At 70.3% G+C, this 54,025-nt stretch carries 60 protein-coding genes (2 of these 60 only partly in view); 41 read left to right on the top strand and 19 right to left on the bottom strand.

What is annotated here, in order from left to right; all coding sequences use genetic code 11:
• From ABIC47_RS05735 to ABIC47_RS05725, 3 genes are all read left to right on the top strand, one after another.
• Positions 1-262, top strand: partial view of a VOC family protein gene (locus tag ABIC47_RS05735; protein ID WP_354478183.1) — the 3' portion only. Its footprint begins 104 nt before the window's first position; 262 of the gene's 366 nt are visible here — the last part of the coding sequence; its start codon lies off the left edge, out of view; its stop codon occupies positions 260-262.
• Between the two features lies 1 nt (position 263).
• Positions 264-1,118 (top strand): SDR family oxidoreductase, encoded by an 855-nt coding sequence (locus ABIC47_RS05730; protein WP_354478180.1) that lies wholly within the window; start codon positions 264-266, stop codon positions 1,116-1,118.
• A 79-nt stretch (positions 1,119-1,197) separates the two neighbouring features.
• Positions 1,198-1,470 carry a DUF4190 domain-containing protein gene (locus ABIC47_RS05725; protein ID WP_354478177.1) on the top strand — a complete coding sequence of 91 codons (273 nt, stop codon included), beginning with the start codon at positions 1,198-1,200 and terminating at the stop codon, positions 1,468-1,470.
• A gap of 60 nt (positions 1,471-1,530) precedes the next feature.
• Here the strand turns inward: ABIC47_RS05725 and ABIC47_RS05720 are convergent, their stop codons facing one another.
• The 3 genes from ABIC47_RS05720 to ABIC47_RS05710 are packed head-to-tail and all read right to left on the bottom strand — an operon-like array spanning position 1,531 to position 5,710.
• Positions 1,531-3,219, bottom strand: coding sequence for a phospholipase C (locus tag ABIC47_RS05720; RefSeq protein WP_354478174.1), 1,689 nt, complete (start codon positions 3,217-3,219; stop codon positions 1,531-1,533).
• 59 nt (positions 3,220-3,278) lie between these two features.
• Positions 3,279-4,508 carry an iron uptake transporter deferrochelatase/peroxidase subunit gene (efeB, locus tag ABIC47_RS05715; RefSeq protein WP_354478172.1) on the bottom strand — a complete coding sequence of 410 codons (1,230 nt, stop codon included), beginning with the start codon at positions 4,506-4,508 and terminating at the stop codon, positions 3,279-3,281.
• A complete protein-coding gene (locus ABIC47_RS05710; protein ID WP_354478169.1) occupies positions 4,505-5,710 on the bottom strand; it encodes an imelysin family protein in 1,206 nt (401 codons plus the stop codon). Before ABIC47_RS05710 ends, efeB begins: the two co-directional genes overlap by 4 nt.
• A gap of 260 nt (positions 5,711-5,970) precedes the next feature.
• Here ABIC47_RS05710 and ABIC47_RS05705 point away from each other — a divergent pair, with 260 nt between their 5' ends.
• On the top strand, positions 5,971-6,156 hold the full coding sequence (locus tag ABIC47_RS05705) for a hypothetical protein (RefSeq protein ID WP_231918992.1): 186 nt from the start codon (positions 5,971-5,973) through the stop codon (positions 6,154-6,156).
• On the opposite strand, the gene ABIC47_RS05700 is transcribed toward ABIC47_RS05705, so the two are convergent.
• Entirely contained in the window at positions 6,153-6,800 is a 648-nt protein-coding gene (locus tag ABIC47_RS05700; protein WP_354478167.1) for a response regulator, read from the bottom strand. The genes ABIC47_RS05705 and ABIC47_RS05700 overlap by 4 nt on opposite strands.
• Positions 6,801-7,058: 258 nt before the next feature.
• On the opposite strand from ABIC47_RS05700, the gene ABIC47_RS05695 reads away from it, so the two are divergent.
• The 14 genes from ABIC47_RS05695 (at position 7,059) to ABIC47_RS05630 (ending at position 17,688) form a co-directional block, all read left to right on the top strand.
• Positions 7,059-10,016, top strand: coding sequence for a hybrid sensor histidine kinase/response regulator (locus ABIC47_RS05695; protein WP_354478164.1), 2,958 nt, complete (start codon positions 7,059-7,061; stop codon positions 10,014-10,016).
• 160 nt (positions 10,017-10,176) lie between these two features.
• A complete protein-coding gene (locus ABIC47_RS05690) occupies positions 10,177-10,482 on the top strand; it encodes a hypothetical protein (RefSeq protein WP_018192674.1) in 306 nt (101 codons plus the stop codon).
• A 58-nt stretch (positions 10,483-10,540) separates the two neighbouring features.
• Positions 10,541-10,990, top strand: a complete 450-nt coding sequence (locus tag ABIC47_RS05685; RefSeq protein WP_231918993.1) for a hypothetical protein — start codon at positions 10,541-10,543, stop codon at positions 10,988-10,990.
• A complete protein-coding gene (locus ABIC47_RS05680) occupies positions 10,987-12,219 on the top strand; it encodes an NRAMP family divalent metal transporter (RefSeq protein WP_018192672.1) in 1,233 nt (410 codons plus the stop codon). The genes ABIC47_RS05685 and ABIC47_RS05680 overlap by 4 nt, the downstream gene beginning before the upstream one ends.
• Complete coding sequence (locus tag ABIC47_RS05675) at positions 12,216-12,620, top strand: hypothetical protein (protein ID WP_354478159.1); 405 nt, start codon at positions 12,216-12,218, stop codon at positions 12,618-12,620. Before ABIC47_RS05680 ends, ABIC47_RS05675 begins: the two co-directional genes overlap by 4 nt.
• Complete coding sequence (locus ABIC47_RS05670; RefSeq protein WP_020076334.1) at positions 12,607-12,951, top strand: PRC-barrel domain-containing protein; 345 nt, start codon at positions 12,607-12,609, stop codon at positions 12,949-12,951. Before ABIC47_RS05675 ends, ABIC47_RS05670 begins: the two co-directional genes overlap by 14 nt.
• Positions 12,952-12,961: 10 nt before the next feature.
• Complete coding sequence (locus tag ABIC47_RS05665; RefSeq protein ID WP_354478156.1) at positions 12,962-13,939, top strand: glycosyltransferase family 2 protein; 978 nt, start codon at positions 12,962-12,964, stop codon at positions 13,937-13,939.
• Between the two features lie 116 nt (positions 13,940-14,055).
• Positions 14,056-15,093 (top strand): iron-containing redox enzyme family protein, encoded by a 1,038-nt coding sequence (locus tag ABIC47_RS05660; protein ID WP_502910217.1) that lies wholly within the window; start codon positions 14,056-14,058, stop codon positions 15,091-15,093.
• Positions 15,090-15,296 (top strand): CDGSH iron-sulfur domain-containing protein, encoded by a 207-nt coding sequence (locus tag ABIC47_RS05655; RefSeq protein WP_354478154.1) that lies wholly within the window; start codon positions 15,090-15,092, stop codon positions 15,294-15,296. The genes ABIC47_RS05660 and ABIC47_RS05655 overlap by 4 nt, the downstream gene beginning before the upstream one ends.
• Positions 15,297-15,457: 161 nt before the next feature.
• Positions 15,458-15,937, top strand: a complete 480-nt coding sequence (locus tag ABIC47_RS05650; protein WP_354478151.1) for a CinA family protein — start codon at positions 15,458-15,460, stop codon at positions 15,935-15,937.
• Positions 15,934-16,470 carry a DUF6328 family protein gene (locus tag ABIC47_RS05645; protein WP_018192664.1) on the top strand — a complete coding sequence of 179 codons (537 nt, stop codon included), beginning with the start codon at positions 15,934-15,936 and terminating at the stop codon, positions 16,468-16,470. Before ABIC47_RS05650 ends, ABIC47_RS05645 begins: the two co-directional genes overlap by 4 nt.
• Positions 16,471-16,545: 75 nt before the next feature.
• Entirely contained in the window at positions 16,546-16,878 is a 333-nt protein-coding gene (locus tag ABIC47_RS05640) for a histone-like nucleoid-structuring protein Lsr2 (RefSeq protein WP_089878988.1), read from the top strand.
• On the top strand, positions 16,875-17,465 hold the full coding sequence (gene mobA, locus ABIC47_RS05635) for a molybdenum cofactor guanylyltransferase (RefSeq protein ID WP_354478148.1): 591 nt from the start codon (positions 16,875-16,877) through the stop codon (positions 17,463-17,465). Before ABIC47_RS05640 ends, mobA begins: the two co-directional genes overlap by 4 nt.
• The gene (locus ABIC47_RS05630; protein WP_354478146.1) at positions 17,452-17,688 is read left to right on the top strand and encodes a DUF6457 domain-containing protein; all 237 of its coding nucleotides are present in this window, start codon (positions 17,452-17,454) and stop codon (positions 17,686-17,688) included. The genes mobA and ABIC47_RS05630 overlap by 14 nt, the downstream gene beginning before the upstream one ends.
• Positions 17,689-17,734: 46 nt before the next feature.
• On the opposite strand, the gene ABIC47_RS05625 is transcribed toward ABIC47_RS05630, so the two are convergent.
• Complete coding sequence (locus ABIC47_RS05625; RefSeq protein WP_354478143.1) at positions 17,735-18,631, bottom strand: glucose 1-dehydrogenase; 897 nt, start codon at positions 18,629-18,631, stop codon at positions 17,735-17,737.
• Between the two features lie 294 nt (positions 18,632-18,925).
• Between ABIC47_RS05625 and ABIC47_RS05620 the strand changes: the two genes are divergently transcribed.
• The 8 genes from ABIC47_RS05620 to ABIC47_RS05585 all read left to right on the top strand — a co-directional run bounded on the left by ABIC47_RS05620 (position 18,926) and on the right by ABIC47_RS05585 (position 27,603).
• Positions 18,926-19,927 carry an SIS domain-containing protein gene (locus ABIC47_RS05620; protein ID WP_354478141.1) on the top strand — a complete coding sequence of 334 codons (1,002 nt, stop codon included), beginning with the start codon at positions 18,926-18,928 and terminating at the stop codon, positions 19,925-19,927.
• Positions 19,928-19,937: 10 nt separating this feature from the next.
• Positions 19,938-20,861, top strand: a complete 924-nt coding sequence (locus tag ABIC47_RS05615) for a PfkB family carbohydrate kinase (RefSeq protein WP_354478138.1) — start codon at positions 19,938-19,940, stop codon at positions 20,859-20,861.
• Positions 20,862-20,896: 35 nt separating this feature from the next.
• Positions 20,897-21,991: a LacI family DNA-binding transcriptional regulator gene (locus ABIC47_RS05610; protein ID WP_354478136.1), complete on the top strand. Its 1,095-nt coding sequence runs from the start codon at positions 20,897-20,899 to the stop codon at positions 21,989-21,991.
• A gap of 242 nt (positions 21,992-22,233) precedes the next feature.
• The gene (locus ABIC47_RS05605) at positions 22,234-23,556 is read left to right on the top strand and encodes an ABC transporter substrate-binding protein (RefSeq protein WP_354478133.1); all 1,323 of its coding nucleotides are present in this window, start codon (positions 22,234-22,236) and stop codon (positions 23,554-23,556) included.
• Positions 23,557-23,726: 170 nt separating this feature from the next.
• On the top strand, positions 23,727-24,629 hold the full coding sequence (locus tag ABIC47_RS05600) for a carbohydrate ABC transporter permease (RefSeq protein WP_354478130.1): 903 nt from the start codon (positions 23,727-23,729) through the stop codon (positions 24,627-24,629).
• Positions 24,623-25,459 carry a carbohydrate ABC transporter permease gene (locus tag ABIC47_RS05595; protein ID WP_309855145.1) on the top strand — a complete coding sequence of 279 codons (837 nt, stop codon included), beginning with the start codon at positions 24,623-24,625 and terminating at the stop codon, positions 25,457-25,459. The genes ABIC47_RS05600 and ABIC47_RS05595 overlap by 7 nt, the downstream gene beginning before the upstream one ends.
• A gap of 4 nt (positions 25,460-25,463) precedes the next feature.
• The gene (locus tag ABIC47_RS05590; RefSeq protein ID WP_354478127.1) at positions 25,464-26,633 is read left to right on the top strand and encodes an MFS transporter; all 1,170 of its coding nucleotides are present in this window, start codon (positions 25,464-25,466) and stop codon (positions 26,631-26,633) included.
• 88 nt (positions 26,634-26,721) lie between these two features.
• Positions 26,722-27,603, top strand: a complete 882-nt coding sequence (locus ABIC47_RS05585) for a manganese catalase (protein WP_354478124.1) — start codon at positions 26,722-26,724, stop codon at positions 27,601-27,603.
• Between the two features lies 1 nt (position 27,604).
• Here ABIC47_RS05585 and ABIC47_RS05580 read toward each other — a convergent pair whose 3' ends face one another.
• The 5 genes from ABIC47_RS05580 to ABIC47_RS05560 all read right to left on the bottom strand — a co-directional run bounded on the left by ABIC47_RS05580 (position 27,605) and on the right by ABIC47_RS05560 (position 30,720).
• On the bottom strand, positions 27,605-27,847 hold the full coding sequence (locus tag ABIC47_RS05580) for an Orn/Lys/Arg family decarboxylase (protein ID WP_354478122.1): 243 nt from the start codon (positions 27,845-27,847) through the stop codon (positions 27,605-27,607).
• Positions 27,848-27,932: 85 nt separating this feature from the next.
• On the bottom strand, positions 27,933-28,808 hold the full coding sequence (locus ABIC47_RS05575; RefSeq protein WP_354478119.1) for a hypothetical protein: 876 nt from the start codon (positions 28,806-28,808) through the stop codon (positions 27,933-27,935).
• Between the two features lie 330 nt (positions 28,809-29,138).
• Positions 29,139-30,077 (bottom strand): helix-turn-helix transcriptional regulator, encoded by a 939-nt coding sequence (locus ABIC47_RS05570; RefSeq protein ID WP_354478116.1) that lies wholly within the window; start codon positions 30,075-30,077, stop codon positions 29,139-29,141.
• A 65-nt stretch (positions 30,078-30,142) separates the two neighbouring features.
• On the bottom strand, positions 30,143-30,316 hold the full coding sequence (locus ABIC47_RS05565; protein ID WP_020076342.1) for a hypothetical protein: 174 nt from the start codon (positions 30,314-30,316) through the stop codon (positions 30,143-30,145).
• A gap of 2 nt (positions 30,317-30,318) precedes the next feature.
• Positions 30,319-30,720 (bottom strand): ChaB family protein, encoded by a 402-nt coding sequence (locus ABIC47_RS05560; RefSeq protein ID WP_018192659.1) that lies wholly within the window; start codon positions 30,718-30,720, stop codon positions 30,319-30,321.
• A 146-nt stretch (positions 30,721-30,866) separates the two neighbouring features.
• Between ABIC47_RS05560 and ABIC47_RS05555 the strand changes: the two genes are divergently transcribed.
• From ABIC47_RS05555 to gadC, 6 genes are all read left to right on the top strand, one after another.
• Entirely contained in the window at positions 30,867-32,081 is a 1,215-nt protein-coding gene (locus ABIC47_RS05555) for a zinc-dependent alcohol dehydrogenase (protein WP_354478112.1), read from the top strand.
• Between the two features lie 49 nt (positions 32,082-32,130).
• Positions 32,131-32,904 (top strand): alpha/beta fold hydrolase, encoded by a 774-nt coding sequence (locus ABIC47_RS05550; protein WP_354478110.1) that lies wholly within the window; start codon positions 32,131-32,133, stop codon positions 32,902-32,904.
• Complete coding sequence (locus tag ABIC47_RS05545; RefSeq protein ID WP_039731379.1) at positions 32,901-33,611, top strand: esterase/lipase family protein; 711 nt, start codon at positions 32,901-32,903, stop codon at positions 33,609-33,611. The genes ABIC47_RS05550 and ABIC47_RS05545 overlap by 4 nt, the downstream gene beginning before the upstream one ends.
• A 109-nt stretch (positions 33,612-33,720) precedes the next feature.
• A complete protein-coding gene (locus ABIC47_RS05540) occupies positions 33,721-34,077 on the top strand; it encodes an META domain-containing protein (RefSeq protein WP_018192656.1) in 357 nt (118 codons plus the stop codon).
• 180 nt (positions 34,078-34,257) lie between these two features.
• Complete coding sequence (gene gad, locus ABIC47_RS05535) at positions 34,258-35,691, top strand: glutamate decarboxylase (RefSeq protein WP_020076345.1); 1,434 nt, start codon at positions 34,258-34,260, stop codon at positions 35,689-35,691.
• 58 nt (positions 35,692-35,749) lie between these two features.
• Complete coding sequence (gene gadC, locus ABIC47_RS05530; RefSeq protein WP_354478107.1) at positions 35,750-37,372, top strand: glutamate/gamma-aminobutyrate antiporter GadC; 1,623 nt, start codon at positions 35,750-35,752, stop codon at positions 37,370-37,372.
• A 4-nt stretch (positions 37,373-37,376) separates the two neighbouring features.
• Here gadC and ABIC47_RS05525 read toward each other — a convergent pair whose 3' ends face one another.
• Positions 37,377-38,282: an SDR family oxidoreductase gene (locus ABIC47_RS05525; protein ID WP_354478105.1), complete on the bottom strand. Its 906-nt coding sequence runs from the start codon at positions 38,280-38,282 to the stop codon at positions 37,377-37,379.
• Between the two features lie 106 nt (positions 38,283-38,388).
• Here ABIC47_RS05525 and ABIC47_RS05520 point away from each other — a divergent pair, with 106 nt between their 5' ends.
• The 3 genes from ABIC47_RS05520 to ABIC47_RS05510 all read left to right on the top strand — a co-directional run bounded on the left by ABIC47_RS05520 (position 38,389) and on the right by ABIC47_RS05510 (position 41,463).
• A complete protein-coding gene (locus ABIC47_RS05520; RefSeq protein ID WP_354478103.1) occupies positions 38,389-38,952 on the top strand; it encodes a TetR/AcrR family transcriptional regulator in 564 nt (187 codons plus the stop codon).
• Positions 38,953-39,050: 98 nt separating this feature from the next.
• On the top strand, positions 39,051-39,989 hold the full coding sequence (locus ABIC47_RS05515; protein WP_354478100.1) for a PrsW family intramembrane metalloprotease: 939 nt from the start codon (positions 39,051-39,053) through the stop codon (positions 39,987-39,989).
• A 151-nt stretch (positions 39,990-40,140) separates the two neighbouring features.
• Positions 40,141-41,463 carry an IPT/TIG domain-containing protein gene (locus tag ABIC47_RS05510; protein ID WP_354478097.1) on the top strand — a complete coding sequence of 441 codons (1,323 nt, stop codon included), beginning with the start codon at positions 40,141-40,143 and terminating at the stop codon, positions 41,461-41,463.
• On the opposite strand, the gene ABIC47_RS05505 is transcribed toward ABIC47_RS05510, so the two are convergent.
• Complete coding sequence (locus tag ABIC47_RS05505) at positions 41,435-42,409, bottom strand: NAD(P)/FAD-dependent oxidoreductase (protein WP_354478095.1); 975 nt, start codon at positions 42,407-42,409, stop codon at positions 41,435-41,437. The genes ABIC47_RS05510 and ABIC47_RS05505 overlap by 29 nt on opposite strands.
• 66 nt (positions 42,410-42,475) lie before the next feature.
• On the opposite strand from ABIC47_RS05505, the gene ABIC47_RS05500 reads away from it, so the two are divergent.
• Positions 42,476-43,051 (top strand): helix-turn-helix domain-containing protein, encoded by a 576-nt coding sequence (locus ABIC47_RS05500; RefSeq protein WP_354478092.1) that lies wholly within the window; start codon positions 42,476-42,478, stop codon positions 43,049-43,051.
• Between the two features lie 18 nt (positions 43,052-43,069).
• Here ABIC47_RS05500 and rimK read toward each other — a convergent pair whose 3' ends face one another.
• A complete protein-coding gene (gene rimK / locus ABIC47_RS05495; RefSeq protein ID WP_018192648.1) occupies positions 43,070-44,296 on the bottom strand; it encodes a 30S ribosomal protein S6--L-glutamate ligase in 1,227 nt (408 codons plus the stop codon).
• Positions 44,297-44,322: 26 nt separating this feature from the next.
• Between rimK and ABIC47_RS05490 the strand changes: the two genes are divergently transcribed.
• Positions 44,323-44,799 (top strand): ATP-dependent zinc protease family protein, encoded by a 477-nt coding sequence (locus ABIC47_RS05490; RefSeq protein WP_018192647.1) that lies wholly within the window; start codon positions 44,323-44,325, stop codon positions 44,797-44,799.
• A 139-nt stretch (positions 44,800-44,938) separates the two neighbouring features.
• On the opposite strand, the gene ABIC47_RS05485 is transcribed toward ABIC47_RS05490, so the two are convergent.
• Entirely contained in the window at positions 44,939-45,817 is an 879-nt protein-coding gene (locus ABIC47_RS05485; RefSeq protein ID WP_354478088.1) for a hypothetical protein, read from the bottom strand.
• Positions 45,818-45,848: 31 nt separating this feature from the next.
• Here ABIC47_RS05485 and ABIC47_RS05480 point away from each other — a divergent pair, with 31 nt between their 5' ends.
• From ABIC47_RS05480 to ABIC47_RS05470, 3 genes are all read left to right on the top strand, one after another.
• A complete protein-coding gene (locus ABIC47_RS05480; protein ID WP_020076354.1) occupies positions 45,849-46,736 on the top strand; it encodes a DNA-methyltransferase in 888 nt (295 codons plus the stop codon).
• A 68-nt stretch (positions 46,737-46,804) separates the two neighbouring features.
• Positions 46,805-47,629, top strand: a complete 825-nt coding sequence (locus tag ABIC47_RS05475) for a phosphatase PAP2 family protein (RefSeq protein WP_020076355.1) — start codon at positions 46,805-46,807, stop codon at positions 47,627-47,629.
• Positions 47,630-47,759: 130 nt separating this feature from the next.
• Positions 47,760-48,500, top strand: coding sequence for a DUF4190 domain-containing protein (locus tag ABIC47_RS05470; RefSeq protein ID WP_354478085.1), 741 nt, complete (start codon positions 47,760-47,762; stop codon positions 48,498-48,500).
• A gap of 4 nt (positions 48,501-48,504) precedes the next feature.
• Here the strand turns inward: ABIC47_RS05470 and ABIC47_RS05465 are convergent, their stop codons facing one another.
• From ABIC47_RS05465 to ABIC47_RS05455, 3 genes are all read right to left on the bottom strand, one after another.
• Entirely contained in the window at positions 48,505-49,389 is an 885-nt protein-coding gene (locus ABIC47_RS05465; protein ID WP_354478082.1) for an alpha/beta fold hydrolase, read from the bottom strand.
• 11 nt (positions 49,390-49,400) lie between these two features.
• A complete protein-coding gene (locus ABIC47_RS05460) occupies positions 49,401-49,793 on the bottom strand; it encodes an SRPBCC family protein (protein WP_354478080.1) in 393 nt (130 codons plus the stop codon).
• A 134-nt stretch (positions 49,794-49,927) separates the two neighbouring features.
• Positions 49,928-51,175 (bottom strand): hypothetical protein, encoded by a 1,248-nt coding sequence (locus tag ABIC47_RS05455; protein ID WP_354478077.1) that lies wholly within the window; start codon positions 51,173-51,175, stop codon positions 49,928-49,930.
• A gap of 45 nt (positions 51,176-51,220) precedes the next feature.
• Here ABIC47_RS05455 and ABIC47_RS05450 point away from each other — a divergent pair, with 45 nt between their 5' ends.
• Positions 51,221-51,781 (top strand): CGNR zinc finger domain-containing protein, encoded by a 561-nt coding sequence (locus tag ABIC47_RS05450; RefSeq protein WP_354478075.1) that lies wholly within the window; start codon positions 51,221-51,223, stop codon positions 51,779-51,781.
• On the opposite strand, the gene ABIC47_RS05445 is transcribed toward ABIC47_RS05450, so the two are convergent.
• Together ABIC47_RS05445 and ABIC47_RS05440 are read right to left on the bottom strand one after the other, a co-directional pair.
• Positions 51,769-52,791: a LacI family DNA-binding transcriptional regulator gene (locus ABIC47_RS05445; RefSeq protein ID WP_354478072.1), complete on the bottom strand. Its 1,023-nt coding sequence runs from the start codon at positions 52,789-52,791 to the stop codon at positions 51,769-51,771. The genes ABIC47_RS05450 and ABIC47_RS05445 overlap by 13 nt on opposite strands.
• Positions 52,792-52,818: 27 nt before the next feature.
• Positions 52,819-54,025: the 3' portion of a GH1 family beta-glucosidase gene (locus ABIC47_RS05440; protein ID WP_354478069.1), read on the bottom strand. The gene runs 245 nt beyond the window's last position; 1,207 of the gene's 1,452 nt are visible here — the last part of the coding sequence; its start codon lies off the right edge, out of view; the stop codon is at positions 52,819-52,821.

Below are 54,025 nucleotides of genomic sequence, written 5' to 3'. Positions count from 1 at the left end.
CGACTGGCGCTCGGTCTATGTGAACGGCGAGCCGCGCCTCGGGTTTCAGCTCGCCCCCAACCACGAGCGGCCCGACTGGCCGAACGGTGCGCAGCAGCAGCTCCACCTCGACCTCTACGTCGACGACATCCGCCAGGCGCACGAGCACGCGCTCGCCGTGGGCGCGACGCTGCTGAGGCAGGCGGACGACCTCGACGCGGAGGGCGGGTTCCAGGTGTACGAGGATCCGTCCGGTCACCCGTTCTGCCTGTGCTGGGGTTGAGATGAGCGGCGACCTTCCCGCGCTCGCCGTCACCGGCGTCACCGGGGCGATCGGTCGGATGACGGCCGACCTCCTCGCCGACGCCGGTGTGCCGTTCCGGATGCTGGCGCGGTCGCCCGAGCGCGCGCCCCGCTACCCGGGGACCACCGTGGCCGCGGCGACGTACAGCGACCGTGACGCGGTGCTCTCCGCACTCGACGGCGTGGAGACCCTGCTCATGGTGTCCGCGGCCGAGAACGCCGAACGGCTGGCCGAGCACCTGGCGTTCGTGGATGCGGCCGAGGAGGCGGGCGTCCGCCACATCGTCTACACGTCGTTCTTCGGGGCCGCGCCGGACGCGACCTTCACGCTCGCCCGCGACCACTACGCGACCGAGCAGCGCATCCGTTCGTCGGCGATGCGCCACACCTTCCTGCGCGACAACCTGTATCTCGACTTCGCCGAGTTCCTCGTCGGCGACGACGGCGTGATCCGCGGTCCCGCCGGCGACGGTCGAGCGGCCATGGTCGCCCGTGCCGACGTCGCCCGGGTGGCGGCCGTCGCTCTGCAGGACCCGGCGGCGCACGCCGACGTCACCTACGACCTCACCGGTCCGGAGGAGCTCACGTTGGCGGAGGTCGCCGAGAAGCTCAGCGCCCACTCGGGCCGGCCGGTCTCGTTCCATGACGAGACAATCCCGGAGGCGTACGCCTCGCGTGCGAAGTGGAACGCCCCCGACTGGCAGGTCGACGCCTGGGTCTCCACCTACACGGCGATCGCGGCGGGCGAGCTCGCGGGCGTCACCGACGATGTGGAGCGCGTGACCGGCCGGCGCCCGCTGTCGCTCGACGAGCTGCTGCGCGGCGCCATCGCCTGACGGCACCGCGGGGAGCCGCTCGGCGTGTCAACCGGACGGGGGATGCGCGCGCGGGCGCCGCATCCGGTAGACAGGACCGGTGACCGCCGCCCAGCCTCCGCAGCCCCAGATTCCGCAGGCGCAGAAGATCAACACGATGGCCCTGATCGGGTTCATCGGCGCCTTCGTCATCCCCGTCGTCGGCATCGTCCTCGGCGTGATCGGCCTCAATCAGACTCGGGTGACCGGCGAGGGCGGCCGTGGGTTGGCGCGCGCCGCGGTGATCCTCGGTTCCGTGTTCACCCTGCTGCAGGTCGGGTTCTTCATGGTGTGGCTGAGTCTCTTCCTCAACGCCATGTCGCACGTCCGCTGACCGTATCCCGAACACGACGAAAGGCGGCCCGCGCGCTGCGGACCGCCCTCCGAGGTGGCGTTACGGCTGTGCCGACCAGCCGCCGCGCGGAGGCGTCGGCCAGTGCGGGCGGGTGGGGACGATCGAGTTGACCGCACCCGTCGCCGGGTCGAGGAGCACCTCCCGCTGCTGCGGGTGGAACCAGTCGAACATCCCGCCGAGCGATCCGGCGCGCGTGTCGAACGAGGCGTCGCCGATGCGTCCGGTCAGCCAGTTGTTCTCGATGAAGCGCAGCACGCTGGCCTGCTCGACCGGCGTGTGGTCGACGCGGTTCTGGGCTGCCCAGGGCGAGATGACCAACATCGGGAGGCGCTGGCTCGGCCCGCAGCGGTCGGCGTAGCCGCCCTGCGTGCGCTTGACGCTCGTGCACACCGTCGAGTCGACGGCCGGGTCGGCGGACCCGTTCGCGACCTTCGGGGCGACGTGGTCGTACCAGCCGTCGGAGTCGTCGTAGGCGACGACCACGGCGGTGCTCGACCAGCTGTCCGACTTCTGGAGGGCGTTGATCTCGTTCACCAGGAACTTCTGCTCGTCCAGCGGGTCCGAGTATCCCGCGTGGCCGTCCTGCGCCTCCGGGGCCTTCAGGAAGGACACGGCCGGCAGGTTGTCCGCCTTCAGGGCCGCGTCGAACGACGTCAGGTCGTACTGGTGGTTCGCCTGGTCGGTGTGCCCGATCGCCTTCACCGAGGTCGGCGGCAGGTGGTGCGGGTTCGAGGTGGACTTATAGTACTGGAACGGGGAGTGGTGCGGCGAGTAGTCCTTCGGCGTCGCGCCGGCGATGTTGGCCGTCACCGCGTCGCACTTGGCGTACGAGCCGGCCTGGCCGTTCCAGGCCGTGGTCGGCGTGAATCCGCCCTGGAACCAGCCCCAGCTGACACCGCGCGCGTTGAGCAGGTCGCCGACGTTGCGGCCGGACATGCCGACCACTGCGGAGGACGACGTGTGGTCGTTGTCCGAGCAGTCGTCGTAGGCGGGGTCGGGGTCGCCGATCACGGTTCCGACACCCTTGGCGTCGGGCGACTGGACGGCCGTGGATGCGGTGAGGACGGCTCCGGTCTTGGGGTCGTAGGCGGTGCCGCCGTGCGTCTGACCGGAGATGAGGTTGAGCGCGCCTGGCGTGGACGGACCGAACGTGGTGTCCCAGCTGTTGTCGCTCATGGCGTAGTTCTGGGCGTAGTTCCACAGACCCGTGATGGTGTTCCCGTCGTAGTAGTCCATGACCAGCCCCGGTGCGCCGTACGCGCCGGTGCAGGTGTCGGTCTCGGTCTTCTGGACGAACATGTCCATCTTCCCGCCGTCGACGGCGGCCTGTTCGGCGGCGTAGCTGTGGTTCTGGTCGCACGTGACCGCCTGCGCGGGCGTGAGCCGCTTCGGCGCGTACAGGTTGGGGTTGTTCGTCAGCGTGCCGGAGGACGTGAGGGTGTCGGTGCGCGGGGTGCGCGGCGACGCCTGGAACGGCGTCCCGTCGGTGTTCGCGGCGTTCGGGTAGGTCCCGAAGTAGTGGTCGAACGAGACGTTCTCGTCGAAGATCACGACGAGGTGCTTGATCGGGGTGAGGGTCTGGGCGGAGTGGTCGGCGTGCGAGCCGCCGGCCGTGGCGACCGCGGGCGCACCCGCGAGGATTCCGGCGCCGGCGAGGGCGGCCGCGCCGGCGAGCGCGACACCCGCGAGGGCGACCGGGGAGCGGCGCAGACGGGAGGGTCTGAACACGATTCCTTCTTCCTTGTTTCACTGATCCCGGCACGGTCGTGACGGGCGGCCTCCACTGGTCAGGCGAGCATGGTGCGCCCGAGCCAGTCGGAGGAGTCGCGGGCTCCGGGGAGCGCGAAGTAGTAGCCGCCGCCGAAGGGCTGGATGTAGTCGGTGAGCGGTTCGCCGGCGAGGCGCTTCTGGACAGTGACGAACTGCCGGTCGAGGTCTTGGTTGAAGGCGACGAAGACGAGGCCCATGTCGAGGTTGCCGTTGGCGTCGAGACCGCCGTCGTAGTTGTAGGCGCGGCGCAGCATCCGCTGGTCGTCCGTGTCCTTCGTACGCGGGTTGGCCAGCCGGATGTGCGCGTCGAGCTGGATGACGTCGCCGGTCGGGTCGTTCTCGAAGTGCGGATCGTCGAACTCGGCGGAGGCGGTGAGCGGGGCGCCGCTGTCGCGTCGGCGGCCGATCATGTTCTCCTGCTCGTGCAGGTTCACGCGGTCCCAGAACTCGACGAGCATGCGGATCACGCGGACGACGTGGTAGCTCCCTCCCGCCGCCCACGTGGGTTCGTCGCCGGCTTTCGCCCAGACCAGCCGCGCCATCTCGGCGGCGTTCCCGGTGTCGGGGTTGCTCGTGCCGTCTTTGAACCCCATCAGGTTGCGCGGCGTGCCGCTGGGGCGGGGCGGCGAAACGAAGCCGTCCTGCCGCCAGCGAACCTGCATGGCACCGCGGGTCGCCCGGGCGATCTCGCGGACGGCGTGCGTGACCGCATCCCGGTCGGCCGCGCACACCTGCAGCAGCAGGTCGCCGTCGCAGACCTCGCGGCGGAGGGCGTCGTCGGGGAACTCGTCCATCGTCCGCAGCCGGGTGGGCTTCCGCGCGGCCAGCCCGAAGCGCTCGTCGAACAGCGAAGCGCCGGCCGAGAGCGTGACGGTCAGCGAATCGGGGACGACGGTCGGCCCGAGCACGCCCGAGTCGCGCGGCGGTGCGACGAGCCCCGGGTCGGGCGGTGTGCCTCCCGTGGTGAGGAAGCGGGCGCGTTCGGTGATCGTCTTCAGCAGGTCGTCGAGCTCGGCCCGGGATGCGGCGGTGACGTCGAGCGCGACGAACGACGCCTCGCGCTGCGGCGGGGTGAGGATGCCCTGCTGGTGCTGCCCGTGGAACGGGAGGGAGGCGGGATGGGCGGCTGACGGCTGAGAGGCGGCCGCGGCTCGGGCGTCGGTCGCGAGGCCGGCTCCGGCGACGGCGGCGCCGGCCGCTCCGATGGCACCCGCCTGGAGGAAGCCGCGGCGGTCGATGGGCGTCATGAGTCCCTCCTCGGGTCGCAGATGGCGGCGACCGGGGCGAGCAGTTCCGCGGCGCGGTCGAGAGCCGCATCCACGTGCTCGCGGTCTGTTCGGCTGAGCCGGTCGAGTGGCGTCCAGGTGCCGTCGGGCGCGCGATGGGCCTCGACGACCGCATGGGCGGCGGTGAGGGCGGCCCGCGTGTCACCGAACTGCTCGTATCGCCCGGTCAGCACCGGTTCCAGCGGTGCGAGCGCCTGCTCCGCGCCCGTCAGCTCGGCGTCGACGCTCGCCAGCGACGTGCCGGAGCCGGCATCGGTCGCACCGGTCAGGGTGTCCTGGATGGCGTCCTCGACGATCTCGTGCGCCCGGAGCGCCACATCGCCGGGGTCGAGCTGGACGCCGGCGAACCCGATCTGCAGCCGGTCGACCAGGCCGAGGAGGTCGTGAGCGGATGCGGCGACCGTCGCCGCCGCATCCCCGCGCCAGAGCTGCGACTCGACGAGGTGGAAACCGGTCGGATCTGCGCGCGGGAGCCCGTCGAGCTGGTCGCCGAGCTCGCCGAAGGCGTCATACGCCGCGCCGAGCGTCTCGTAGGTGGTGTGTGCCGTCAGCCAGTCGCGTCGTGCGGCCGGTAAGTCGCCCTCCTCGGCGTCGGCCGCGACGGCGGCGACCTGCTGGCGGAGCGCGGGCAGCCGGGAGGCGACCCAGGTCGTGTAGGCCTTGGCGACCGGGATGAGGTCGTTGCGGGTGACGGGCACGATGCCGGGCGTGAGCGGCGAGCCCGGTGGCGCTTTGCCGACCGTGACGACGGGCCCGTGGACGGGGTCGGCGTCGGCGGGCAGGCAGACGAACCGGTAGCGGCCGGCGCCGAGCGTGACACGTGCGGTGGCGTGGGCGCCGGCCCCGATGCTTTCGAGGTCGAGGTAGACGCGCTTGCTGTCGACGGCCTGCACGTAGACCTCGATGCCGCCGACGCTCGTGTTGGTGACCGTGAATGTCTGGTCGCCGCCGTGCACGGTCCGACCGGAGGCGGCCGCGCCGCTCGGGGCGCCGCTCTCGTCCCATCCACGCCCGCAGTCGTCCATCCCCGCGGTGATGTCGAACGCATCGGGTGCGTTCGGCGCGACGGCCACCGGCCGCAACGCGATCGTCAGGATCGTCGCGACGACGACGAGAGCTCCGAGGGCCGCGAAGAAGGCGGCGAGCCGGGCGCGGGTCGACATCGGGGGAGGGCTCCTGTGGGGTCGGACGCCGGCGACGGTCCGGCGTCAGCGATCCTAGAAGTGGCTCCCGGCGCGCCGTGCCCCGCTTCACCCGCTGTTCATCGGACCGTCACCGGTATGCCCCCGGACGGGGGGTGAGGATGCGTCGAATACGTTCGGGTGCCGAACAAACGGGCAGGATTCAGCGGGCCAGCGGGCGGATGATGGGACGGACGAGAGGAGGGGCGATGCGCGAGGCGAGCTGTCCGCAGTGCCGTGGGGTGGCCCGACTCGTCAGCAACCCCTACTACGGCGCCGGCCTGGCCGTGCACCGCGACCTCCTGGTCTGCCAGGACTGCGGCTACTCCGGCTTCGCCGAGAACGACGACGCGGTGACCGACGACGTGGCGCCGCCGCCGCGCGAGGGCGCGCTGAGGCGCCTGCTTCGCTTCGTGACCGGGCGCTAGCGGATCCGCACGCGCCCCTGCTGCCACATGCGCGCGGCCGTCACCCGCGGGTTGGCCTGCTCGTCCGCATCCACTCCGAGTGCCGTGTAGAGGCGGCCGAGCATGGTCTCGACGGCGCGGACGCTCGTCCCGCGTTCGGCGGCGATGCGCCGGGTGGATGCGCCCGAGGCGACGAGGCGCAGCACCTCCGCCTGTGCCCGCGTGACCGTGCGGACGTCGTCGTCTGGTTCGGCGAGCTGGTGCTCGCCGCCGACGATCGCCGCGTCGACCGCGGCGACCAGCACATCCACATCCTTCACCTGCGACTTGACCAGGTACACGACCGAGGGCGGGAGGGTGCCGTCGCCGACCGCCAGCTGCGGGGAGAGGTGCGAGGTGAGCACGACGAGGCCGACCCACGGCTGCTCGCGGTGAACGCGCCACAGCAGTTCTGCCCCGGAGTCGCCTCCGCCGAAGTCGAGGTCGGTGACCACGGCGTTCGGCTCGACCTCGGCGATGATGTCCCAGGCGTCGGCCGCGCTCGTGGCCTGGGAGGTCTCGATGCCGGTGGAGCGGAGTGCGGACGCGACCATCGAGGCCGTGAAGACGTCGTCGTCGGCCACCACGGCGCGCAGGGTCCGTGTTCGCGCGGGTATGTCGGTCATGGTTCTGGCTCCTGCCCCTTCGTCACCGTCCCAGAGGTGGACGCCACGCGGCGAGCTCAGCAGGTCGGGTCAGGCAGCCGCTCCTGACCAGTATCGGCTGAGCGTGGTCGCGTCCCCGGCGGCCGAGGAGGCGCGGGCGTTCGCGCAGCGAACATCCACGGGGGAGCGGGTCGTCAGCGACCGCGAGGACCTCCCGGCCCGGGGTTTCCGTGCCCATGGCCGTCAGTGTAGGCCCGAAAGTCCGCCTACAATCCCCCCATGCCCCAGCCCAAGCCTCCGCGCGCGTCGCAGACGACCCCGTCCGACGCGTTGCGGCTGAACGGGCTGGACGCGCTCTTCCACGGTCACCCGGACGGCGTGTGCGTCGTCGACGTGGACGGCACCTTCGTCGAGTGCAACCGTGCGCTCGCCGACCTGACCGGGTATTCCGCCGAGGAGCTGACGGGGATGTCGTTCGCGCGGCTCCTGCATCCCGACTCCCTCGGCTACACGCTCGCCCGGTTCGAGGAGGCGCTCGCCGGCCAGAATCGGCGGTACGTCACGCGCGTCCTCACGCCGGAGGGCCGCATGCGTTCGCTGGATGTGACGATCATCCCCCTGCGCGGCACCGACGGCGCGGTGGCGGCCGTGCTGGCGATCGCGCGCGACATCGGCGACGTGGAGCGCTCGGCCGCGGCGGCTGCGGGCAACGAGGCGCTGGTGCGCATGGCGGCCCGCATCGCGGGCTTCGCCGGGTGGGTCGTCGACGTGACGACCGGCGGTGTCGAGTGGAGCGAGGAACTGTTCCGCCTGCTCGGGATGGAGCCCGGCCGCGTACCGCTGGACGCGGAGGCGCTCGCGCTGTTCGAGCCGGAGGACCGTCGCGCAGTACGCACCGCGTTCCAGCGCACCGCGCTCCATGGCGACCCTCTGGATGTGCGGGCCACGATCGTCGACGCGTCCGGCCGGCTGGTGCACGCGCACCTGGTGGGCGAGCCGGAGCGCAACGAGAACGGCGAGGTGGTCCGCATCCACGGCGCGTTCCACGACGTCACCGCGCTGGTGCGCCACCGGGAGGAGCAGCGGGCGATGGCGCGTCTGCTGCGGAACTCGCTCGACCAGGTGCACGACGCCATCGGTTTCGTCGACCGCTCCTGGCGGTTCACGTTCGCGAACTCGTGGGCGCTGCAGCTCGGCGGGATCGACGAGACGCGGCTGCGCGACCGGACCGTGTGGGAGATGTTCCCGACCGCGCTCGGCAGCGCGTTCGAGGGCATCTACCGCGACGCGATGGACCGCGGCGTCGCCGGGAGCGCCCGCGCCTACTCACCGGAGTGGGGCTGCTGGTTCGAGGTGGATGCGCATCCCACCGAAGGCGGCATCGCGATCATCGTCCGGGATGTGACCGAGGACCAGGAGGCCCGGCGCACGCTCGAGCAGTACACACGGCGAGTGGCGTCGCAGGCCGCCCTGCTGGACGCCGCACGTGACGCGATCCTGGTGCGCGACCTCGACGGCGTCATCCGCTACTGGAACCGCGGCGCGGAGGCGATCTACGGCATCCCGGCATCCGAGGCGGTGGGGCATTCCGTGCGCGAGCTGCTCTACGACGACCCGGCCGAGTTCGATGCGGCGACCGAGGCGCTGATGCGCGACGGGTTCTGGGTGGGCGAGCTGCGCCAGCGACGGGTCGACGGTTCGCTGCTCATCGCCGACTGCCGCTGGCAGCTGTCGCGCGGAGAGGACGGCGAGGTGACCGTCTTCGCCGTCAACTCGGACATCACCGAGCATCGCAGGCAGGAGGAGCAGCGCATCCGGACGCAGCGGCTGGAGAGCCTGGGAACCCTCGCCGGCGGCATCGCCCACGACCTCAACAACGTGCTCACGCCCATCCTCATGTCCGTGCAGCTGCTCCGGCAGGACGAACAGGATGCGCGCAGACGCGACCTGCTCGACACCCTCGATGCGGCGGCGCAGCGCGGGGCCGGGATGATCCGTCAGGTGTTGTCGTTCGCACGCGGCTCCGAGGGGAGGCGGGAGCCGGTCGACCTGGCCGCCCTGCTGCGGGAGGTCGAGCGGTTCTGCCGCGAGACGCTTCCGCGCTCCATCGAGCTGGTGGTAGATGCGCCCGCCGAGCTGCCGCCGGTGACGGGGGACGACACCGAGCTGTTCCAGGTGCTGGTGAACCTGATCACGAACGCCCGCGACGCGATGCCCGAGGGTGGCGTGCTGACCGTGCGCGCGGCCGCAGGCGACGACGGAGTGCGACTCGAGGTGCGCGACTCGGGGGTCGGGATGGACGGGCGGACGGCCGGCCGCATCCTGGAGCCGTTCTTCACGACGAAGGAGAGCGGAACCGGCCTCGGCCTGCCGACCTCCGCCGCCATCGTGAAGGCGCACGGCGGCGAGCTGCAGGTCGAGACCGCTCCCGGAGCCGGCACGTCGATTGCGTTCGTCCTTCCCCAGGCGAAGGGAGAGACGGACGGCCGCTCCCCGGTGCGTGCGCCGGCCGTGCCGCGCGGAGCCGGCCGCAGGGTGCTCGTCGTCGACGACGAGGCCGCGATCGGCGAGCTGGTGCGGCAGACCCTCGACCAGAACGGTTTCGTGACGGAGGTCGCTGGCGGCCCGGAGGCGCTCGAGCTGCTGGCCGGCGGCCGTCGCTTCGATGCGGTCGTGACCGACATCATGATGCCCGGCGTCCCCGGCGAACGCATCGCCCGGATGGTGGCGGAGCAGCAGCCCGGAGCGGCGATCGTGCTGATGAGCGGGATGCTGCCGGGTCCCTCCGCGCGAGCGTCGGTCGAGCGCGATGGCGCGTACTTCCTGGCCAAGCCGTTCACCCCTGCCGCCCTGCTCGCCACCCTGGACTCCGCGCTGAAGCAGCAGAGGGGCCTCGCCCCGGAGGCGGTCCTCCGCTCCCTCGTCGAGCCGGCGCTGCGGGAGGCGGTCGCCGCCCTGCAGGCGGGGCTCCCCTCCGAGGCGGAGCGGGAGCGCCTGCGGGCCTCGCTGACGGTGGCAGCCGAGTCGTCCCAGCTGGCCCTGGGCGACCGGGCGTCGGAGCCGCGCATCCACCGGATCGTCGGGGCGGCGGCGTCCGCGGCGATGGCGCTCTCGTTCGGCGCCGACATCGTCCCGGTGGCGGAGATCCGGGAGCGGCTGGAGGAGGGCCTGAGGCTTATGGCGGCGGGATCCTGGCCACCCGAAGACCAGGATCCCGCCGCGGAGGTGTCGCGCTGACGCCGTCGTGGACCGGGGGGAACGGGACGGCGCCTGCGCGCGACGCACACGATCTTCGCCGGTGACGACCGCCGAGTGCAACGAGGCCACCGGACGGCTGTGCGTCGTGCGAACAAATCGACTAGCCAAGGAGAGCGCTCTCTTGTGTAAGGCTTCGGACATGAAGGAATCTCACAGCGCCGAGATGACGGAACCGGCGTCCGTTCACGGGCCGGGCCGCGCCCCGGCTGGGATGCCCCTCACGATCCGCCTCGGCGAGCAGGAGTACGCCGCCCTCGTCCGGATCGCACGCTCACGCGAGACCACAGCAGCAGCCCTGGTGGAGAAGCTGGTGCTGCACGCGTTGAGCCGGGCCGAAGTGCCACCACCGGCGGACTCGCACCCCGCGCGGAGGCACACCACCTACGAGGAGGCGACGGCGGGATTCCGCCCGGACGTCCCCGCACGAACGGCTCCCGACGTGTAGGAGTCCACCGCAGCAGCACCACTTTCACCGTTCTCACAGCGCGCGTACAGTCCTCGGCGTGAAGCATCGACACATCGCCACGGGGGCGGTGGCGCTGCTGGTGGCGGGCGTGCTCGTGGGCTGCTCCGCCGACGACAGCGCACGCGGCTCCCTGTCCCAGTCCGCCGGAACCGCCGCATCGGCCGCCCGCGCAGCCGGGCTCGTGCTCGGCCTGCACGAGCAGGACCAGATCCTGTCCACCGTGCAGGACACCGGTCTGACCGATGTCGCCGACCGCCTGGCGCAGGAGGCGCAGACGGTCTCGACGATGACCGCCATCGGCGGGATCGGCGCCAGGCGCGACAGCGTGCTGGCCGACATCCGGGCGGCTCAGGATGTGGTGACCGCCGCCCAGCGGGCCCAGGCGTCCGGCACGGACTCGGCGGCCACGGTCGACCGGCAGCGCCGCGAGCTCGATCGGCTCGCTCAGGAGCTGCAGGCGGCATCCCAGCGGCTGGAGCGCGAATGAAGGGGATCTTCGCCGTCGCGCTCGGCGTGCTGACCGCCATCGGCGGATTCGTCGACATCGGTGACCTCGTCACGAACAGCGTCGTCGGGTCGCGGTTCGGGATGACGCTGACCTGGGTCGTCCTCGTCGGCGTGGTCGGCATCTGCCTGTTCGCCCAGATGTCCGGACGGGTCGCCGCGGTGAGCGGCCGGGCGACCTTCGAGATCATCCGCGAGCGGCTCGGAGCCCGGATGGCCCTCGCGAACCTGTCGGCCTCGTTCCTGATCAACCTCCTCACCCTGACCGCGGAGATCGGCGGTATCGCGCTCGCCCTCCAGCTCGCCTCCAGCATCGAGCCCGTGCTCTGGTTCCCCGTCGCGGCCATCGCGGTGTGGATCGTCATCTGGCGGGTCAAGTTCTCGATCATGGAGAACGTGACGGGGCTGCTGGGCCTCGCCCTGGTCGTGTTCGCCGTCGCCCTGTTCTTCCTCCACCCGGACTGGTCCGCCCTCGGCTCGCAGGTGCTGCTCCAGCCGTCGCCGCACACCGACGAGACGCCCGCGACGTACTGGTACTACGCGATCGCCCTGTTCGGCGCGGCGATGACGCCCTACGAGGTGTTCTTCTTCTCGTCCGGCGCGATCGAGGAGAAGTGGAAGAAGAAGGACCTGGCTCAGTCGCGTCTCAACGTGCTCGTCGGCTTCCCGCTCGGCGGTCTGCTGTCGCTCGCCATCGCCGCGTGCGCCACGGTCGTGCTCCTCCCGAAGGGAATCCAGGTGGAGTCGTTGTTCGAGACGGCGCTTCCCGTGGCGCAGGCGCTCGGCAAGATCGGGCTCATCATCGTCATCCTCGGATTCGTGGCCGCGACCTTCGGCGCCGCCCTCGAGGTGACGCTGTCGAGCGGGTATACGCTGGGGCAGTTCTTCGGCTGGCCGTGGGGCAAGTTCCGGCGCCCGGCATCGGCGTCGCGGTTCCACGCCGTGATGATCCTGTCGCTGGTGGTCGCCCTCGGCATCCTCTTCACCGGCGTCGACCCGGTGCAGGTCACCGAGTTCTCGGTGGTGTTCTCGGCGATCGCCCTGCCGTTGACGTATCTTCCGATCCTGATCGTCGCGAACGATCCCAAATACATGGGGGACGAGGTCAACGGCAGAGCGACGAACTTCTTCGGCCTGATCTACCTCGGACTCATCTTGGTGGCGTCGATCGCCGCCATCCCCCTCATGATCGTGACGGGAGCAGGAGCATGACGCAGAAACGCCACCTTCCGCCGTCGCCGGCCGTCGCCGGCCGTGTGCTGGACGCCGGGCTCGATCTCCTCGACCGGCAGATCCTCGACCCCGACGCCGTCCCGGTCAGCACCGTCGACGATCTGGAGCTGACCACGCCGGACGACCTGGAGCACCTCGACCCGGACTCCCCGCCGATCATCGAGTCGCTGCTCACCGGTCCCATCCTGCTGACCAGGGTCTTCGGCGGGCGGCTTCCCGACTCCCGGTTCATCCGCATCCCGTGGAAGGTGGTCGCCGACCCGGGAACGGTCGTGAGGGTGGGCGTCGCGGCCGACTCGCTCGATGCGAGCTGGACCGAACGATGGATGCGCGACCACGTGATCGCGCGCATCCCCGGGGGTCGTCATGATCCTGAGTGACCTGCTCGGCAGCCCGGTGCTCACTGCGGAAGGCGAGCGGCTCGGTGTCGTGGTCGACGCCCGGTTCGCGCTCGACGGCCCGCCCGACGGGCTCCTCGCCGCCGCGCGACTGCACGGCCTGGTGGTGAGCCCGCACGCCCACGAATCGTTCGCCGGCTACGAGCGGCGAGACGTGGATGCGCCGGCGCTGATCGCCCGCTTCCTGCGCTGGCGTGCGCGCGGCTCGGTGCTGGTGCTGTGGCCGGACCTCGCGTCGTTCAGTGACGACGTCATCCGGCTGCGTCCGGGCGCGACGCTGTACTCGCCGCGCTTCGACTCCTCGGAGTCCTGAGGGGCGCCGGATGAGTCTCGATGCCGAATACGTGCTGCCCCTCCGCTGGTCGGACGACGCCGGCCTCGCGGAGCTGGTCGCATACCTGACGAGGTTGCGCGAGTTCATCGACGTCACGGTGGTCGACGGGTCGGAGCCGGAACGCTTCAGCGCGCACGCACGGGCGTTCCCGCCGGGAGTCCGCCACCTCGCTGCCGACCCGTGGCCCGGTCACAACGGCAAGGTCGCCGGGGTCATGACCGGGCTCCGGACCGCCCGCCACGACCGTGTCGTGCTGGCCGACGACGACGTCCGGTACGACGAGGGGGCGTTGCGCGCGGTCGTCGGGATGCTCGACGCCGGCGACCTCGTGCGGCCGCAGAACGTGTTCGACCCCGCGCCGTGGCATGCGCGCTGGGACACCGGGCGCAGCCTCCTGAACCGCGCACTCGGTCACGACTATCCCGGCACACTCGCGGTCCGCCGTTCACTGGTGCTCGCGGCCGGCGGGTACGACGGCGACGTGCTCTTCGAGAACCTGGAGCTCATCCGCACCGTCCAGGCGGCGGGTGGACGGGTGATCGCGGCGGATCGGATCGGCGTCGTCCGGCGGCCGCCGGAGGTCGGCCACTTCCTGCGGCAGCGGGTGCGGCAGGCCTACGACGACTTCGCGCAGCCGGCGCGGTTGGCGGCCGAGCTGGCCGTGCTGCCCCTCGCGCTCGTCTCGCTGCGGCGTCCTGGCCGCATGCTCGCGGGGGTGCTCGCCGTGGTGGCGCTCGCCGAGGTGGGCCGTCGCCGGGCGGGAGGCCGTCGGCTGTTCCCGGCGACGGCTGCACTGTGGGCGCCGGCGTGGCTGGCCGAGCGCGCCGTCTGCGTCTGGCTCGCCGTCGGCGCTCGCCTCCGCGGCGGCGTCCGGTACTCGGACGGCCGCCTCCGACGCGCGGCGACCCCCCTCCGTACTCTGCGCCGCGCCTCATCACGCCGACGATTCGTGCCGAATGTGCGCTAACGACGCGCCTAACCGCACATTCGGCACGAATCGAGCGCCAACTCTGACGCGCACGCACCGAAGCGGCGCCCAGGCAACCGGTTGACCCGGCGCGCTTCCCCCGGTTGCTTGGGGGTATGACACCACGCATCACCCCGCGGGGGCCGGTGAGCGAGGCGCTGTTGGACGCGCTCACAACCGATCCCTCCGCCGCATCGGACGACGTCGTCCGCTTCACCGAGAACGCCACCGCCGCCCTCGCAGCGGAGCCGGACCTGCTCACCGACGAGGACCTCCAGTTGACCCTCCTCCTGCTCTACGGCCTCCACTACGGAGACACCGTCGAAGCCGACGACGAGTGGGAGTGGAACCCGGACCTGCTGCGCACCCGCCGAGCCATCGAGCGCGTGTTCGAGCGCCAGCTGCGGGAGCGCGTCCCCGTCGGCGACCTGCCCGAGCCGAACGCGGATGCGGTCGCGGCCTACCTGTTCGACCTCACCTCGGAGGACGGCGGCCCCAGCCTCTCCCGCTTCCTCGCCAAGAAGGCGACCGAGGAGCAGGCGGTGGAGTTCGTCATCCACCGCTCCATCTACACGCGCAAGGAGGCGGACCCGCACTCCTGGGCCATCCCGCGTCTCACCGGCCGGGCGAAGGCGGCGCTCGTGGAGGTGCAGTCCGACGAGTACGGCGCCGGGCGCCCGGACCGCATCCACGCGGAGATCTTCGGTCGCACGATGCGCAACCTCGGGCTCGACGACAGCTACGGCGCCTACATCGACAACGTGCCCGCGATCACCCTCGCGTCGTTCACGATGATGTCGATGTTCGGCCTCAACCGCAGCCTCCGCGGCGCGATCACCGGTCATCTCGCGGCATTCGAGATGACCTCGTCCATCCCGAACCGCTTCTACGGCAACGGGTTCCGGCGGCTCGGTCACGACGACGAGGTCACCTGGTACTACGACGAGCACGTCGAGGCGGATGCGGTGCACGAGCAGATCGCGGGCCGCGACCTCGCCGGCGGTCTCGCCGAGCAGCATCCCGAGCTCCTGCCCGACATCGTCTTCGGCGCCGCCGCCTGCCTCTACGTGGACGGCCTCGCGGGTCAGCACATGCTGGAGAGCTTCGAAGCGGGCCGCAGCTCGCTCCGCCAGCCCGTGGCGGTGGCGGCATGACCGCCCACGACGAGGAGCCGGTGATCGTCGCCTGCCCCGACGGCCCCCTGCTCGTGCGCGGTCACATCGACCTGACGACACCCGACGGCACACCGATCGAGCAGCACCGGCGCACGGTGGCGCTCTGCCGCTGCGGCGTCTCGACGATCAAGCCGTTCTGCGACGGCAGCCACAAAGCGGTGCACTTCCGCACTGACCACTGAAGACCACCCACCACACGAGAGAAGGAGCGGACATGTCCGACCCCCAGAACACCGAAGGCGACCGCCACGACGAGAACACCGAGGCGGAGCAGCAGATCGTCGACAAGCCCTCGCAGGCGGAAGGCGACGAGGGCGACAGCGACAACGGCTAAGGTTCCTGCATGACGACGGAGAACGACACCGACCTCGGCGAGACGATCGCCGACCTCGCCTCCTCCGCCGGCGTCACCATCGCGGTCGCCGAATCGCTGACCAGCGGCGCGATCGCCTCGGCCCTCGGCGCGTCCCCGCAGGCAGGCGACTGGTTCGCCGGCGGGGTGGTCGCCTACTCCGAGCACGTCAAGTTCGACGTGCTCGGAGTGACGCCCGGCCCCGTGATCACGGCCGCGTGCGCCGAGCAGATGGCGTCGGGGGTCGGGAGGCTGCTCAGCGCCGACCTGGTCGCCGCGGTCACCGGCGCGGGCGGCCCCGGGTCCGAGGAGGGCAAGGAGGCCGGCACGGTCTTCCTCGCCCACGGCCGGCCGGACGCGCCGCAGGTCGAGGAGCTCCACTTCGACGGCGACCCCGAGGAGGTCGTCCGAGCCACGGTCGACGCGGCTCTGGCGGCCATGGCGCGCGATCTGGAGGCACAGCGACGATGACGAACGACGACGTGTGGGATGCGCCCGAGAGCGAAGGCGCGGATGCCGACCCGGGAGACGGCCGCGACGAGACGACCGCCCAGCGCGCTGACCGCAACTGGAACGAGCTGCTGCAGGAGTTCCGCGTCTTCCAGACGGGGACCCAGATCCTCGCCGCGTTCCTGCTGACGCTGCCGTTCCAGCAGCGCTTCGCACAACTGGCGCCGTTCGACGTGGTGGTCTACCTCGTCCTCGTCTTCCTCGCGGTGATCGTGACGCTGCTGGCCCTCGCGCCGGTCGCGCTGCACCGCCTGCTGTTCCGGCAGAAGGCGAAGACGGAGCTGGTCGGGCTCGGCAGCAAGATCCTGATCGTGTGCCTGGCGGCCGCATCCCTGCTGTTCACGGGCATCGTGCTGTTCATCGTCGACTTCCTGCTCGCGCCGCCCGCCGGCATCATCGCCGCGAGCTGCGTCTTCATCGTGCTGATCGTCATCTGGGTGGTGCTGCCGCTGGTGGTCCGGGCTCAGCGCAGGGCGCACGTCGCCGGTCGCTGACGCGCGCGTCACCGGTAGGCTTCGCGACAAGCGCACCCGCGGGGTGCATCCAATCGACGAAGTGGCGGGATGGATATGGCCAAGCGAGTCACCTACCAGTTGATCGACGATCTCGACCAGTCCGTGATCCCGGAAGGCGAGGGCGAGACCATCGAGTTCTCGCTCGCGGGCGCGCAGTACGTCATCGACCTGTCCTCCGAGCACGCCGACCAGCTGCGGGCGGACTTCGCAAAGTGGATCGAGGCGGCCGGTCGCAACGACGCTCCCGCGTCGGACGCCCCGCCGTCGCCGGACGAGCGCCGGGCGATCCGCGAGTGGGCGCGGAAGAACGGCGTCGAGGTCGGCAGCAGGGGCCAGATCCCGCGGGATGTCGTCGACGCGTTCCGGACGGGGCGGCCCGCCCGGTGACCCGGCGCGAGGCGGTGATCGTGGTGGCGGGCGGCCGCTCGACGCGCTTCGGGTCGGACAAGCTGCGGCACGTGATCGACGGTCGCACGCTGCTGGAACGAACGGTGGACGCCGCCCGCGGAGCAGATGTCGTCGTGCTCGTCTCGGCCTCGGAGACGCCGGAGGGCGTGCACATCGCCGTCTCCGAGAATCCCCGGTGGGGCGGCCCGTGCGCGGCGGTGGCGGCGGGGGTGGATGCGCTGGCGGCATCCCCCGCGACCGACGTCCTGATCCTGGCCGCCGACCTCGCGAACCCCGCCTCCGCGATCAGCGCTCTGCGCAGCATCGACGCGGGTGTCCTGACCGACGCCGACGGCAGTCCTCAGTGGCTGCTCGCCCGCTCGCCGCGTGCCGTGCTGGAACGCCGCATCGCTGAGCTGCGCACGGAGAGAGGCGCCCTCGATGGGCTGCCCGCCTCTGCGCTTCTCGGCGTCGTCGACGGCAGACACCGTGCGCCTGCCGACGTGCACGCGGACATCGATTCCCCGGCCGACCTCCCGTCGGCCGACCGGACAGCCTCGGAGGAGCGCACGCATGGAACCGTCTGAACTCGACTCCTGGGCCGAGGAGGCCGCCGAAGCCGTGGGTGTCTCCCTGGCGCCGGGCGACGTGGCGACGGTGCTCGACCTCGCGCGAGACGCCGCACACGGCATCGCGCGTCCCGCCGCTCCGCTGACGACCTTCATCGCCGGTATGGCGGTGGGACGCGGTCAGCCGCTGGCCGAGGCCGTCGCCGCGCTGAACGCGGCGATCGAGAGGCGATCCTCCTGACCGCGATCCTCCTGACCGCGCGGCGCCACGGCCCCGGCGCCACCGATCACGGGGTGGGCATGCCGCCCGTCACCGACAGCGTCTCGCCGATCACGTAGCTCGACTCCGGCGACGCGAGGAAGACGTATGCGGGCGCCAGCTCGGCCGGCTGTCCGGGGCGCCCGAGGGGCGTCTGCTGCCCGAACTCGGGGATCGCCTCGGCCGGCTGTCCCTTGCTGACCTGCAGTGGTGTCCAGATCGGTCCAGGTGCCACCGCGTTGACGCGGATGCCCTTCGGCGCGAGCTGCTGGGCGAGAGCCTTCGTGAAGGCGTTGATCGCGGCCTTCGTCGTCGCATAGTCGACGAGCTGCTCGCCCGGCTGGTACGCCTGGATGGATGTGGTGTTGATGATCGTCGCGCCGGCCGGAAGGTGCGGCAGCGCCGCGCGCGTCAGCCAGAACATCGCGTAGACGTTGGTCTTCATCGTGTGGTCGAACTGGTCGTCGGGGATGTCCGTGAGGCTCTCCGTGGCGATCTGCTTGCCGGCGTTGTTGACCAGGATGTCGATGCCGCCGAGTTCGTCCAGCGCCCGCTTCACGATCTCGTCGCTGAAGGCGCGCTCCTTGAGGTCGCCCGGGATGGTGACGGCCGTGCGGCCGGCGTCGCGGATGAGACCGGCGATGCGCTGCGCATCCTCTTCCTCCTCCGGGAGGTAGACGAGCGCAACGTCGGCGCCCTCGCGCGCGAACGCGATGGCGGTCGCGGCGCCGATCCCCGAGTCGCCACCCGTCACGATCGCTTTGCGGCCGGTCAGGCGGCCGGTGCCGACGTAGCTGTCCTCGCCCAGGTCGGCGCGCGGGCTCAGGTCGCTTTCGAGACCCGGCTCGGGCACCTGCTCCTCGTCGGGGGAGATGCTGGGGTAGCGGTCCACAGGGTTGTCGAAGGTGTACTGGTTCTCTGGCATACCCCCACGCAATCACCGCACGCGCGTGCGTCCAGGGGGCTGCGCGCTCCCGCATCCCGGGGTACGCCCCTCCCCCTCCCCCTTTCCTCTTTCGCCGAAGTGCACGTTGTTGCGCACCTCCACGGCGTGTCGACCGCAACTACGTGCACTTCGGCGAAATGGGAAAGGGCGGGCAGGGAGCAGGCGAGGGGGGAGAGGGGGGAGAGGGGCAGGGGTGTTGCGGATAGACCTGGGCTGTGTCACGATTGAGACGAATTGATACCGGTACCAAAACGGATCGGTGGAGGGAGACACATGCTGGGCTTCAACGAAGAGGAATTCCTGGAGCAGGTGCGCAGCACCGTCGCGCTGCGATCGCAGATCGAGGAGCTGGCCGAGCGCGTCAGTGCCGGGCGCTGGAAGAACATCTACTTCATCGGCGCGGGCGGCACCTACGCCGCGGCACTGCCGTACGAGCGCTTCTTCCAGACGCGCTCGTCGTTCCCGGTGCGCGCCGTCATCGGCAAGGAGTTCATCCTCGCGCCGGACCCGCAGTTCGGCCCGGACTCGGTCGCGATCTTCGCCTCCGTCTCCGGCACCACCGAGGACATCATCGACTGCGTCGAGTTCGCCCGCGAGAAGGGTGCGCTCACGGTCGGCTTCACCGGCCAGGCCGACAGCCCGATCGCCTCGATGGTCGACGAGGTGCTGCTCTCCGCCCCGAAGGCGTGGCCGTTCGACGTCCAGTTCCTCACCTTCGGCGCGAAGCTCCTCTCGCTGCGCGGCGAGTTCGACGGCTACGACCGCCTGGTGAAGGATCTCGAGGCGATCCCCGAGGCGCTCGTCTCGGTCACCGAGCAGGCCGACCCGATCGGCAAGGCGTTCGCCGAGAAGCACGCCGACACCGGCTACCACTTCCTGACCGGATCGGGCCAGCTGTGGGGCTTCACCTACCTGTACTCGATGTGCATCCTCGAGGAGATGCAGTGGCTCACCACCACGCGCGTCCACGCCGCGGAGTTCTTCCACGGCTCGCTCGAACTCATCGAGAAGGACACCAGCATCCTGGTCTTCGCCGGTGAGGATGAGACCCGCCCGCTCACCGACCGCGTCATCGCCTTCGCGAACGAGTACAGCGACGACGTCACCGTGATCGACACCAAGGACTACCAGCTCCCGGGCGTGAGCGACGAGTTCCGCGGGCTGCTGGCCCCGATCGTCGCCGACGCCGTCGTCGACCGCTTCAGCAAGCACCTCGCCCAGGTGCGCGACCACTCGCTCGACCTGCGCCGGTACTACCGCGTCGTGGCGTACTGAGCGGGCGCCGATGAGCACGGTGCGCGTCCTCGGTCTCGGGGACAACATCGTCGACCGGTTCGTCGACCGCGGAGTCGAGTACCCGGGAGGGAACGCCGTGAACGTCGCGGTGTTCGCCCGGCAGCTCGGCGCCGAGGCCGCGTACCTGGGGGTGTTCGGCGACGATGAGCAGGGGCGCTTCGTGCGGCGGGCCATCGAGGACTGCGGGGTCGACACCTCGCGGTCCTCGGTGCGCCCGGGCCCGAACGGTGTGACCGAGATCGAGACGGTCGACGGCGAGCGCCGGTTCCTCGGGTGGAACCACGGCGGCGTCACGCTGAGCGATCCGGTCCGGCTGGGCGAGGACGACCTGCGCTACGCATCCGGCTTCTCGCTCATCCATTCGAGCGCGTACTCGGGCGTCATCCCGGAGCTGCCGAAGCTGGCGGCGACGCGGACCCTGCGGTCGTACGACTTCTCGTCCGAGCCGGAGTACCGCACCGGGGAGTACCTGGATGCGGTGGGCCCGTGGATCGACCTGGCCCTGGTGTCGCTCGGTGAGCTGTCGCGCACGGACACCTGGGCCGAACTGCGGCGGATCGCCTCGCACGGCCCGTCGCTCGTGCTGGGGACCCAGGGGGATGCCGGCGCCGTGCTGTTCGACGGCGACGCGTACTACTACTCCGATGCGGCTCCCGTGCCCGGTCCGTTCATCGACACGATGGGATGCGGCGACGCCTACGTGAGCGCGTTCGTGGTTGAATTGCTGCGATCCGGCTGGCGCAGGAATGCCCGACCGGGTGGCGCGGCGCTGCATCGGTCGATGCGGCGTGCGGCGCAGTTCGCCGCCCGGCAGTGCACGGTCGAGGGCGCGTTCGGTCACGGGCGCGCAGTCGACGAGGCGACGAGGGCGGTCGGCTCGCTTCCGCCGGTGGCGGCGGGCGACGTGGGCTGAGGGCGTGAGCCGCCCCGGATCAGGAAGGGGTGGCGATGTCCACGGAGCGCGACCACCGCATTCCCTCGCCGACGATCTCGGAGGTGGCGGCGGCCGCCGGCGTCGGTCGGGCGACGGTCGCCCGGACGCTCGGCGGTTACGGCTCGGTGAGCCCGAAGACGCGGGATCGCATCCTCGCCGTCGCGAAGGAGCTCGGCTACCGGCCCAACACGATCGCGCGGAGCATGACGACGGGCGAGACCCGAACGTTGGGCGTCGTTCTCGCCGACGTCGGCAACCCGTTCTTCGCCGGCGTGCTGCGCGGCATCACGGACGCGGCCCGCAAGGCCGACTACGACGTGCTCGTGTTGAGCACGGACGAGGACCTGCAGCTGGAGGCGGCCGCGATCGACGTGCTCGTCGACAAGCAGGTCGATGGGATCGCGCTGGCGCCGGCGGCGGGACGCAGCGCCGAGCTGCCGCACCTCGACGTCGTCGCGAAGCGCGAGATCCCGCTGGTGCTGCTCGACCGCCTGGTGGACACGGTGGATGCGGACGCGGTCGTCATCAACAACCGCGAGGCGTCGCGTCAGGCCGTCATGTCGCTGATCGAGAAGGGCCACCGGCGCATCGCGTTCGTGTGGGGCCCGGTCACGACGGAGCCGGCCGCGGACGCCGACGATCTGCGGCGCATCATCGACCACGCCCTCTGGAGTGACGGCGAGCGTCTGCTCGGGTACCTGGACGCGCTGGAGCTGGCCGGCATCCCGTTCGACACGTCTCTGGTGACGCACGTGCTGAAGAACGAGTCGCAGGCGACCAGGGCGGTGCTCGGGATGCTGTCGCTGTCGGATCCGCCGACCGCGATCTTCGCGACGGAGACGGATGCGCTGACCGGTTCGCTGCGCGCCCTGCGACAGCGCGGGCTGAGCTGCCCGGAGGACGTCTCTCTGATCGGCTTCGACGACAGTTCGTGGGCGAGCGTGATGACGCCGCCGATGTCGGTGGTCGCCCAGCCGATGCACCAGCTCGGCGAACTCACCGCCGAGTGCCTGCTGGCGCGGGTCGCCGGGAGCGACGCTCCGACCGCCACCCATGTCCTCGAGGCCGACTTCGTCGAGCGCGCCTCCGTGGCCCCGCCCCCCGCCTGAGCCTCACTCTCCCTCCCGCCCCCGCACCCCTCCCTCACGCGATTTGCGCCAAATCGCGGTTATCGCCGACCCATAACCGAGATTTGGCGCAAATCGCGCGCCGGGGTGGGGGTGCCGCGATTGGGCAGTGTTGATACCGGTACCAAAATCACGTATAGTCGTCGCAATCGGTCGCCGAGAGCGACCCACGATCCAAAGACGGGTCAGCGGACACCTCGACCGCACGACCCGCACGACGGGAGATGAGCGTGAAGAAGACCAGGACCATCACGGCAGCGGCAGCGGGCGTCATGGCGCTCGCACTCACCGCGTGCTCCTCCGGCGGCGGCGGCTCGGCCGACATCACCGCGAAGCCGGACTACTCCGGCAGCATCAGCATCCTCACCGCCGCGGCGGGCGACCCGCTCGGCTCGTATTTCGAGAATCTGGTGAAGGACTACACGAAGCTCCACCCCGACGTGAAGATCACGCTCGCGCAGGAGACCGACGACAACGCGATCAAGGACAAGGAGAAGGTCCTCATCGGGTCGCAGTCGCTGCCGGACATCTACTTCAGCTACGCGGGCAACTGGGGCGAGAACTTCGCCGCCAACGGCCTGGCCGTCGACCTCAGCTCCGTCATCGCGCCGGGCACGACCTGGGGAGACACCTTCGGCGAGGGTTCCCTGAACGCGTTCAAGTACGACGGCAAGTACTACGGCATCCCGCAGTACGTCGACGGCAAGTTCATGGGTTACAACAAGAAGATCTTCGCCGACCTCGGCCTCGACGTGCCGAAGACGCTCGACGAGCTCATCTCCGACTGCTCGACCATCAAGGCGGCCGGCATCGTCCCGATCGCGTTCGGCAACAAGGACGGCTGGCCGGGACTCCACTACCTGGGTCAGCTGTTCGCCTACGACGTTCCGCAGAAGACGCTCGAAGCCGACCTGCTGCCGAAGACCGCCACGTACACCGACGACGGCTACGTGGAGGGCATGAAGCAGTTCCAGGAGCTCGTCACCCAGTGCACCGGCGATGCCTCCAACTCCAACGGCGTCACCTACACGACCGCGCAGCAGCAGCAGGCGACCGGCAAGGCGGCCATGTACTACCAGGAGCTCATCGAGTTCGATTCGGTGAACACGAAGGACAGCCAGCTCAGCAAGGACGGCTTCGGCATCTTCCAGCTCCCGGCTCCCGCCGACGCGAAGGGCGACAGCTCGACGCTCGAAGCGGCTCCGGAGGGCTACATGATCAACAAGAAGAGCAAGAACGCCGCCCTCGCGCTCGACTTCATGAAGTTCGTGATGAACAAGAAGAACGCGACGACGCTGTCGTCGCCGCCCTACGGTCAGCCGAGCGCGGTGAAGGATGTGGTGACCGACCAGATCGCGACCCCCGCCGTGGCGGAGGGCACGAAGCTCGTGAATGACGCGAAGTCCACCGTCGTGTGGTTGGACATGGCCAACGTGCCCGACGTCGGCGACGCCTGGGTCTCCGTCTCCGAGGGCCTCGTCTCCGGCAGCCTCACCCCCGAGGCCGCGCTGAAGGCCGTGCGACAGGCGTCCGAGAAGGCGAAATGACCACGACGCAGGCGCCTCAGCCGGCCGTGGGGGGGGGGGGGCCCCCCCCCCCCCCCCCCCGCGCCCCCCCCCCGCCCCCCCCCCCCCCCCCGCCCCGGGGGGGGGGGGCCCCCCCCCCCCCCCCCGGGGGGGGGGGGGGGCCCCCCCCCACGGCCCCGGCTCCGGGCGACATGGCCCCGCGTGCGGCGCGGCGGGGCTCCGCGCGCTGGCGTGGACTGGTCTGGCTCATCCCGGCGCTGGCCGTTCTGGCCGTGTTCGTCTACTGGCCGCTGATCCAGAACGTCGTCTTCAGCTTCCTGAAGTGGAACATCTACAGCGGCGACCAGACCTTCGTCGGCGTCGACAACTACGCCGACCTCGCCCAGGACCCGATCTTCTGGAAGGCGCTCGGCAACAACACCTGGTACGCGGTGCTCTCGATCGTGTTCCAGGTGTTCGGGGCTCTCGTCCTCGCCGCGATCGTCGAGAGCGTCCGGAGCGAGCGCTGGCGCAAGGCGTTCCGGGCGATCTACTTCATCCCGTCGGCGATCTCGCTGACCGTCGCCGGCCTCCTGTTCTACTTCATCTACCAGCCGCAGACCGGCATGCTGAACGTCTTCCTCGACAACGTCGGGCTGGGGCAGTTCTCGCAGGCGTGGCTCGGGCACGAGGGCACGGCCATCTTCGCGATCATCGCGATGAGCCAGTGGCAGGCCTTCGGCTACAGCGTCCTGCTGTTCTCGGTGGCGCTCCAGCGCATCCCGCAGGAGCTGTACGAGGCCGCCAATCTCGACGGCGTCGGCCCGATCCGCCGCTTCTTCCAGGTGTCGCTGCCGCTGGTGCGCGAGATGACCGGGCTGATGATGATCGTCACCATCTCGGGCGCCTTCCAGGTGTTCAACGAGGTGATGGTGATGACGAGCGGCGGCCCGAACAACTCCAGCCAAGTGCTCGGCACGTGGCTGTACCACGCGGGATTCGTCACCAACGACTTCGGTTCTGCGGCCGCGATCGGCGTGGCGATCTTCGTCATCACGCTGCTGCTGGCCGCCGCCCAGCTGGCCTACTCGCGCAAGAGGAGAGTGGAATGGTAGTCCTCGCCCGTCTCGGCCGCTGGTCGCGCAGCGCCCTGGTCTGGGCCCTGCTGCTGGCCCTCGTCGTCGTGGTCCTCTACCCGCTGCTGTGGATGGTGACCAACGCCCTGAAGACCAACGCCGAGCTCTTCGGCAACCCCTTCGCGCTCCCGACCGAGTGGCTGTGGCAGAACTTCGCCAAGGCCTGGAACCAGGGCGTCGGCGACTTCGTGCTCACGAGCGTGTCGCTGACCGTCCTGGCGACGCTCATCACCGAGCTGATCAGTGCGTGGGCGGCCTACGGGCTGACGCGGGTGAACATCCCGCTCAACCGCACCTTCACCGTGATCGTGCTCGCCGGCCTGATGCTCGCGCCGACCGTTGCGCTCATCCCGCTGGTGAAGCTGTTCCAGGCATGGGGTCTGTACGACACCTTCTTCGGTCTGCTGATCCTGTACACGGCGTTCCGCATCCCGTTCACCGTCTTCCTGATGCGCGCCTACATGCTCGACCTGCCGCGCGAGGTGGATGAGGCCGCGTCGATCGACGGCGCCTCGCGGGCGGCGACCTTCTGGCGGATCATCCTGCCGATGAGCATGCCGATCGTCGCGACCACGATCGTCCTCAATGTGCTGCAGAACTGGAACGAGTACCTGTTCGCGATGATCTTCACCAGCGGGACGGGCGTGCAGACGCTTCCGGTCGGCCTCGCCGACATGATGTCGAAGAACGGCACGCAATATCCTGTCGTGTTCGCGGGGATGGTGATGGCGGCCCTCCCCATGGTGATCCTGTTCTTCGTGTGCCAGCGATACTTCGTGCGCGGTCTCGCCGGCGGCGTTGGCAAGTAGCGGGGTGCGGACGTACCTCGAGCTCGTCCGCGTCCCCGGCGTCCTTCGGGTCACGGTCTCGCAGCTGGTGGCGCGCTTCCCGCTCGGGATGCTGTCGCTCGCCGTCCTGCTCCACGTACGGCACGCGAGCGGCTCCTATGCGCTGGCCGGGCTCGTCGTCGCGTCGGTGAGCGTCGGCGAGGCGGTGGCCATGCCGCTTGTCAGCCGATCGGTCGGGGCGCTGGGCATCCGGCCGCCGGTGCTGGTAGCCGCCCTGCTGAACGCCACAGGGATGCTGCTGCTCGCGTTCGGGCCACCACAACCCGTCCTGATGGTGGCGCTCGGGGCCGTGATCGGCGCGTCCGTTCCTCCGCTCATGCCGGTGGTGCGCGCGCTGTACCCTCGGCTCGTGCCCCGCCGGACGGTCCCGGCGCTGTTCGCCCTCGACACCTCCGCGCAGGAGCTGATCTGGATCACCGGACCGGTGGTCGCCACACTGCTCAGCGGCGCGGTGTCGACGCAGGCGCCGCTCGTGCTCGCGGCCCTGGTGACGCTCGGCGGCACGGTCTGGTTCCTGCTCGCCCCGCACATCGCGGGCGTCCGGCTGCCGCGCAGCAGGACGCGCCTCGGCACCGTGCTGCTGACGCGGTCCGTTCGCCTGGCCGCCGCGACGAGCTTCGCGCTGATCGCGTCGTTCGCCGCGCTCGAGATCGCGCTGGTGGCGCGCTTCGACGGCCATGGCATCCTCGCCGGGCTGGCGATCGCGGTGTCGAGCCTGGGGTCGCTGATCGGCGGGATCGCGTTCGGTCACCGGAGTTTCGGGACGAGGAGTCTGGCCGCCGTGCTCGGTGGTGTGGCCGTCGCGACGGCGGCGGCCGGGCTGGTCCCCGGCATCCCCTTGCTCTACGGCGTGCTGTTCCTCTCGGGTCTCGGCTTCGCGCCGTCGCTTGCCGCCCTCTACGCCATGGTCTCATCCGCTCTTCCGGAGACCGCGACCCCGGAGGCCTTCGGCTGGCTCAACACGGCGGGGCTCGTCGGGGGAGCGACCGGCACTGCGGTCGCGGGGGTGCTCGGGGATGCGCTCGGCCCCGGGGGCCCGTTCGTCGCGGCAACCGCTGCATCCGTGGTCGCCGCGCTGCTCCCGCTCTCACCCGGTCTGCGACCCGCTCACGGGCACGGCACTGGCGCCCATTAACCCGCCGGGCCCGCGGATCTGTCAACGGCTGGGCTCAGCGAATCCCCCGCGTACCTCTGGAAGCACCAACCAGAAAGGGGATCTTCGTATGTTCTTCCACCGTCAGGAGATGCAGCACACAGCCAAGCCGGACAAGCCGGATGCCGTCTACGCCAGGAAGCTCCAGGAGGTGCTCGGCGGCCAGTACGGCGAGATCACCGTCGCCATGCAGTACGGGTTCCAGGCCTGGAACGTGCACATCCCGGGCAAATACCGCGACCTCCTCTACGGCATCGGCGCCGAGGAGTTCGGCCACGTCGAGATGCTCGCGGTGATGATCGCGCAGCTGCTGGAGAAGTCGCCGCTCGGGATCACGGAGGACGCTGTGCAGGACGACCCGGTCGTCGCAGCGGTCGTCGGCGGCACGGATGTGCAGCACGCCATCGTGGCAGGCGCCGGAGCCCGGCCCGTGGACAGCAACGGCAACCCGTGGCAGGGCAGCTACATCACCGCGAGCGGCAACCTGCTCGCCGACTTCACCGCCAACGCGAACGCCGAGATGCAGGGTCGGCTCCAGGTCGCCCGGCTCTACCACATGACCGACGACGCGGGCGTCCGCGACCTGCTCTCGTTCCTGCTCGCACGCGACACCATGCACCAGAACCAGTGGATCGCCGCGGCCGCCGAGCTGCGTGAGGAAGGGGCGGAGGACCTCCCGGTGCCGAGCAACTTCCCGCTCAACAAGGAAGACCGCGACGTGGCCTATCAGTACATCAACTTCTCCGATGGTGCTGCTGCCGCAGAGGGCCGCTGGGCGAGCGGACCCACACCCGACGGCAAGGGCGAGTTCACCTACCTCGACGGGCCGCAGGCGACGGTCCCGATGCCGCCGCCCACCCACCCCGACTCCCGGTTCTACGGCACGACGGAACTGCCGAACACCGTGGAGAAGGTGGCGGGGGCTGTTCAGGACAAGCTGAACAAGGAGTGAGTCACTCCGTGTGCGGCAGGCTCCGGGCCACTCGGAACGTCTCGAGGCTGGGGTCTGCCGCATCGGGGATGACCATCCCGGCCGCGAGCCCGGTGCGGAGATAGTCGACAACGGCGGCGTTGATGACCTCGCCGGGGAGGATCGCGGGGATCCCGGGAGGGTACGGGGTCACCTGTTCGGCGGCAACGCGCCCCGCGGCCTGATCGGCGGAGACCACCTCGACAGGACCGAAGAGGAAACTCAACTGGCTGGCTGATACTGCCGAAGCTCGGCTGCGATGGCATTCTGTAACCGAAAGCTGCATTTCACGTGGGCCGTCCTTTGGCGGTTCACTGAAATGGCGGGCGAGGTTGGCTGGACATTGAGTTTGAGTTCCCGTCGCCAGTGTAGGGAGGGATCGCTTCGATCTCTACGTTGCCAATCTGCGGACGCATAGGTCCGCCAAGCGCCGATGGATACACGATCCCCTCGGAAAGAATGAATGCCGGGCTGTATGCCAGCGAGTCAGAATGCGTGCGGAAATAGCGAACCCTTGGATTTCCACCGCGAATCGGCAAGTAGACCGACATCAAGTCCTGGCCAATCCCGCTGCCCGGTGTCGCTGCTGACCGAATTGTATCCACGAGGATACGTTCCACCTGATCTTCCGTGACATGCTTTGCGGCGCCTTCCCCGGTCGCCAGAATTTGTTGGTCGATCGATGTCAAGAGTGCCTTAGTTCCGGATCCGATAGATGCAGTGCTCCAGCCTCGAGAGACAGGCAAGAAGCGCCGGCGGGTGACTGGGCTCCATTCAGTGGGTTTGCCGGGGACCCATTCCAGCTGGCTGAGAATGCCTGATGGGCGCGCATTGCTTCTGTTGATGTCATGTGGCCACGACCAACCGGACATCGTGATTTCGAAGCCGTTGGCGCGGTCCTGAGCTGGGAGCTTCGGCCAGGTGGTGTCCACCGCACTCCGAATCCGGTCCTGAATGTCGCGGATTGTCCGGCGTTGCAGCGGGCCGAAATAGTGCGGAGGACCGCCTCCTTTGCGCATCGGTGGGGGCGGTGCAAGACCCGTGATCTCGCGTACGAGCCACTGGTCAGTTGGTTCGCTGCTCTTTCCGGACCTTATGTAGGAAAGCCCGGCGTATGAAACTACGACGCGACCATTGACTGCCTCGATGAACAGGGTCTTGTTGGCCGCCGGGTCCCAAGTCTCCAAGCCGGACCGTCCGGGGACCGTCAAGAGCCGATCACCGACTTGTAGGACAAAAGTGTGACAGAGAAACGAAATATGAAGAGTCATCCGTCTCGAACCTCCCTATCGAACTATGAACACGTACTCTGACTCCAGGCAACCGAGGTGGCGAGCCGAAAACCAACCGGCTCGTGACTCAGGACGGAACTCTCAAGCAGAGCCAAATAAGGAACCAACGAAATCCCGGACGAACGGCCCCGCGGGTATGCCACGGTCAGCGCCGACCGCAAGTGCACTTCCTGTGGGATTCTACGAAGTCGGTTGGCCCCTCGTCAGCGGCAGCGGGGAGAAATCTCAGTCCTGCAGCGCCACCGCAGGATGCATTCCGTACGCCTCGCGGTAGCGGCGGGCGAAGCGGTCGAGGTCGGCGAAACCCCAGCGGCCGGCGAGGTCGGCGAGGTCGGTGGTCGCCGGTTCGGAGACCTGGAGCTCGGTGTGCGCCGCCGACAGCCGCGCCTGCTGCAGGTATCCCTGGGCCGTCGTCCCCGCGTGGGTGCGGAACGCAGCATGAAGCTGAGTGATGGTGGCCCCGGCCGCCCCAGCGATGTCCGTCACCGTGATGGGCAGGGACGCGTAGTCCTCGATGAACCCGACCGCCCGTCGGTACGACTCCAGCTGCGCGGTGGGCGTCTGTGCTTGCTCCCGGGGATCGGTGCTCAGCGAGAAGCAGTTGAGGGCGGCGAGCGACAGTGTGTGGAACAGGCTCGCGCGCACCAGTGGGTGCCGGAACGTGCCCGACTCCATGTATTCCGCGGCGACCGTCGCGGCCGTCATCATGTACTCCGCGTGCTTCGGGCTGCGCGTCTGCGCCGAGTCGAACACGACCGGGCCCTCATGCCCCAGGGCGGTGGCCGCCACGTCGCTGAGCGTCTGCGGCGACAGGAAGATGTTGACGACGTCGCTGTCCTCGGCGAAGCAGGTGAAGTCGTGACCCGGCCGGATCAGGAAGGGGGACCGGGCGCCGAAGCCCCGCTCGCCGTCGATGTCCCAGCGGTACACGTCGGTCTTGACGTTCACGATGACGACGTCGTCGAAGTCCCCGGACGTCTCCCACTGACCGCCGATCGCGTAGCGCGCGACCGCGAACGACGGATCGATCGCCTGATCGACGTCGAACGAGAAGTCGTTCTGCGGCAGCTGCGCGAAGGCGAATCGGCCTCCGGCTGCGGCCATCGCCGCATCCGCCTCCTCCGGATCGGAGGTGTGGCTGTGCAGGCGCGTGAAGTCAGCCATCCACCAACGCTACCTCGCCCCCCTGAGGAAAGGGAGGGCGACGGAGGCGGTTGACGCGGTGGGCGTTACTCGGTATGGCCGAGGACACCCACCGGGATGCCGAAGGAGAGCGCGATGCAGACGATGCCGGCGAAGAAAACGAGGCCCTGCCACGCCGGCAGGGTGTCGGCGAGCCCGAGGAGGAAGATCCCCACCAGGAACAGGATGAAGCATCCGATGAACGCGAGCACGTCGCCCATTGCTAGCCCTTCTTTCGCTTGGCCGCCGTCTCGCGACGATTGGCGCGCTTGATCTCGTCGATCAGCTCGTCCTTCGTCATGCGCGTGCGGCCCGAGATGTCGAGGCGCTTGGCGATCTCGAGCAGGTGCGCCTTCGACGCGTTCGCGTCCACGCCCTCCTCGGTCGGTGCGTCCGTGTCGCGGCCGCCGGCCGCCTTCCGGTCGGACGGCCCGTTCTCGGCCTTGCGCTCCCAGTGGTCGCCGACCTTCTCGTACTCGTGCTTGAGTGCGGCGAAGGCGGTTCGGTGCGCCCGTTCGCCCTCGCCGTACTCCTCGACCGCCGAGTCGTGCGCCTTCGACCAGAGGGCCTGGGCGTGCTTCTCCGAACGCTCGAGGGTGGAGGGCAGCTCCTGCGATGCGGGCATGGTCCTGTGGTACTCCTTCCGCTGCCGTCGGGGCTAGTACTTCTCCACAGCTACCCCACTCCTCCGGGTTTTCAACCGGGTCCTCGGTCGGCCCCCGCGGCGCGTACCGTCGCGCCAGTCTGGACACGCAACCGGGAGGAGACAACATGAAGGCGATCGTGTGGCACGGCGTCGGCGACATCAGGCTCGACGACGTACCGGACCCGACCATCCAGGAACCCACCGACGCGATCGTGCGCATCACGACCAGCGCGATCTGCGGCACCGACCTGCACATGGTCCGCGGCACCATGTCCGGCATGAAACCCGGTACGGTGCTCGGTCACGAGGCCGTCGGCGTGGTCGAGGACGTGGGGGATGCGGTGCGCGGCTTCTCGCCCGGCGACCGCGTGATCGTCTGCTCCACCATCTCGTGCGGGGTCTGCCCGCAGTGCCGCGCCGGGAACACCGCGCAGTGCGATGTCGCCAACCCGAACGGTCCGGCGGCCGGCACCTCCTTCTTCGGCGGCCCGGAGACGACGGGGCCGGTGAACGGGCTGCAGGCACAGTACGCGAGGGTGCCCTGGGCGCAGCACACCCTCATCCCGCTTCCTGAGGCGGTCAGCGACGAGCAGGCCATCCTGCTCTCCGACATCTTCCCTACCGCGTGGTTCGGCGCGGAGCTCGCCGGGGTGAAGCGGGGCGACACGGTCGCCGTCTTCGGCGCAGGCATCGTCGGTCAGTTGGCGATCGCGTCGGCCTTCCGCCAGGGCGCCGGCCGGGTGTTCGCCGTCGACGGCATCCAGACGCGGCTCGCGCAGGCGCTCGAACAGAACGCAGAGGTCATCGACTTCAACTCCGAGGCACCGGTCGACGCGATCCTCGAGTTGACCCGTGGCGCGGGCGTCGATGCGGTGATCGATGCGGTCGGAGTGGATGCGCAGCGCCCGAAGAGCGGTCCGGCCGCCGAGCAGGCGCAGGAGCAGGCGGCGGAGTTCGAAGAAGCGCAGCAGGAGGTCGCCCCGGAGACGAACCCGCAGGGCGACCTCTGGGTGCCGGGCGACGCCCCGACGCTCGTCTCGCAGTGGGCGGTGGAATCGGTCGCGAAGGCCGGGCGGATCGGCATCATCGGCGTCTACTCGCCGCAGCTGACGCACTACCCGATCGGCGCCGCGATGAACAAGAACCTCACGGTGCGGATGGGCAACTGCAACCACCGCGCGGTCACCCCGCCGCTCATCGACCTCGTCGCGGCCGGCCTGTTCGACCCGACGCGGTTCATCACGCAGGAGGTCGGCGTGGTGGATGCGCTGCAGGCCTACGAGAGCTTCGACCGCCGCGAGGAGGGCTGGCTGAAGACGGTGCTCGAGCCGACGGTGTGAGGCCGGGTCGTCGGCGGACAGCCCGGGGTGGCGCGGGTAGCGTGGTGAGGTGACCGACGACCTGACGCCTCCGCTCCCGCCCCGCGCCGTCGTCACGGTCGACACCGGTCCGCAGCGGCCGGCCCCGCAGCACGGGGACCCGACGGCTCCCGTCTTCGTGCTCGTGCACGGCATCGGGGTCAGTTCGCGCTACTTCGAGCGGCTGGTGCCGGCGCTCGCCGAGGAGGGGCGCGTCGTCGCCCTCGACCTGCCCGGGTTCGGCAAGGCGAAGCCGTTCCGTCCGGGACGCGGGCTCTCCATCGCGGAGTTCGCGGACTCCGTCGCCGCCCTCCTCGACGACGCCGGCATCGCCGACGCCGTCGTGGTCGGCCACTCGATGGGTACCCAGATCGCGGTGTGCCTGGCAGCCCGACGGCCGGACCTCGTGCGCGGCCTCGCGCTGCTCGGCCCGGTGATGGCACCGCAGGATCGCAACGCCCTGAAGGCCGGCGTGCTGCTCGGGATCGACACCCTGCGGGAGGACACCCGCGGCAACCGCATCGTCATCGGCGATTACCTGCACTGCGGACCGGCCTGGTATCTCGCTACGCTGCCCGCCATGCTGGAATTCCGCACCGAAGAGGAGCTGGAGCACACGACCGTGCCCGTCGTCGTGGTGCGAGGCGCCCGCGACCCGATCGCTCGCGACGAGTGGGTCGCCGAGCTGGCGAAACGGGCCGGTGGCACGGCCGCGCGCGTCCCCTCCGTCGCCCACCTCGTCATGCACGGCGCGCCCTGGCGCACCGCCGCCCTGATCTCGCGGCTGGTGCGGGTACCGGGATGAGGCGCACCGTGCTGCGCCGTGCCGGCGTGCTCGCCCTCGACTGGCTGTACGCCGGCCGTCACCAGCTGCGCGCCGCGTTCGACCGCAGCAACCCGGACGCGCTCGTTGCCGGCGAGGGCTCGCGCACACCCGTCGTGCTCATCCCCGGCATCTTCGAGACGTGGCGCTTCCTCCGCCCGCTCGCCCAGCACATCCACGCGTCCGGCCACCCCGTGCACGTCGTCACCGCGCTCGAGGACAACCGGATGTCCGTGCCGGAGGCCGCCGCGCTCGTGCAGCGCCACCTCGACGAGCAGGACCTCACGGATGTCGTCATCGTCGCGCACAGCAAGGGCGGCCTGATCGCCAAATACCTGATGGGGATGCCGGACTCGGGTCCGCGCATCCGCACCACCGTCGCCGTGGCCACGCCGTTCGGCGGGTCGTCGCTCGCCCGGTTCATCCCGATCTCGAGCGTCCGCGCACTGATGCCGTCGTCTCCCGGACTCGTCCGGCTCGCGCTCAACCGCGCGGTGAACGCCCAGATCATCTCCGTCTGGGGTTGGTTCGACCCGCACGTCCCCGCCGGAAGCAGGCTCGAAGGCGCCCGCAACATCGAGCTGGACGTCGGCGGACACTTCCGCATCCTCGCCCGGCCCGAGCTGCTCGCCATCGTCGACGAGGTGCTGTCCCCGACCGCCGTCGCCGACGACCGAGCCGCCGACTGACCCCGGATCGAGCACCGCGCCGCGCCCGATTCCCCCTGTCGCGCGCGGCGGCACCGGCGCTACCCTGGCGCCCAGAAAGCGGGGAGGGATCATGCTGAGCCACCGACGGATGCAACGTCTGACCGCGGTGGCCGCCGCGGTCCTGCTGCTCGCCGGGTGCGCCGGCACGCCGAGCGGGCAAGCGGTCGTGGGTCGGTGGGGCTCCACCTCGGCAGGGCAGCCGAACCTCGACATCGAGAACGACGGCACCTTCTCCGGCTCCGACGGCTGCAACACGCTCTCGGGCAAGGGCCAGATCGACGGCGACGAGATCACCTTCGGCCCGATCGCATCCACCCTCATGGCCTGCGAGGACGTGGACACCTGGCTCGGCAAAGCCGCGACGGGCAACGTCTCCGGTGACACGATGACCGTCCTCGACGACGGCGGCTCCACGATCGGCACGCTGAAGCGATCCGGCTCCTGAGCCCGTCCGGCGGGGCCGCCGACTGATCCGGGAAAAGCCGCGAGAACTGTCTATCGCGGCGAATCACGCCCTCGTTACGGTGACGCTGTTCGGCGCGGTCACGGATCGGCCGGCCGGACGACGTACAAGCGAACGTCCACTGCGCGAGCCGGTGCCCGCGCCGTCCGAGGAGTGAAGCGAATGACCATCTCAGAGTCGAAGGAGCGGGCGAAGGCGTCGCAGTCGCCCTCCACCGCCTACACCGGCACCAGCGACCGGACCCAGCTCAACCCGATCTTCGCCCGGCCGGGCGAGAGTACCGATCTGCCGGTGGACCGCATCCCCGACAACGAGTCGCTGCCCGAGACCGCCTACCAGATCGTCCACGACGAGTCGATGCTCGACGGCAACGCCCGCCTCAACCTGGCCACCTTCGTGGGTACCTGGATGGACGATCACGCCGCGCGGCTGTACGCCGAGTCCGCCGACAAGAACATGATCGACAAGGACGAGTACCCGCAGACCGCGGCGATCGAGACCCGCTGCTGGAAGATGATCGCGGGACTCTGGAACGCGCCGGACCCGGAGAAGGCGATCGGCACCTCCACCATCGGCTCGTCGGAGGCGTGCATGCTGGGCGGCCTCGCGCTGAAGCGCCGCTGGCAGCAGGCGAGAAGGGCCGAGGGCAAGTCGACCGAGAAGCCGAACCTGGTGCTCTCGAGCGCCGTTCAGGTCTGCTGGGAGAAGTTCTGCAACTACTGGGACGTCGAAGCCCGGTACGTGCCGATCAGCCTTGACCACAAGGTCCTCGACGGCTACGAGCTCGAGAAGTACGTCGACGAGAACACCATCGGCGTCGTCGCCATCATGGGCGTCACCTACACCGGGATGTACGAGCCGGTCGCGCAGATCTCCGAGGCCCTGGACCGCATCCAGGCGGACACCGGGCTCGACATCAAGATCCACGTCGACGGCGCCTCGGGCGGGATGATCGCGCCCTTCCTGCAGCCGCAGCTGGAGTGGGACTTCCGCGTCGATCGGGTCGTTTCCATCAGCACGTCCGCCCACAAGTACGGCCTGGTCTACCCGGGCCTCGGCTGGGTGGTCTGGCGCACGGTGGAGGACCTCCCCTCCGACCTCGTGTTCGACGTCACCTACCTCGGCGGGCACATGCCGACGTTCGCGCTGAACTTCTCGCGCCCGGGCGCCCAGGTGCTGCTGCAGTACTACCTCTTCCTGCGGCTCGGGTTCGACGGCTACTACCGCGTGCAGAAGGCGTCGCAGGATGTCGCGCTCTACCTCTCGGGGGAGATCGCCAAGATGCCCGCCTTCGAGCTGTGGAACGACGGCTCCGACATCCCCGTCTTCGCCTGGCAGCTGAAGAAGGGGCACACCGAGAACTGGAACCTGTACCACCTGTCGGAGCGCCTGCGGCTGAAGGGATGGCTCATCCCCGCCTACCCGATGCCCGACGACATCAGCGACCTCACCGTGCAGCGCATCGTCGTGCGCAACGGGCTGAGCCGCAACCTGGCGGAGTCGCTGATCGGCGACATCCAAGAGGCCGTCGCGTACCTCGACCAGCTCGAGGGGCCGATGCCGCTGGAAGGCCAGACGGCCTCCTTCACCCACTGATCGCCGGAACGCGATCGAGACCCCGGCGCAGCGCGCCTCACACGAGCGGGAGAAGACCATGACCGCAACGAGCGAGCCGAACAAGTCCGCGACGGACTATACGCGGGCGGACGGCACACCGGCGCCCGGGCCCGACCACGTCAAACCGCATCCCTTCGACTCCGTGCCGCACAAGCCGGCGATCGGGTCGCCGGGCACGACGGCGCGCACGTTCATGAGCATCACCCAGCTGGCGATGCTCACCGTCGTCGCCGTCGCGTCCCTGCGCAGCCTCCCCGCCATGGCCGGGTACGGGCTGGGCTCGGTGACGCTGTTCATCATCCCGGCGATCTTCTTCCTGATCCCGGTTGCGCTCGTCGCCGCCGAGCTCGCCACCGGCTGGAAGGGCGGCGTCTTCACCTGGGTGCGCCTGGCGTTCGGCGAGCGCTGGGGCTTCCAGGCGATCTGGCTCCAGTGGGTGCAGAACGTCGTCTGGTATCCGACGCAGATCGCGTTCATCGCGGCGTCGCTGGCGTTCGTGTTCCTCGACCCGAACCTGGCGAACTCCGGCCTCTACACGGCGATCGTGATCCTCGTCATCTACTGGTTCTCGACGTTCATCACCCTGCGCGGCGGCAACCTGTTCGCGAAGGTCGGGTCGTGGTCGGGACTCGCCGGCACGATCTTCCCGGGCGTCCTGCTGATCGTGTTCGGCGCGATCTGGCTCGGGACGGGACAGCCCAGCGAGACGCCGCTGGAGGCGTCGGCGATCATCCCGCCGTTCACCGGCATCGCCTCCATCGTGCTGATCGTCTCGAACGTGCTGGCGTACGCCGGCATGGAGGTCAACGCCGTCCACGCGAACGACCTCAAGAGCCCGGGCAAGGGCTACCCGAAGACGGTGCTCATCGCGTCGATCCTCATCCTCGGGATCTTCATCTTCCCGACGATCGCGATCGCGGTGGCTGTTCCGTCGTCCGAGCTCGGGCTCACCACCGGCATCAACCTCGCGTTCCAGACCTACTTCGACACCTGGGGGATGTCGTGGGCGACCCCGCTCATCTCCCTGCTGATCGCGCTCGGCGCGTTCGCCTCCGTGGTCACCTGGATCGCCGGACCGTCGCGCGGTCTGCTCGCGGCGGCGCGCTCGGGCTACCTGCCCACGTTCCTGCAGCGGCGGAACAAGGCGGGCGTGCAGGTCGGCATCCTGAACGTGCAGGGCATCGTGGTCACGCTGCTCGCGGCGTTGTTCATCTTCGTGCCGAACATCAACACCGCGTTCATCCTGCTGGTGGACATGGCCGCGGCGCTCTACCTGATCATGTACATGATGATGTTCGCGGCCGCGATGCGGCTCCGCCGTACCCACCCGGACGTCACGCGCAGCTACCGAACGCCGGCGATGGGACTGATCGCGACGATCGGCTTCCTCGCCTGCCTGGCCGCGTTCGCGCTCGGGTTCGTGCCGCCGGAGGGCTTCGCGGCGGGCGCGCCGGGATGGGCGTACCCGGCGCTCGTCGCGGTGATCGTCATCCTGCTGGGCGTCCCTCCGCTGATCTTCTACGCCGCGCGGCGTCCGGGCTGGGACCAGCGCACCGCGGCGGAGAAGGCGACCTTCGACGACGTCCTCGTGAATCCACCCGACGACTCCTCGTCCTCCTCGTCCCCTCCCTCTCCGCCCTCTCCGCCTCGAGCCCCGTGAGGGGTCAGGCCGCGGCGCGGGCGAAGTAGGAGCCGGCGGCCAGGTCCTCCAACAGGGTCGGGCCGGTCGGCGCCCAGTCGAACCGGCGCTGCGTGAGTGCGCTGGAGGCCTGGAGGTCGAGGGCGAAGATCCGCCCGATCCACCCGAAATGCGCCTCCACGTCGGCAGGGTCGATCGACACGGCGGGGAGGCCGAGCCCGCCGCCGATCGCCTCGGCGATGTCGCGGGTGCGCACCCCCTGCTCGCCGATCGCGTGCACGACGGTCGCGGCTCCGGCGTTCTCCAGGGCGTGGGCGACCAGGCGGGCGGCATCCCCTCGGTGCACGGCGGGCCAGTGGTTCGACCCGTCGCCCACGTAGGCGGCGACGCCCTTCTCGCGTGCGACGCGCACCAGCTCGGCGGTGAAGCCGTGGTCGCCGGCGCCGTGGACGGTCGGGGCGAAGCGCAGGGCGACCGGGTGGATGCCGCGGTCGACGAAGCCGAACGCCAGCTCCTCCGCTCCTCCGCGCGGGGCGTCCGGTCCGGAGAACGGTGCGAGGTCGTCTTCGGTCGCGATCTGGCCGGGCGCGACGAACGCGACACCGGAGGCGAACAGCAGGGGCGCATCCCTGCCCTCCAGGGCGTCTCCGAAGGTCTCGAGGGCGGCGCGTTCCGCGCGACCCGCTCCCGCCTGGTCGCTGAAGTCGTGGTTGTAGCCGAGGTGGACGACGGCGTCGGCCGCGGCGGCGGAGTCGCGCAGGACGTCCAGGTCGGTCAACCCGCCGGAGACCGGTTCGACGCCCGCGGCGCGGAGGCGCGCTGCGGACGCGTCCGACCGGGCCAGCCCGCGGACCTCGTGGCCGGCGGCGAGGAGTTCGGGGACGACGGCTGATCCGATCCAGCCCGATCCTCCGGTGATGAATACACGCATGATGTGCTCCTTTCGCTCGTCTCTTCCCGATCGATCGACCGCTGATGTCAGAGACTGACGTCAGCGTAGCACTCATGTCAGCAACTGTCATCACTACACTGGACACATGGGACGCTGGGAGCCGGATGCGCAGGGACGTCTCGGGCGCGCCGCGCTCGAGCTCTACCTCGACCCGGGATACGAGCAGACGACGGTCGCCGACATCGCCGCCCGCGCAGGCGTGACCGAGCGAACGTTCTTCCGTCACTTCGCCGACAAGCGCGAGGTGCTCTTCGCCGGGTCCGCCGCGTTCCAGCAGACGGTGCTCTCGGCCATCGCGGACCACACGGAGGCCACGACCGCGCTGGCCGCCGCCGCCGCGGGGATGGATGCCGCGGCAGCGTTCCTCCAGAGCAGTCCCGACCCGACGTTCGCACGCCGACGCGCGGCCGTCATCGCGGCGAACGCGAGCCTTCAGGAGCGCGAGCTGCTGAAGCTCGCGACCGTCACCTCCGCGTCCGCCTCCGCTCTGGTCGAGCGCGGCTTCGAGCCGGACGAGGCGGCCGTCGCCGCCGAGGCCGCGATGGCCGCCTTCCGTCTTGCCTTCGAGCGCTGGATCGCCTCCGACGAACCGCTCGACCTCCGCGAGCTCGTCGCCGAGGGCGTCGCACGCTTCCGCTCCCTCGCCTGAGCCCTGTCGGCGAGCCGGTGCCCTGGCGGCGAGCTGGTGCAGTGGGAAGATGATCGCACTGTCAGCGGGCGGCGCGGCATCGAGCGAAGGGGAGTCGGATGGCAGCACAGACGTGGACGGACCGGCCCGAAGCAGCGCCGCACCCGCACCATCATCACGGCTGGTGGTGGAAGACGCTGCTCACGGGCCTGGCGCTGTGGATCCTGACGATCGTCGTGACGATCGTCACCGGCAATACCAACCTCATCCCGACGCTCATCCTCCTCGGGAGTTTCCTCGTCCCGTTCTGCGTTGTCCTCTTCGCCATCGAGCGCGTGAGCGGCAGCGTCAGCTCGCTGCAACTGGTGCTCGCCTTCTTCATCGGCGGGATCTTCGGCGTGCTCGGCGCCTCGCTGCTCGAGGTGAATCTGCACCAGAGCTATTGGCTGTATCTGCTGGTCGGCCTCATCGAGGAGCTGGTGAAGGGCATCCTGCTGGTCATCATCGGCTGGCGGGTCGTGCCGAAGACGGCCACGCAGGGCGCCCTGCTCGGGGCGACCGTCGGAGCGGGCTTCGCCGCGTTCGAGTCGGCCGGGTACGCCTTCAATGCGGCGATCACGGCGCGCGGCATCGACCTCGTTTCACTGCTGCAGACCGAGGTGCTCCGTGCGATCCTCGCGCCGGTCGGCCATGTGCTCTGGACGGCGGTGCTCGGTGCCGTGCTGTTCGGCGCGGCGCGGGGACGCGACCGCTTCCGGTTCTCGATCTGGATCGTCGTGACCTACGTCGGCGTGGCCATCCTGCACGGGCTCTGGGATTCGGCGAGCGACCTGGCGGCCGTCATCGCCCTGCTCGCGAACGGTCGCGCGGTCGAGGAGCTCACCACGGCCGGCGGTCTCAGCGCCCAGACCGCGTCGGCCGTGACCGCGCTGGCCGGCATCCTCTACATCGTCGTGCTGATCGTCGTCGCGGCCGGCGGCATCCTGACCCTCTGGCTCGTGCTGCGGCATTACCGCCGCGCCGAGCGGCTGCGGGCGGTCGAGCGGCCGGCTGCCTGACAGCCGTTTCCAAAAATCACCCGCAAACGGGGGGCAGCGAAAAGCGGGTGCTTGCCCGAAGCTAAATACAAACGTCGACCCCCCGGACACGGTGGAGGTCGGCGTTTGCTATTTGGGGGAATCACACATGAATCAACAGGGGGAACACCACATGACAACATCCACGAGCCGCGCGCGCGGCCGCATCGCCACGGGGGGCGCGGTGGGGGCCGCCCTCGCGGTGCTCCTCGGCTTCCTCGGCCTCGGCGCCCTTCCGGCGCAGGCCGCCGTGCCGCGGGTGGTCGCCGCTGCGGCCGCGACGCTGATCGCGCCCACGAGCGGAACCCCTCTGGGCGGCGACACCGTCACCATCACCGGCACCGGTTTCACCGGTGCGACCGGCGTCACCTTCGGCGGGACCCCGGCGACGACCTTCACCGTGGTGGACGACACCACGGTCACCGCGACCACGCCTGCGCACGCACCGGGTGCAGTGGATGTCGTGGTGCAGCAGCCGACGGGAGACTCCGCGCCGCTGACCTACACCTTCCTCGCACCGCCGACCGTCACCGACGTCTCCTACAACCGGGTCTCGGAAGCCGGCGGAACCGTCGTCACCGTCTCGGGCACCGGATTCACGGGAGCCACGGGCGTCACCTTCGGCGGCACTGCAGCGCCGGCCTTCACGGTCACGTCGGACTCCATGATCACCGTCACCACCCCCGCGCATGCGCCGGGCGTCGTGGATGTGGTCGTCGAGCATCCGAATGGGGATTCGCAGCCGGGCTCGATCACCTACGTCCCCGTGACGACAGCCGTCATCACGAGCCTGTCGCCCGACCACGGGCCGTCCGTCGGCAACCCGACGATCACCATCACCGGCACCGGTTTCTCGGGCGCGTTGTTCGTGCTGGTCGCATCCGCACCCGTTCCGTTCACGGTCGTGTCGGACACCGAGATCACCTTCTCCCTGCCGGGCCTTCGTGGGCAGGTGCCCGTCCAGGTGCAGACGGCGAACGGCGTCTCGGGCGCGGCCACGTTCACGTACGACCCGCTGCTCGTCGTCACGGGGGTGAGCCCGGCGAGCGGGCCGACGACCGGCGGCACCCTGGTCACCCTGAGCGGTGAGTGCTTCACGGGTGCGACCGGCGTGACGTTCGGGGGTGTGCCGGCACGGACCTTCACCGTCGTGGATGACACCACCATCACCGCGATCGCGCCGGCCGGTTCCGGCGTCGTCGACCTCCAGGTGCAGCCGTCCGTCGCCTGCCAGGGCCTGCTGCAGACGGCGATCTTCACCTACGTCGCCGTGACCGCCTCCACCTCCGCCGACGGACCGACGGCCACCCTGGCCGACACCGGTTCGTCGACCCCGGCCGGACCGATGCTGGCGGGCGGGGGCGTGTTCCTCGCCGCCGGAGCCGCCCTGCTCGTCGCCCGGACCCGGCGTCGCGGCCTGACTCCTGTCAGCGGCCCGCAGCAGCCGACCGTCTGAGCGCCACCGCGCGGTCGGCGTCCTCCAGCGCGAGTTCCGCGTTGATCTGGGCGCCGGCCAACGCGCCGGTGGCTGCGGCGGCGCCGACCTGCGCCTTGGCGTCGGCGACGTTGCCCGCGGCCCACACCCCGGGCACACCTGTTCGGCCGAAATCGTCCGCCTCGATGCTGGTGCCCATCCCACCGGGCAGCTCGACGCTGCGCAGACCCAGGGACTGGAGGCCGTGCGTGCGGGCCTCCATACGCGAGCCGACGGCGAGCACCTCCCGCGCGACCAGCGTGCCGTCGTCCAGCCGGACGCCGGCGATGCGGTCGTCCGCCGTCTCGACGGCCGCGATCCGTCCCTCGACGACCGGGACGCCCAGCGCGTCGAACCGAGCCCGGGCGGCCTCGTCGGGGTCGTGACCGTTCGCGAGGTATACGACGTCATCCGAGAGCTGCCGGAACAGCAGCGCCTGGTGGACCGATCCGTCGCCGGTCGCGACGATTCCGATGGCCCGGTCGCGGACCTCCCAGCCGTGGCAGTACGGGCAGTGCACGAGGTCGCGTCCCCAGCGCTCGGCGAGGCCCGGGATGTCGGGGAGCACATCCCGCAGCCCGGTCGCGACCAGCAGGCGGCGTGCCCCGACGGTGCGTCCGTCGCCGAGGGTCACGACGAATCCGTCGCCCGAGCGCACCGCATCCGTCACCTCGCTGTCGAGGATGCGTCCGCCATAGCGTCGGACCTCCTCGCGCCCGATCCGCAGCAGCTCCGCCGGCGGCATCCCCTCACGGCCGAGAAGACCGTGCACGCCGTCTGCCGGAGCGTTGCGCGGCGACCCCGAGTCGATCACGAGCACCTCCCGCCGCGAGCGCGCCAGCATGAGTGCGCCGTTGAGTCCTGCCGCACCGCCGCCGATCACCACGGCGTCCACCGTCTCGTCCTGCTGTTCCCACTGGTCCGTCATGCAGCCAGTGTCGACGCCGGCCCGCCGGGATGGCAAATATTCTTGCCGAAATGGCAAAATGATCCCATGGACACCGAAGACGCCATCGCGGCCGCCGGGGCCCGGCTGCGCAGCCTGCGCACCGACCGCGGCCTCACACTCGCCGAGGTCGAGCAGACCACCGGCATCTCCACCAGCACGCTGAGCCGCCTGGAGTCCGGCCGCCGCAAGGCGACTCTCGAACTTCTGCTGCCGTTGGCGCGCGTGTACGGCACAACGCTCGACGAGCTCGTCCGGACGCCGCCCTCAGACCCGCGGGTGCGTGCCCGGCCGATCGACTGCGAGGGGATGACACTTCTGCCGCTGTCCCGGCACGCGACGGGACTGCAGGCCTACAAGATCGTCATACCGCCCCGTGCTCGCGCCGTCCCGCGGCAGCGTACCCACGAGGGGTACGAGTGGCTCTACGTGCTCAGCGGCCGGCTCCGCTTGCTGCTCGGCGACGAGGAGGTCGTGCTCGAGCCCGGGGAGGCGGCGGAGTTCGACACGCGGGTGCCGCATTGGTTCGGGGCCGAGCCGGGAGGCGCGGTCGAACTGGTGTCGCTGTTCGGGTCGCAGGGCGAACGGGCGCACGTGCGCGCCCGCACGACGACGGCGGCATAGCAGCACCGTCGCTCGCTCTTACTCCGTCGCGGCGACGGGTGCGGTCTCGCTCTCGGTCAGCGCCTCCTGGGCCTCCTTCGGCAGCTTGCGCACCTTGGCGCGGCGCTTGCGGCGGTCCGGGATCATCGACCGCATCTCCTCCAGCCGTCCGAAGCAGAGCAGCCGGTCGCCCGCCTCCAGGACGACGCCGCTGCGCGGGTTCGGGATGACGGACGCGCCCCGGTGCAGGGTGAGCACCGAGATGTCGCGGTCGCCGAGACCGGAGTCGCGGAGGGTCTTGCCGACGAGGTCCGCGTTGGTGTGCACGAGCAGCTCGGCGACGCCGTAGCCGGTCGAGACGGTGAGGCGCTGACGGACGTCGATCTCGGGGAACGCCACCTGGTTGTCGATGAAGTCGATGATCGCGCCGGCCACATCCAGTCCGGTTGCCCGCTCGATGCCCTCGAGCCCCGGTGAGGAGTTGACCTCCATGACCAGCGGGCCGTCCTTGCCCTCCAGCATGTCGACGCCGGCGACGCGGAGTCCCATGATCTGCGCCGACCGCACCGCCGCCTCCTCGAACTCGGGAGTCAGCGCGACCTTCTCGACGGTGCCGCCGCGGTGCACGTTGGAGCGGAACTCGTCCCCGCTCGCCACGCGCCGCATCGCGGCCACCACCCGGTCGCCGACCACGAGCGCGCGGATGTCGCGCCCGCGGCTCTCGGCGATGAAGCTCTGGATGAGCACGTTCTGCTTCGTGGAGTGCAGCGTCTCGATGATCGACTCCGCGATCTTCGCCTCCGGGGCCAGGATGACGCCGATGCCCTGGGTTCCTTCGAGCAGCTTGATCACGACGGGCGCACCGCCGACGCGCTCGATCGCCATGCGCACGTCCGCGCGGCTGTTCACGAACGCCGTGCGCGGCATCCCGATGTTGTGGCGCGAGAGGATCTGCGTCGCCCGCAGCTTGTCGCGCGAGTTCGTGATGCCGTTCGCGGTGTTCGGCGTGTACACATCCATCTGCTCGAACTGCCGCACGACGGCGGTGCCGTAGTAGGTGATCGAGTTGCCGATGCGCGGCAGGATCGCGTCGTAGTCGGACAGCAAACGGCCCCGGTACTGCAGGTCCGGCTCGTCGCCGGAGAGGTCGATCGCGAACCGGAGCGTGTTGAGCACCTTGACCGTATGACCGCGGTTCTCGGCCGCCGACCGCAGCCGCTGCGTCGAATACGCGTGCGGGGCGCGCGAGAGGATGGCGAGTTTCACGGGAGGGCTCCTGCAAAGATGGGGGAATGGCCGACCTCCATCCAACCACCGACACGGTCGGCTGGCGTGAGTGGGTGAGCCTTCCCGGCATCGGCGTGCCGTGGATCAAGGTGAAGGTCGACACCGGAGCCCGCAGTTCGTCCTTGCATGCCTTCGACATCGAGGAGTTGCCGGGCGATCGGGTGCGGTTCCGGGTGCAGCCGTGGCAGGACTCCGATCGGGATGCGGTCACCGCCGAGTGCGCGGTGCACGACCGCCGCGTGGTGCGCAGCTCGTCCGGTCACACGGAGGAGCGGATCGTCGTGCTGCTCGACCTTGTGCTCGGCGGCCGCCCGGTGACCGCGGAGACGACGCTGACCAACCGCGACCAGATGGGTTTCCGGATGCTGGTCGGGCGCGAGGCGCTCCGCCAGGGCTTCATGGTGGACCCGGCGCGCTCCTTCCTCGGCGGCCGGGCGCCGCGAGAGATCCGCCGCCGCAACCGCGGCCGCGAGCTCGCCTGACGCGCGGCCACCCGCGTCTCCCACCGGCTGTCGCGAGATTTGGCGCAAATCTCGGTTTTGACGGCCCCATAACGACGATTTGGCGCAAATCTCGCGCGAGGCGAGGCGAGGCGAGGCGAGGCGAGGCGAGGCGCGGCGCTCAGTCCAGACCGAGTTCGCGCCTCCAGTGGGCCAGGAACTCCGCGCCCGCGTCGTCGTGGATGGCGTCGCCGATGGTGATCACCTGGTACGGCCGGTCGAGGACGCCGTCGGAGGGCCGCACATCCACGTGGGCCACCTCGTAGCCCGCGTCGTGCACGAAGTCCGCCATCTTGTAGTCGCTGCGCGAGTCGCCCACCGACCGCCAGCGGCGGGGGAGCGGTCCGCGCGCCGCGAAGTAGTCGAAGGCGCGCTGCGCGCCGCGGTCCTTGTCGAGCAGCACCGACTCGATGTCGGTGGAGATGATGGTCGGGTCGATCCGGTACGGCACCGCGCCGTCGGCGTCGGGGGCTTCCCGGTCGCCGTAGCGCAGGCCGACCCCAAGGCTGGTCAGCGCGTCGAAGGCGGCGTCCTGGAAGCGCGACTGGGCCTCGGCGTAGGTGTCCGCATCCACGTCGGTGCGCTGCTCGACCGAGATCATCGCGCGCTTCGTCTCGTCGAAGAACATGGTGTCGGCGAAACGGTCGCGCACGAGCCGGCGGACCGCGTCGACCGCCTCGGGCGTGAAGGCGACCGTCTCGTCCACGGTGACCTCGCCCATCCCCTCGCCGGTGATCGGCGCCCACGCGCCGCCCTTCTCGAACACGCCGAACATCCGCGCGCCGTGCTGGTCGAGGGCATCACCGAGGCCCGCGTCGCACAGCGGCGTCACCACCTGGTTGCGGATGAAATCGCCCGACCGCCCGGTGATGAACGCGATCGGAACGCCCGCGGCGGCGATCGCCACCAGGTCGGTGACAATGCTGCGGATGGCGATGGTGCGGGTGACGGGACTCGCGATGGGCCCGTCGACGTCGAAGAGGAGGCCGAGGTTGTGCACAGTCCATTCTCTCCGCTGCGAGAATGGTCGCATGTCGCAGCCCGCTCCCGCAGCCCAACCGCTGTGGCATCCGGATGCGCCCAGCACGGTCGTGCAGGGCGACAACCTGGAGGTGCTGGCGGCCCTGCCGGACGCGTCCTTCCGCCTGATCTACCTCGATCCTCCCTTCAACACCGGGCGGCCGCAGGCGCGGCAGACGCTCACGTCGGTGCGCTCCGAGGGCGGCGCCGGCAGCGTGATCGGGTTCAAGGGGCGCAGCTACGAGCGCATCAAGGGCGACCTGCTCAGCTACGACGACCGCTTCGAGGACTACTGGGGCTTCCTGGAGCCGCGACTGATCGAGGCCTGGCGGGTGCTGGCCGACGACGGGACGCTGTACCTCCACCTCGACTACCGCGAATCGCACTACGCCAAGGTGCTGCTGGATGCGCTGTTCGGCCGGGAGTCGTTCCTCAACGAGATCATCTGGGCCTACGACTACGGTGCGAAGCCGAAGAACCGGTGGCCGGCCAAGCACGACACGATCCTCGTCTACGTGAAGAACCCGTCGGCGTACCACTTCGACAATGCCGCGGTCGAGCGTGAGCCGTACATGGCGCCGGGGCTCGTCACACCGGAGAAGGCGCAGCTCGGCAAGCTGCCGACGGACGTCTGGTGGCACACCATCGTGTCGCCGACCGGCCGCGAGAAGACCGGGTACCCGACGCAGAAGCCGGAGGGTGTGCTTCGTCGCATCGTCCAGGCGTCCAGCCGGGAGGGGGACTGGGTGCTCGACTTCTTCGCGGGGAGCGGCACGACCGGCGCGGTCGCCTCGGCGCTCGGGCGGCGCTTCGTGCTGGTGGACAGCAATCCGGCCGCCGTCGCGGTCATGCGCGACCGGCTGGCGGCCTGCGAACCCGGGGTTCGCTTCGTCGACTGAGCGGATCCCCGCGATCCTCGGCGTTCGTCCGGAAATCTCAGAGTCGTGTGTGGAAGGGTGGATGCACTATGCGATCGAGCCTCCGCGCCCTCCCCTTCTTCTGGGGTGCGCTTGTCTCCGCCGGTTCGTTCGTCGCCGTCTACCTGGTCTTCGTGCAGAGTTACATCGGCCAGGTGATCGATGAGCGGGCGTTCGCGGGGGCGGATGCGTGGAAGGGCGACGTGATCGAGTTCGCGCACACCTTCCTCAACGCGCTGCCGGTCGCCTCGGTGGTGATCGGAGCGATCGCGGCCATCGTGATCGTGCTGGTCCGGCGCAACTGGCTGGTCTTCGCGGTGGCGGTCGGAGCGGCCATCGGCGCGAACGTGAGCACGCAGGTGCTGAAGTACACCATCCTGTCCCGGCCCGAGAAGGGCGTGGATGTCGGGCTCTCCAACTCGCTGCCCTCCGGTCACACGGCGGTCGCCGCCTCTGCGGCGCTGGTCGTCTTCCTGGTGGCGTCGCCGCGCCTCCGCCCGGTCGCCGCGGTCATCGGCTCGATCTTCGCGATCGCGGCCGGCGCATCCACCCTGGTCGAGCAGTGGCACCGGCCCAGCGACGTCGTCGCCGGAATGCTCGTCGTCGCGTTCTGGGGCTGCCTCGCCGGGATCGTGCTCTCATGGCTGCACCTCCCGGGTGCCGAACCGCCGGTGCGCAGCAAGCTGTGGCCGCTGGTCTGGATCGGTGCGGTCTGCGCGGCCGGCTCGGTCATCGCGCTGCTGGTCACCTACTTCTCGGCCCAGTCGGGAACGGAACACCTGTTCATCGCTTACGCGGGCGGCGTCGCCGCGATCGTGGCGACCGGGTTCGTGCTGGCCGCGCTGGGCAACCGCCTGTACCGCCGCCTGGCCTGACGCTCGGGCGGGTGTTCGCCTCGACCGCAGCCGCGTCATATTGCCGACATTCAGTGCGTCTGCACGGGTGGGCGGTGATTTCGCGCCGCCCTACGACGCCCGGCGCGCCTGCCGCGCCCAGGAAGGCCCCATGAACGACGACACCCCCACCCCCGCGGAGACGGACGCCCGACCCGCCGCTCCCATCGAACCCGCCGCGTCGGTCCCACCCGGTGATTCGGCCCCGCCCATCCCGCCCGGCCTTCCTGCGCACGCGCGCCCGCAGAAGACCAACGTCCTGGCGATCATCGCCCTGATCGCAGGCTTCCTCGTCCCCCTCGCCGCCTTCATCTGCGGGGGCATCGCGCTTTCCCAGATCAAGCGGACGGGCGACAAGGGTCGCGGTCTGGCCTGGTCCGGCATCATCGTCGGCGCGGTCGTGAGCGTGCTCACCATCGTGGTGTCGATCCTGATCGTCGTCGCTACCGCGGCCGCCGTGCAGAGCGCCGTCGACACGGCATCGCAGAAGGGCTCGCCGTCCGCGTTCCACAAGCCGGGGTGCCAGGAGATCGGCGAACTCGTCGTCGACATCAGCGAGCAGATGGGCGGGATCGCCCAGGCCACAGGTGCTGAGCGCATCGAGGCGATCTCGGAAATGCAGGAGCTCTCCGCTGAGGCGCACGCGCTCGCCGTGACGATCGACGACCCGCAGGTCGCCGACGCTGCGGAGAACACAATGACGGCGCTCGACGATGTCATCGTGACCTTCGAGGCCGCGTCCACCGATGCCCCGGCCGACCCGGGGAGCGCGTACGACACGATCGCCCGGGCCAAGGAGCAGCTCACGACGCTATCAGCCGCGATGACGGAGCTGGAGACCGCCTGCCGTTAGCGGATCAGGGCGCCGCGGAGCCGTCCTCGTGCTCGTCGAAGAACCCGGTGAGCGCATCGACGAGCTCCGCGGGAGCCTCCTCGGCGACGTGGTGACCCGAGTCGATCCCGTGCCCGCGAACGTCGGTGGCCCACGCATCCCAGATCGCGAGGGGGTCGCCGAAGAGCTGCTCGAGGTCGTCGCGGAGTGACCAGAGCACGAGCAGCGGCATCGTCAGCTGTCGCCCGGCGGCGCGGTCATCCTCTTCGTCGGCCCGGTCGACCGTCAGCCCCGCGCGGTAGTCCTCCAGCATCGCGCGCACGACCTCTGGGCGGTGGATGGCCTCCCGTCGCTCGGCGAAGTTCTCGAGTCCCATCGCCTCGGGGTCGCCGTGGTACCAGGAGTCCGGGTCGGCGGTGATGACGCGCTCGGGAGCGTCCGGCTGGGCGAAGAAGAACCAGTGGTACCACTGGGTGGCGAACTCCGGCGTGATGCGGTCGAGGTGCTCGACGATGGGAAGACAGTCGAGCAGGGCGACGCGGCGGACAGCTTCGGGATGGTCCATCGCCAGCCGGAATGCCGCGTAGCTGCCGCGGTCGTGGCCGACCAGGTCGAACCGGTCATGGCCGAGTCGATGCATCAGTTCGCGGACGTCCTCGGCCATCGCCCGCTTCGACGCCTGCGCGTGGTCGGCGCGCGGCGGCGGTGCGGTCGAGCGGCCGTAGCCGCGCAGATCCGGCACGACGACGGTGCGGCCGTGTTCCACGAGCAGCGGCGCCACCCGGTGCCAGGTGGAGCCTGTGCGCGGGTGGCCGTGCAGCAGCACGATCGGCGGTCCGTCACCGCCGATCCGGACGTGGATGCGCGCCTCGCCGACATCGACGTCGGCGATCTCGAACCCGTCGAACATCGCCCGGTAGGTCAGGCCTTCTCGCGCAGGTTCTCGGCGATCTTGGCGAGCGATCCGTCGAGCGCCTGCTGCATCCCGTCGAACTCCTGCGTCGTGTGGATGCTCAGCTCGACTCCGTCGTCGGTCAGGCGGAGGGAGCCGTGGTAGTCGTGCGGTCCGGGAGCCGACCAGCGCACCTCGCGTGCGGCACGATCCACGTCGAAGTTCGCCTCGGAGGTGACCGTCTCGTCGGTACCGTCCCGGTCGGCGTCGACGTGGGCGGTCGTCTCGACCTTGCCGTCGGGCAGTTCGTGCGCCTCGGTCATGCGCGGGAAGTAGGCGGGAAGGTTCTCCGGGTCGGAGACGTAGTCGAAGTACTCGTCGGCGTCGCCATCGAGCGCTCGCTTCGCGGTGTATGTAGGCATGCCGCGACCGTACGCTCGCCCCGCCCCCTCCGCATCCCCTTGCCCCCCACCGTTGACCCCCACCGTCGAGTCCGCAAACTTTGCACGCCCCACGCCGTCGAAGTGTGCAAAATGTGCGGACTCGACGGTGGGGGTCAGGGGGCGAGGGAGGTGCGGGACGAGCGGGCGGCGCGCGAGGGACGGGACGCGATCGAGGCGTCGAGGGCGACGGCGGTGAGGGTGAGGGCGCAGACGCCTGCGGCGCAGAGGATGAGGACCCCGGCACCGAACGGAGCGATCAGCCCGGCGGCGGCCACGCCGATCGCGCTCCCGGCCACCTTCACCCCGGCGACGGTCGCGAAGACGCGCGCGGCAGCCCCGGGCGGCGAGTACTCGGTGCGGGCGGCGAGGGTCGCCGCGAACAGGGCGGAGTTAGATGCTCCCACCGGCGCGAACGCCACACCGCCGATCGCTGTCTCGGCCGAAGGCACGAGCAGCGCCGCCAGGGGCAGCAGCAGCGCGACACCCGTGACCGCGACACCGATGCGCACCAGCCGCTCGGGCGACCCGGACAACGGTCGCGCGATGAGCAGAAGCGCCGCGGCCAGCCCGCCGGCGCCGTACAGCGCCATGAGGAGGGCTGCCGACGACGGCGCCGCGCCCCGGCTCGACGCGAGGGCGGCCGCGATCACCGGTGCCGCAGCGAGGGCGGTCGCCGAGCCGACCGTTGCGACGGTGGTGCGACGAAGGGGCGCGGACGTCAGCAGCACTCGAAGGATGCCGCCGCCCGCAGCACGCGCTGCGGTCCGGCGGGTGCGCGGCAGCCAGAGCACCGGGACCGCGGCGATCACCAGTAGCCCTGCCGTTGCGGCCAGAGCTCCGGCGGGCGAGAGGAGGACAGCGCCGGCGGCGATGGCGGCCGGGCCGACTGTCCCCGCGACGCCGTACGTCAACGCGTCGAGGGCCTGTCCGCGCCGCTGGGTGACACTCGCTGCGTCCGCCGCGGTCGCATCTGCCGTCGACCGAGCCGCCAGGATGGGCGCCAACCGGCTGCTCAGCCCTCCCGTGACGAGCGGTCCCGCGCAGCCCGCCGCCGCCAGCGCGGCCGCCGCGCCGATGATGCTCGCCGGCAGCGTCACCGCGGCGACGACGAGGAACAACGCGTACCAGAGGAAGGCGCCGGCGAGCACGGGCCCGGGCCGCTCGCGCGCATCCAGCAGCCGTCCGGCGAGCGGCCCGATCAGGTGCGGGATGGTGAGTGCGGCGGCCAGCAGCCCTCCCGCGGCGGGACCGCCGACGGCCGTTCCCGCGAGCACCGCCGCGACGATCGCCCCCGCGTCCGCCGACCGCGCCGTCACCGCCGAGGTGAGGTAGGCGATGACGCCGGCTCTCCGCTCGCTCATGCGCCACACGTTGCTCCGGGTCGCGTCACCTGTCAAGATAGTGACGTGACTTTCGAGTTCGTCGCGGGCAATCTCGCCCTCGACTTCGTGGCGACCGTCGCCGAACGCCGGACGACGGCGGTCGAACGCGTCCCGACCCCTGAGGCGCTGGCCCGCTGGTTCGCCGATGCGGGAGTGGTGGATGCGCCACCGCCTGTCGACGACACCGGCCACCGCGAGGCCCTCCGCCTTCGCGAGACGATCTGGCGGCTCCTCACCACGGATCCGGGCGAACCGCTCGACGCGGACGCCGTCCGGCAGCTGCAGCGTCACGCCGCGGCGCCCCTCCCGGTCGCCGTCCTCGCGACCGACCGCGCCGTCACCACGACGGGCGACCTCAGCGGCTGCCTCGCCGCGGTCGCGCGGGCCGCCGTGGACGCGTTCCGCCCCGAGAATGCCCGACACCTCAAGTGGTGCGAGGGCACGGACTGCACGCGGCCGTTCCTTGACGCGTCGCGCGCATCCAATCGCCGCTGGTGCGGGATGGCCGGCTGCGGCGACCGCGCGAAGGCCGCGGCCTACCGAGCCCGCAAGCGCGCCGGCCGCGGCGCGCATCAGGTGCTCTGACGCACCACCAGCTCGGTCGGCAGCAGCGTCACGCGGTCGACGTGCTCGCCCGCGAGGCGCCGCACCAGTACGCGCGCCATCGTCTCGCCCAGCCCGATGGAGGGCTGGTGCACCGTCGTCAGCGGCGGCGTCGACATCAGGCCGAAGCTGTCGTCGTCGTACCCGACCACCGCGATGTCGCCCGGGATGCTGAGCCCTGCCTCGTGGATCGCCGAGTACGCTCCGGCCGCCATCTGGTCGTTCGCGGCGAACAGCCCGTCGATCGGACGGCCCTCCGCCAGCAGCCGCCGCATCGCTTCCGAGCCCGAGGCGGGTGAGAAGTCGCCGTACGCGACGCGCGTGGCGTCGAGCCCGGCCGCATCCATCGCCCGCTTCCAGCCCGTGAAGCGGTCGAGGCCGGCCGGCATGTCCTGCGGTCCGGTGATGAGGGCGATGTTGCGGCGCCCGCGGTCGATCAGGTGCTGGGTGGCGACCTGCGCGCCGGCGACGTTGTCCACATCCACGTAATACGAGAGGTGCTCGGTCTCGCTGACCGGACGTCCGCCGAAGACGAGCGGGAGGGATGCGCCCAGCTGTGCGTAGGAGTGGTCGCCCGAGTGGTGCGAGACCACGAGCGCTCCGTCGACGTTGCCGCCCATCAGGTAGCGCCGGGTCTTGTCGGGGGTGGTCTCCGACGAGATCACCATGTTGAGCGTGTACTCCGTGTCGGCGAGGCTGAGCGCGACGCCCTGGACGATGGATGCGAAGAACGGGTCGGCGAAGACCTTGGCCGTCGACTCCGGCACGACGAGGGCGACGACCTGCGTGCGCCGTGACGCCAGCGATCGCGCGGCGCGGTTGGGCACGTAGTTGAGGTCGGCGATCGCCCGCTCCACCGCGGCGACGACCTCCGCCGTCACCTTGGGCGATCCGTTCACGACCCGCGACACGGTCGCGCGCGACACCCCGGCGCGCGCGGCCACCGCCTCCAGGGTCGGCACCGCCCCGCCCGTGATCTGCTCGGTCGTCATCGGGTCTCCTCGTCGCTCGCGTCCATGCTAGACGTGCGACGCGGCGACTTCCTCCGCGACGCCCTCCGCGCGTGCTGCCGCGATGACCTCGGCGAACGCCTGCCCCGAGTCCTTGACCGTGCGCTCCTGCGTCTCGTAGTCGACGCGCACGATCCCGAATCGCTTGGCGTACCCCCACGCCCACTCGAAGTTGTCGAGCAGCGACCAGACGAAGTACCCGCGCACGTCGGCTCCCTCCTCGATGGCGCGACCGACCGCGTCGATGTGGGCGAGGATGTACGCCGTGCGCTCGCTGTCGTGCACGCGGCCGTCGTCGGACACGACGTCCTCGTACGCGGCGCCGTTCTCGGTGATGTACAGCGGCGGGAGGGTCGGATAGTCGCGGGTGAGGCGCACCAGCAGCCCGCGCAGCCCGTCGGGGTTGACCTCCCATCCCATCGCGGTGATGGGCAGGCGCCGCGACGGGAAGGTCACGTACTCGCTGCCGACGAACGGTGACGAGGTCGGCCGCGGCGTCGGCACGACCGGCGCGGGTTCGTCCGCGCCGAGGGGATGCCCGCTCACGTTGTCGTCGTGGTAGTGGTTCACGCCGAGGAAGTCGAGCGGCTGCGCGATCGCGGCGAGGTCGCCGTCGTGGACGAGCTCCTCGAACCGGTACTCGCGCACGTCCTCCAGCACATCGGCCGGGTAGGCGCCGAGCAGCAGCGGCTCGAGGTACATCCGGTTCCACAGGCCGTCGATGCGGCGGGCGGCCTCCTGGTCCACCGGGTCGGCGGGATCGTTCGGCACGGCGGTCGTCAGGTTGAGCGTGATGCCGAGTTTGAGCGCGTCGCCCTTCCCGCGCTCCGTGGCGCGCGAGCGGATCGCAGCGGCGGCGAGCCCGTGGGCGAGGTGCTGGTGGTGCAGCGCGGCGAGCCCGGCGCGCGGCTCCTGCCGCCCGGGGGCGTGCTCGCCGCCCGCGTAACCGATCAGGGAGGAGCACAGCGGCTCGTTGAAAGTGGTCCAGTGGTCGACCCGGTCGCCGAGGGCGTCGTACACGGCGATCGCGTAGTCGCGGAACCGGTACGCGGTATCGCGGTCCGCCCACCCGCCCTTCTCCTCGATCGCCTGCGGGAGGTCCCAGTGGTACAGGGTGAGCCACGGCAGGATGCCGGCGCCGAGCAGCTCGTCGACCAGCCGGTCGTAGAACGCGAGCCCGGCCGGGTTCACGGTCCGGTCGCCCGGCTTCACCCGC

The sequence above is a fragment of the Leifsonia sp. 563 genome (assembly GCF_040545055.1).
GTDB lineage: Bacteria > Actinomycetota > Actinomycetes > Actinomycetales > Microbacteriaceae > Leifsonia.
The sequence above is the reverse complement of the archived record's forward strand: the minus strand, read 5'-3'. Positions and strand labels throughout refer to the sequence as shown.

Excerpts from the sequence above, each read along its gene's own strand:
- ABIC47_RS05730 (WP_354478180.1), top strand. The coding sequence starts at position 264 with ATGAGCGGCGACCTTCCCGCGCTCGCCGTCACCGGCGTCACCGGGGCG.
- efeB (WP_354478172.1), bottom strand. The coding sequence starts at position 4,508 with ATGACGCCCATCGACCGCCGCGGCTTCCTCCAGGCGGGTGCCATCGGA.
- ABIC47_RS05710 (WP_354478169.1), bottom strand. The coding sequence starts at position 5,710 with ATGTCGACCCGCGCCCGGCTCGCCGCCTTCTTCGCGGCCCTCGGAGCT.
- ABIC47_RS05700 (WP_354478167.1), bottom strand. The coding sequence starts at position 6,800 with ATGACCGACATACCCGCGCGAACACGGACCCTGCGCGCCGTGGTGGCC.
- ABIC47_RS05695 (WP_354478164.1), top strand. The coding sequence starts at position 7,059 with ATGCCCCAGCCCAAGCCTCCGCGCGCGTCGCAGACGACCCCGTCCGAC.
- ABIC47_RS05690 (WP_018192674.1), top strand. The coding sequence starts at position 10,177 with ATGAAGGAATCTCACAGCGCCGAGATGACGGAACCGGCGTCCGTTCAC.
- ABIC47_RS05680 (WP_018192672.1), top strand. The coding sequence starts at position 10,987 with ATGAAGGGGATCTTCGCCGTCGCGCTCGGCGTGCTGACCGCCATCGGC.
- ABIC47_RS05675 (WP_354478159.1), top strand. The coding sequence starts at position 12,216 with ATGACGCAGAAACGCCACCTTCCGCCGTCGCCGGCCGTCGCCGGCCGT.
- ABIC47_RS05670 (WP_020076334.1), top strand. The coding sequence starts at position 12,607 with ATGATCCTGAGTGACCTGCTCGGCAGCCCGGTGCTCACTGCGGAAGGC.
- ABIC47_RS05665 (WP_354478156.1), top strand. The coding sequence starts at position 12,962 with ATGAGTCTCGATGCCGAATACGTGCTGCCCCTCCGCTGGTCGGACGAC.
- ABIC47_RS05660 (WP_502910217.1), top strand. The coding sequence starts at position 14,056 with ATGACACCACGCATCACCCCGCGGGGGCCGGTGAGCGAGGCGCTGTTG.
- ABIC47_RS05655 (WP_354478154.1), top strand. The coding sequence starts at position 15,090 with ATGACCGCCCACGACGAGGAGCCGGTGATCGTCGCCTGCCCCGACGGC.
- ABIC47_RS05650 (WP_354478151.1), top strand. The coding sequence starts at position 15,458 with ATGACGACGGAGAACGACACCGACCTCGGCGAGACGATCGCCGACCTC.
- ABIC47_RS05645 (WP_018192664.1), top strand. The coding sequence starts at position 15,934 with ATGACGAACGACGACGTGTGGGATGCGCCCGAGAGCGAAGGCGCGGAT.
- ABIC47_RS05640 (WP_089878988.1), top strand. The coding sequence starts at position 16,546 with ATGGCCAAGCGAGTCACCTACCAGTTGATCGACGATCTCGACCAGTCC.
- ABIC47_RS05630 (WP_354478146.1), top strand. The coding sequence starts at position 17,452 with ATGGAACCGTCTGAACTCGACTCCTGGGCCGAGGAGGCCGCCGAAGCC.
- ABIC47_RS05625 (WP_354478143.1), bottom strand. The coding sequence starts at position 18,631 with ATGCCAGAGAACCAGTACACCTTCGACAACCCTGTGGACCGCTACCCC.
- ABIC47_RS05620 (WP_354478141.1), top strand. The coding sequence starts at position 18,926 with ATGCTGGGCTTCAACGAAGAGGAATTCCTGGAGCAGGTGCGCAGCACC.
- ABIC47_RS05615 (WP_354478138.1), top strand. The coding sequence starts at position 19,938 with ATGAGCACGGTGCGCGTCCTCGGTCTCGGGGACAACATCGTCGACCGG.
- ABIC47_RS05610 (WP_354478136.1), top strand. The coding sequence starts at position 20,897 with ATGTCCACGGAGCGCGACCACCGCATTCCCTCGCCGACGATCTCGGAG.
- ABIC47_RS05605 (WP_354478133.1), top strand. The coding sequence starts at position 22,234 with ATGAGCGTGAAGAAGACCAGGACCATCACGGCAGCGGCAGCGGGCGTC.
- ABIC47_RS05600 (WP_354478130.1), top strand. The coding sequence starts at position 23,727 with ATGGCCCCGCGTGCGGCGCGGCGGGGCTCCGCGCGCTGGCGTGGACTG.
- ABIC47_RS05595 (WP_309855145.1), top strand. The coding sequence starts at position 24,623 with ATGGTAGTCCTCGCCCGTCTCGGCCGCTGGTCGCGCAGCGCCCTGGTC.
- ABIC47_RS05585 (WP_354478124.1), top strand. The coding sequence starts at position 26,722 with ATGTTCTTCCACCGTCAGGAGATGCAGCACACAGCCAAGCCGGACAAG.
- ABIC47_RS05570 (WP_354478116.1), bottom strand. The coding sequence starts at position 30,077 with ATGGCTGACTTCACGCGCCTGCACAGCCACACCTCCGATCCGGAGGAG.
- ABIC47_RS05565 (WP_020076342.1), bottom strand. The coding sequence starts at position 30,316 with ATGGGCGACGTGCTCGCGTTCATCGGATGCTTCATCCTGTTCCTGGTG.
- ABIC47_RS05560 (WP_018192659.1), bottom strand. The coding sequence starts at position 30,720 with ATGCCCGCATCGCAGGAGCTGCCCTCCACCCTCGAGCGTTCGGAGAAG.
- ABIC47_RS05555 (WP_354478112.1), top strand. The coding sequence starts at position 30,867 with ATGAAGGCGATCGTGTGGCACGGCGTCGGCGACATCAGGCTCGACGAC.
- ABIC47_RS05545 (WP_039731379.1), top strand. The coding sequence starts at position 32,901 with ATGAGGCGCACCGTGCTGCGCCGTGCCGGCGTGCTCGCCCTCGACTGG.
- ABIC47_RS05540 (WP_018192656.1), top strand. The coding sequence starts at position 33,721 with ATGCAACGTCTGACCGCGGTGGCCGCCGCGGTCCTGCTGCTCGCCGGG.
- gad (WP_020076345.1), top strand. The coding sequence starts at position 34,258 with ATGACCATCTCAGAGTCGAAGGAGCGGGCGAAGGCGTCGCAGTCGCCC.
- gadC (WP_354478107.1), top strand. The coding sequence starts at position 35,750 with ATGACCGCAACGAGCGAGCCGAACAAGTCCGCGACGGACTATACGCGG.
- ABIC47_RS05525 (WP_354478105.1), bottom strand. The coding sequence starts at position 38,282 with ATGCGTGTATTCATCACCGGAGGATCGGGCTGGATCGGATCAGCCGTC.
- ABIC47_RS05520 (WP_354478103.1), top strand. The coding sequence starts at position 38,389 with ATGGGACGCTGGGAGCCGGATGCGCAGGGACGTCTCGGGCGCGCCGCG.
- ABIC47_RS05515 (WP_354478100.1), top strand. The coding sequence starts at position 39,051 with ATGGCAGCACAGACGTGGACGGACCGGCCCGAAGCAGCGCCGCACCCG.
- ABIC47_RS05510 (WP_354478097.1), top strand. The coding sequence starts at position 40,141 with ATGACAACATCCACGAGCCGCGCGCGCGGCCGCATCGCCACGGGGGGC.
- ABIC47_RS05505 (WP_354478095.1), bottom strand. The coding sequence starts at position 42,409 with ATGACGGACCAGTGGGAACAGCAGGACGAGACGGTGGACGCCGTGGTG.
- ABIC47_RS05500 (WP_354478092.1), top strand. The coding sequence starts at position 42,476 with ATGGACACCGAAGACGCCATCGCGGCCGCCGGGGCCCGGCTGCGCAGC.
- ABIC47_RS05490 (WP_018192647.1), top strand. The coding sequence starts at position 44,323 with ATGGCCGACCTCCATCCAACCACCGACACGGTCGGCTGGCGTGAGTGG.
- ABIC47_RS05480 (WP_020076354.1), top strand. The coding sequence starts at position 45,849 with ATGTCGCAGCCCGCTCCCGCAGCCCAACCGCTGTGGCATCCGGATGCG.
- ABIC47_RS05475 (WP_020076355.1), top strand. The coding sequence starts at position 46,805 with ATGCGATCGAGCCTCCGCGCCCTCCCCTTCTTCTGGGGTGCGCTTGTC.
- ABIC47_RS05470 (WP_354478085.1), top strand. The coding sequence starts at position 47,760 with ATGAACGACGACACCCCCACCCCCGCGGAGACGGACGCCCGACCCGCC.
- ABIC47_RS05465 (WP_354478082.1), bottom strand. The coding sequence starts at position 49,389 with ATGTTCGACGGGTTCGAGATCGCCGACGTCGATGTCGGCGAGGCGCGC.
- ABIC47_RS05460 (WP_354478080.1), bottom strand. The coding sequence starts at position 49,793 with ATGCCTACATACACCGCGAAGCGAGCGCTCGATGGCGACGCCGACGAG.
- ABIC47_RS05455 (WP_354478077.1), bottom strand. The coding sequence starts at position 51,175 with ATGAGCGAGCGGAGAGCCGGCGTCATCGCCTACCTCACCTCGGCGGTG.
- ABIC47_RS05445 (WP_354478072.1), bottom strand. The coding sequence starts at position 52,791 with ATGACGACCGAGCAGATCACGGGCGGGGCGGTGCCGACCCTGGAGGCG.